Consider the following 57,671-nt stretch of genomic DNA (forward strand, 5'->3'; position numbering starts at 1 on the left):
TTGCAATAAGCGTTTTGTATATAAATCTGTAGTTGTTGTTTGTTTAGTGTTTTATATAGCTTATGCTGTCACCAACCGAAAGCGACCAGGTATCAACTAAATTAGCATTAATTTCCAGTACATATTTTGCAGGAAAATTAGAAGGTAATGAGCTTTCGTCAAATGGTTTGGCATTTTTCTGAAAGCTCACTATATTGTTGTTTTCGTTTATATAAATTAAATCTAAAGGTATTTTGGTGTTCTTCATGTAAAAGAAACGCTCTTTCACATCTTTAAACACAAATAACATTCCTTGCCTTGTACCCATAGAATTTCTATACATTAACCCAGTTTGAATATCAAAATCTGTATCTGCAATTTCGATATCCAGAGTGACTGCTGTAGAATCAATGGATTTAAAAATAGTAAGCTCGCCTTCTTTTTTAAAAGTAACTTCGGTTTGTTTGATAGTCTTTTTGTTTTCTTTACAAGACGAGAGGTTTGAAAGCAAACCAATCAAAATTATAAAAGTGAATGAAGAGAGACGTTTAAAGAGCATGTTATTTGACAGTTGTTTTGGGTTTATAAACAAACATAAAATATAAGCCAATAAGAATAAACGGAATACTAAGCCATTGTCCTGTATTCAAGTTAGCCCAATTAATATATTCGTCACCTTGAGGCTCTTTTGTGAATTCAACAAAGAAGCGAATGGTCCATAACAAGATTAAAAACAATCCAAAAAGAAAACCGGTTTGTTCTCTTTTTTTAGTTTTTGAATAGAAATACCATAAAATTATAAACACAAAAATATAGCAGAAAGATTCATATAACTGTGCTGGGTGTCTGTAAGGAACCTTTTCTAGTAATTGTGCAAATTGAGGATTATCGGTAACAGCATTATAAGCTTCTTGAACATCTTTAATACCTGTAAGTTGTGTAATTTGGCTCTTGTAATATTGATCTTGAATAAAACGAACTCCGAAATTAGATTCGGTAACTTTTCCAATAATTTCGGAATTTATGAAGTTTCCAATTCTAATAAAAATAGCACCAGAAGCAACCGATATAACAACGCGGTCTAAAACCCATAATAATGATTTGTAGTTGTATTTTTTACGATATAAATACATTCCTATTATGATACCAATTGCGGCGCCATGACTTGCTAATCCTTGAAACCCAGTAAACTCAAAACCGCCTTTGAATTTAAACGGTAGAAAAATGCTAAAAAAGTCTTGAGATATTAATTCCGATTGATAAAACAAAACATGCCCTAAACGTGCGCCTAGCATGGTCGCTAATACAGTATAAATAAACAAAGGATCCAAATAATCTAAAGATATTTTTTCTTTAGTAAAAATGCGCTTCATAATATACCAACCTATTATAAATGCAATGACCCACATGAGACTGTAGAAATGTAATTTGAAATTTCCAACAATGTCGATTCCAGTTACAGGGTTCCAATCAAATTTTAATGCATGCATACGTTTTGTTTTTTACTTTAAAAGTTCTATGATTTCGACTTCAAAAATGATATTAGACTTTCCAGGGATTCCTCTGGTTCCAGCTTCTCCATAAGCTAAATGATATGGAATGAATAATGTTGCTTTATCTCCAACACTTAATTGTTGTAAGCCTTCTTTAAAACCAGGAATCATACTAGCATCAGGACCAATACCAGCAGTAATTGGTTGGTATTTGTTTGCAGCTTTACGTTTTTCATTTACAACATCAAGCGCTTCAGCAATTTCTAATTTACTAGTTTGAAGTAGTTTCCCGTTTTCAAAATATACTGCGTAGTGTGTAAGCACTTCTGCCGTTTCGGGTAATTTTTCTCCAGTACCTTTTTCGGTAATAATATATTGTAATCCTGAAGACAGCATAATAGTTTCGGCTTTTTGTTTTTCAAATTTTTCTTTGGTAGCTTTTAAAATCGCTGCTTTTTTTGCTTTCTTTTCTTTTTCTTTACGTTCAGCTTCAGCAAAATGATTATTAAATGTGTTTGGAGCATCAAAAGATTTAGCTTCTTTTCCTTTTCTAATAATGTTTAGTTCTTTAATAACTACATCTTCTATTGGTTTATCTCCAGAAGCAGTTTTTACGTTAGAAATACTGTCTTGAATATTTATTCCAATAACTAACTCGCCAAAAATATTGTATCCATTATCTAAATGAGGCTTTGGTATTTCAGTAATAAAGAATTGACTTCCATTTGTATTACGTCCAGAGTTTGCCATAGATAAGATACCAGGTTTGTCATGTTTTAAATCTGGATGAAACTCATCCGTAAATTTATAGCCAGGACTTCCCGAACCTGTTCCTGTAGGGTCACCTCCTTGAATCATAAATTCATTAATAACACGATGAAAAATAAGTCCGTTGTAGAATTTTTTTCCTTTATAAGCATCGTCTACCATTGTATTTGTGCCTTCTGCTAATGAGACGAAATTTGCAACAGTTATGGGAGCTTTTTCATGCTCTAATTTTGCAACCATAACACCTTTAGTAGTAATAAATTCAGCATATAATCCATCTTCAAGATCTGGGTATTGCGCTTTACATGAAACTAATGCTATTAAAGATGCGATTGATAAAATTTTGATAGAATTTTTTAAAAGAGTCATTATTAATTAGTTTGATTTTGGGTAATTGAATTCACTGTAACTTCACAAATTATGGGTGTATTACTGCCTATTTTATTTTCATCTCCGTAATAACCATATGCTTTTTGCGAGGGAAAGATAAAGGTAGCGGTTTCGCCAGTTTTCATTAGTTTTAAACCTTCGCGTAAACCCGTAAATAATTCTTCTTTATCCATAGCGTAGGTTCGTGTTTTAATATCTTCTTTTGAATAAATTAAACTACCATTTAATGCTTTTACATTATAGTTGTAGTTTATAATATCTCCAAACAACGGTGTGTTTAAAGTATCTATTTCTATTTTGTTGTTGTAATAGTACCAGAAGCCATTTTCTGAAGTTATATAATTGTTATCTTGCTTTTTCATGATTTTTTCTATGAAAACCTGCTCTTGAGCAAAAAGTCTTTTATTGCGCTCAACAGAGGCATCTATAAAAGAACCTGTTTTTACAGAAACAGGACGCCTTGCTTCAGGTGTTTTGCAGTTTATTGCCAGTAAGACAATGGCTAATATTAGTAATTTATTCATCATTTAGGGCTTTATTATAACTAGGCAATATACTAATAAATTTAGCAACTGTGTCCTCCATTGATAAATGGCTTTTCCCTCCTGCGGCATTGGTATGACCACCACCGCTAAAATGTGCTCTAGATAATTCATTAACAGAGAAGTTCCCTTTTGATCGCAATGATATTTTTATAATACCTTCTTGTTTATCTTCAATAAAAATAGCAGCGAGTACTGTGTCTTTTAAAGATAAAGCATAGTTTACAACACCTTCAGTATCCCCTTTTTTATAATCGTATCTATATAATTCTTCCTGAGAAAGCGTTATGTAAGCTGTTTTTGATTCAGGAATGACCTTTAGGTTGCTTAACGCACACCCTAGGAGTTGCAAGCGCTCGTAGCTATTAGTATCGTAAATATTGTTATGGATTTCGGTATTGTTTGCTCCTTTTTCGATAAGTTGTGCGACTATTTGATGTGTTTTGCTGGTTGTAGATAAAAATCTAAATGAGCCAGTATCTGTCATGATACCAACATATAAACAGGTAGAAATATTGGTGTCGATTAAGCTTGTGTCTCCTAACATATCAATAAAATGATATACCATTTCGCAAGTAGAACTCATTGTAACATCACTAAACATATAAGTAGCATAATCATCTGGTGCTTGATGATGATCAATCATAATCTTTAAAGCCTTACTTTTAGTTAACACAGATTCCATACTGCCAGTTCTATGAAACGCATTAAAATCTAAGGTAAATATAATATCAGCTTCTTCAATTAATGTATCACATTTTTTAGTTTGAGAATCGTGTTTCAAAATAGTATCGTTCCCTGGAATCCATTTTAAGAAAGTAGGGTAGTCATTGGGTACCAAAACATTTACTTGATGATTACCTTTTAGAAGGTAGTGGTAGAGTCCAAGGGTTGAGCCAATAGCATCTCCATCCGGGTTTTTATGAGGTACAATTACTATCTTTTTTTTAGAAGATAATAACTGTTTAATACTTGAGATATCTTGTTTGTTCATAGTTGACGAAGATACAATTTTTTTAATCTCAATAAAGCATCAAAAAGTTGTTAAGCAACTTCGCTTTAGTCAAAATTTTAAAAACAGTAAAACATTATATTTAACAATAGTTATAAGATTTAATACGTTTTTAATGCATTATACTGGTTTGTAATTTAATGATTGTTTTTAATTAGAAATGCATTACTTTTGCAGCAAAATTAAAACAATAAGATGGCAACAAATAGAACATTTACAATGTTAAAGCCAGATGCTGTTGAAAAAGGACACATCGGCGCAATACTAGAAAAAATTTCTGCTTCAGGATTTAGAATCGTAGCAATGAAATTAACACAAATGACAAAAACTGATGCAGAAGCATTTTATGCGATACATAACGAACGTCCATTTTTTGGGGAATTAGTTGAATATATGACTCGCGGTCCTATTGTTGCAGCTATTTTAGAAAAAGACAATGCTGTTGATGATTTTAGAACATTAATAGGAGCAACTAACCCAGCTGATGCAGCTGAAGGAACTATTCGTAAACTATACGCAGCTTCTATTGGGGAAAATGCAGTACACGGTAGTGATAGTGATGGCAATGCAGCTATAGAAGGTGCTTTCCATTTTTCTGGTAGAGAGATGTTTTAAATCATTAAGAAATATAAAAACAGAAAACCCACAACTAAATTGTGGGTTTTCTGTTTAAGACATAAATCGTAATCGTTTATTTCTAATTTATTTTTTACAGCTTCTTCTACAATCTTTCCTTCTTCTCTAACGGCCATTTTGTCTGCTTTAATTTGAAGTAATCCATTGTTTTCAGTAATTGTTACAATTCCGTTGTTTAATGCTGGGTATTCACCAATAAAAGAGTCGAGTAAGTTTTTAGGTAATAAAATTTCTTTTTTATCAATGTTGAGGTGATGCTTTATGGTCATAACTCAAAACACGAGTCATTTTCCATACATCTGCGAATTTTGCAACGCCATTTAAGTATTCTGGCTTGTTATTTTTATTAATATAAATACATGATTACCAGTTATAATGGCACCATAATTATTTATTGGATGTATTTCTATACTACTTTCAACAGCTTTGTGTCTTAAATCTCCAATTACTTTTTGAAGCGCATAGGTTTTTCTCTGATATTTTAAAAATGTTTCTGCTCCTTTTGTTAGTCCGTCTTTATCATGGTAAAATTCTAATTCGTCTGATACCTGATTTTTTAAGATATTTAAATTACATGAATTAAGACCTTTCCAAAATATACTATCATGATGTTTGATAATAGCCTCCAAGTCTTGATTCATGTTTATATTGAGACAACTTAACAAACTAAATGGCTACAGAAAATAAAAAATTCTGTAACATAGTTAAAGGATTGTTGTTTTAAAAGTATGTTGCTAAAATTAATTCCATAAAAAAAGTCTATCAAATTAATGACAGACTTTTAATTGTAATTGTTAAAGTATATAATTAGATTACTTTTACGTTTACGGCGTTTAATCCTTTTTTGCCTTCTTGTAGATCGAATTCTACAGCATCACCTTCACGAATTTCATCGATAAGTCCTGAAATGTGTACGAAATGTTCTTTGTTGTTGTCGTCTTCAGTGATAAATCCAAAACCTTTAGAATCATTGAAAAATTTTACGGTACCTTTACTCATTGTTTAAACTATTAAATTAATATATTTCTGTAAAGGTACTGCCAAATAATTTATTAATCACTAAAAATAAAAAAAGTCTATCAAATTGATTGATAGACCCTTAATTGTAATTGTTAAAGTATATTTATTAGATTACTTTTACGTTTACGGCGTTTAATCCTTTTCTACCTTCTTGTAGATCGAATTCTACTGCATCACCTTCACGAATTTCATCGATAAGTCCTGAAATGTGTACGAAATGTTCTTTGTTGTTGTCGTCTTCAACGATGAATCCAAAACCTTTAGAATCATTGAAAAATTTTACGGTACCTTTACTCATTGTATTATGTTATAAAAAATTAAGTCACAAATATACTATAAATAATAATAGCTTTTCAATTTTATATAAAATTTTTGTATAAAGTTTGAAGATGTAATTATCGGAGTACCAGTTTTTTAATGATTTCTTTCCCTAACTCTTCGTTAAGCATGTTAATTATTTTTTGCTTACCATAACTTAATTCTTCCCTAAGTACACTGGAGGTTAACTGTACATAAAGGGTGGCTCGTTCTAAGTTTACCGACGCCGTATAATTATTCACACCATTCCCCATAAGGTTGGCCCAAGCATCTGCAACATTCACTTTGTCTAAGCCTTTTTCTAGTTTGTTAGTTTCTACAAATTCTTTTAAAGCATCACTTATGCTAATATGTTCGTTATTGCGTTTTGCCATTAGATTTCCCCCTGTTTTTTAAGTTATTTGAAATTTAAAAACTAAAGTCAAATAATTTTTTCACATGTTTTTCTTTTTGATACCAATCATTATATACTAATTCAAGGTTTTTGACTTTGAAACTACCAAAATCATAATTCCTAAAGTGTTCAACTGATTTTAAAAACTCAGATTTTTGATTTAATTTTTCACTAAAACGACATACAGTTGAATGGGCTGTTTGTATTGAGTAGCGTTTGTCAATACTTTGCTCTAAGGTAGTGTTTTTAAAGTTTTCTCTTAAATTATTTCGTGTAATATTTAATGATTCATTATTCATAAAACCTTGAACCATTATACATGATGGTGAAGCTGTAATTCCTTTAAATTTAATTTCTAAGTTCGTATTACCATGTAAACTTTTTTGGATCAATGTTATATACTCAGGCATATTAATGCTTTTTAATTGAAAACCATTGTAACATGATATTATTGACATTGCTGTAATATGAATGTCTGAATTTTTATAATAATATTGATTCGGTTCTATTGTTTTGAGTTTATTAAGAAACTCTTGAATTCTGTTTTTAATTTCAACTGGTGGTCTAATGATAAGTGTTATTCCAAATCTTGCATCAATTGGGGAGTCAATTAAACTATCAATTTGATAGTTATCGTTAGAGATTTTCTGAATAGATTCCTTGTAAAGAGCGTTATAATGGTCTTTAAGATTCATTGAAATATATTCTAATTACAATTTGAAAATTTCATAAGATTGATGTACTTGCTTTACAGCCGCTTCTGTACGTTCTGCATGGGTATCGCTTATAAATAGTTGCCCGAAATTTTCATCATCCACTAATTTTATAATTTGAGAAACACGTTGTTCATCTAATTTGTCAAAAATATCATCGAGTAATAAAATAGGATTCACACCACTTTGTGCTTTTATAAAATCAAACTGCGCTAATTTTAAAGCAATTAAAAAGGATTTTTGTTGTCCTTGACTACCAAACTTTTTTATAGGATGTTCTGAAATATTAAAATGAAGGTCATCTTTATGAATACCCACACTAGTGTATTGCAAGGCTTTGTCTTTATTAATTATATTTTTTAAAAGGGTATTTAAATCGTCATCAAATAAATCACTATGATATTTTAAGTCTACCACTTCATTGCCATTGCTTATGGCTTCGTAGCGCGACTTAAAAATGGGAATAAATTCCTTTAAAAAAGCATCTCGCTTTTCAAAAATACGAGTTCCATAGTCTGTTAATTGATTGTTATAAACTTCTAACGTGTCATTATTAAAGGTGTGATTTAGCGCGAAGTATTTTAATAGTGCATTGCGTTGGGCTAGTACTTTATTATAATTAATTAAATGGCTTAAATACGTTTTGTCGCTTTGTGAGATAACACTATCTATAAACTTTCGTCTTGTATCACTCCCTTCAATAATTAAATCTCTATCGGCAGGAGAAATAATTACTAATGGCAAAAAACCAATGTGCTCGCTAAACTTTTCGTAAGCTTTAGCATTGCGCTTAATAACTTTTTTTTTGCCTCGCTTTAAGCTAATAATTATTTTTTCGGTTTTATCATCTTTTTCATAATCACCATTTATAACAAAAAAGTCTTCATCGTGCTTTATATTTTGAGTAGCTACAGGGTTAAAATAGCTTTTTCCGAAGGATAAATGATAAATAGCATCGAGTATATTGGTTTTTCCAATGCCATTATTGCCAACAATGCAATTTATTTTATCGTTGAAAGTAAATGATTTACTGTCAAAATTTTTATAATTGAGTAACGAAAGCGATTTTAAAATCATATAATAAGCGACTTATACTAATTGAATTTTAAGATGTCTTATAAATAGATTGAATTATTTTTTTGATTAATTGAGTTTAAAAATCTAAGCATATCTATAGCTACGGTTTTATTTTTAAATGAAAAGTAAGCAAAAAAGAAACGATTTATATGAGACATCTTAATGTTTAATTGGTATTATTGGCTATTTAGTTGCTAAACTCTTTAAAAAGAAGTGCAAATTATTGAAAAATATCAAATAAATACCCTTTTAGTTATGAAGAAAAATTATATTTTTGCGGCGCATTAATACAGAACAGAAGACATGGCGACTTATAATAAAAGAGGATACAAACCAAAAAATAAAGTAGAGAAAGAACAAAACATTGAAGCTGACTCTACTACAGCAGAGGTTTTTAATACACTTGATGAAACTGCTTCAAAAACAGAGGAATTTGTTCAAAAGAATCAGAAATATATTTTTGTAATTATAGGACTCGTTGCAATAATCGTTTTAGGATTTTTAGGCTATAAAGAATTTATAGCAAAACCTAAGCAGGAATCAGCAATGAACGATATGTTTCAAGCTCAAAAATATTTTGATCAAGCGGTTACTGGTGTTGAAAAAGATTCCTTGTATAATTTAGCTTTAAATGGTGGAGAAGGAAAATTTGGTATGTTAGATATTATAGAAGAGTACAGTGGTACGCCTTCTGCTAATTTAGCGAGCTACTATGCAGGAACAGCTTATTTAAGGCTGAAAGATTATAAAAAAGCAGTAGAGCATTTAGAGAATTTTAAAAGTGATGACGAAATATTAGCACCTATTGCAAAAGGAAATATTGGTGATGCTTTTGTACAGTTAAACCAGACTGAAGAAGCTTTGGGGTATTATGAGCAAGCAGCAGAAATGCGTAATAATGAGTATACAACACCAATGTATTTGTTTAAAGCTGGAGCTATTGCTTTAGATTTAGGAAAAGCTGATAAGGCGTTAACTTACTTTAAAAGAATTAAAGAGGATTATCCTAATTCAACTGAAGCATCTAAAGTAGACGTGTTTATAGGTAAAGCTCAAGTATTGGCAAATAAATAATATGGCTACGATACATAAAAATTTATCCGATTACGATAAAACAACAGTCCCAAACGCGAATAAATTTCGGTTTGGGATTGTTGTTTCTGAGTGGAATGATACTGTGACTGAAGGTCTTTATGAAGGTGCTTACAATACGTTAATAGAACATGGCGTATCTCCAAATAATATCATTAGATGGAATGTTCCAGGCAGCTATGAGCTTATTTATGGTTGTAAAAAAATGCAAGAGCAAATGGTCAATGCTGTTATTGCTATTGGTAGTGTTATACAAGGTGAAACAAAACATTTCGATTTTGTTTGCGAAGCGGTATCACAAGGAATAAAAGACTTGAATGTTATTCGAGAAACTCCAGTAATATTCTGTGTGCTTACAGATAATAATATGCAGCAGGCTATAGAGCGCTCTGGTGGTAAACATGGTAATAAAGGTACCGAAGCTGCTATTGCTGCTATTAAAATGGCAGAACTGCGTAAAAATAGCTAATACAAAATTTAAACTTGCAATTGCAAATCCCCGTATTCACTAAATATAATTAGTGAGTTATTGTTATTTGAATTTTACTGAAAAGGGTGTTTTGTTAACAATTTTTGGCAGTTCAATTTCCGTTTTCTGCCTATTTTTAAGTACTTTTGAATAAAGATCATTATAGATTTTGTTTAAGCAACGTAAAAATAAAACCTTTAAATATAAGCCTAGATTTTCTGAAGAAAATCGAACAGATGTGGGTTTGGATGATAATTTTGATACTAAAGAATTTTCTTCCAAATGGCGGCGACAAAGTGGAAGTAATGTTCATGTTAAAGGAGCCTTGCCCGTAAAAACTTTAATTTTAGTTTTGGTATTATTATTGCTTTGTATGTATTTATTAGAAAAAAAATACATGTAAACTTAAAGCTTAGAAATCATGGGAATTTTAAAATTACGGAAAAACAAAAAGTTTAGTTACACACCTCGTTATTTTGATGATAAAGGGGAAGGGAATCCTTTTGAAATTAAACATAAGTTTGATGAACATAGAACGACCGTTGGTAGTAATAAAGGCTTAAAAACAAAATTCAATAATGCTTTAGATGATTTAAAAAATAATCCAGATAGTAATGTTAACAGACGTGTTTTAATAATTGTTGGCATTCTTGTTTTAGTATTTCTTTTTATCATCGATTTCGATTTATCTATATTCTTTTCAAAGTAATACATGGCAGACATTATCCAGCTTTTACCCGATCATGTAGCTAACCAAATAGCTGCAGGAGAGGTTGTACAACGCCCAGCATCGGTTGTTAAAGAGTTGCTGGAAAACGCTATTGATGCAGGGGCTTCAGCTATTAAACTCATAATAAAAGATGCAGGAAAGACATTAATACAAGTTATTGATGACGGAAAGGGTATGAGTGTTACGGATGCTCGTTTAAGTTTCGAGCGTCACGCTACCTCTAAAATTCGTACTGCCGATGATTTATTTCAATTACATACAAAAGGATTTCGGGGTGAAGCTTTAGCTAGTATAGCTGCCATTGCGCATGTTGAGTTAAAAACAAAGCAAGAACAAGACGATGTTGGAACTAGCATTGTCATTGAGGGTAGTGATGTAGTATCACAAGACGTTGTGGTAACACCTAAAGGAACCTCAATTTCTGTAAAGAATCTTTTCTTTAATATCCCAGCAAGACGTAATTTTTTAAAATCGAATACTGTTGAATTACGCCATGTTATTGACGAATTTCATCGTGTGTCTTTAGCACATCCCAATATTAGCTTTGCTTTGTACAACAATGGAAGTGAATCTTTTAATTTACCAGTAAGTAACTATAGACAGCGTATAGTTAATATTTTTGGGAATAAAACAAATGAAAAGCTAGTCCCTGTAGAAGAGGATACTGAGGTTTTAAAAATTTCAGGATTTGTTGGTAAGCCAGAATTTGCTAAGAAAACAAGAGGTGAACAGTATTTTTTCGTTAATAACCGCTTTATTAAAAGTGCCTATTTAAATCATGCTATTGCTTCTGCATTTGATGGGCTATTAAAAAGCGGTACACATCCAAGTTATTTTTTAAATTTAGAAGTAGATCCGCAAACTATCGATATTAATATACATCCAACAAAAACAGAGATTAAGTTTGATGACGAACATACGTTGTATGCCTTATTGCGTTCTGCTGTTAAGCATAGTTTGGGTCAATTTAATATAGCACCTGTTTTAGATTTTGAACGTGATCCTAATCTTGATACGCCGTATGACTATAAAGGAGGTGAAACCAAAGTGCCTAAAGTAGAAGTAGATAGAAGTTTTAACCCATTTCAGGATGAGACTAAACCTAAGACGGTAAGTTCTACGACCTATAAAAAAGAACCTATTGCAAGCTGGGAAAACCTTTATGTTGGATTAGAATCTAAAGGAACAAAAACACATCAAGATTTTAGTGAAGTGCATTTTGAAAGTGAAGAATCTACACCTTCTATTTTTGATGATGAAAAACAAATAGAGCAAGTAAATACAACGTATCAACTTCATAATAAATATATTGTCAGTACTATTAAATCGGGGATGTTAGTTTTAGACCAACATCGGGCTCACCAGCGTATTTTATATGAAGAGCTTCTAAAAAATATGACCGTTAAAGAAGCGATAAGTCAACAATTATTATTTCCACTTCAACTGCATTTTTCAACTCAAGAAATTACCATTGTAAAGCAGTTAAAAGACGATTTAGAGAATACTGGATTTGTGTTTTCAAACTTTAATGATGAGTCACTTGAAATAACAGGCGTTCCAGTTTCGGTGCCTGAAAGTGAAGTATCTATTATTTTAGAGCAATTAATTAGCGATGTAGAAAATGAAGTGCCAGATAGTAATTTTAGTGCTACCGATTTGTTGGCCAAGTCTATGGCTAAAAGTTTGGCAATTAAGACTGGACAGTCATTACAAAAAGATGAACAAGAGCATTTGGTTAATAAGTTGTTTGCTTGTAAAGAACCAAACATTTCACCTACTAACAGGTCAACATTTATAACACTAAGCGTTGACGAATTGGATAAAAAATTTTTATAGATTATGATGAGGATTTCAGAAACTGTTAAACATCTATTAATCATTAATGTGATTATGTTTATAGGTACTTTAGCAATAGGAGAAGGTGTTTTGTTTTATGATTGGTTTGCGATGCATTTTCCTAAGAACGAAGCATTTCAACCTTGGCAAATTATCACACATATGTTTATGCATGGAGGAGTAACACATATTTTATTTAATATGTTTGCGCTTTGGATGTTTGGTACGCCAGTAGAGCAGACTTTAGGTTCTAAACGGTTTTTATTTATATATATATCTGCAGGGCTAGGAGCAGTTGCTTTACAAACTGGATATTACTATTTTAAATATTTGCCTATGGAAGCTGAAGCCTTTAATTTAGGTTTTAACCATGAACAAATCATAGAAGTTTTCAAAGAAGGTAAAGTGTTTAGAGCTATAGGACAAGAGTTTAATGAGATTTATTATGCTTCTATGGTAGGAGCTTCGGGATGTATTATGGGGATTTTAGCGGCATTTGGTATGATGAATCCTAATGCTGAACTCATGATGATATTTTTACCAATTCCTATTAAAGCAAAATATTTTATTCCAGGCATTATTATTCTAGATTTAGTTTCTGGTTTAACGGGGCAATCCTTTTTTAGTCCAAGTAATACAGCATTCATGGCACACGTTGGTGGAGCAATAACAGGTTTTTTAATTATGTGGTACTGGAAAAAAACACAATTTAATAGAAACCGCTGGAATTAATGACTTCGCTCTCTCAAGACATAAAAGATAAATTGTCTAGACTTAATGTTCTAGAAAAAATTATAGTTATTAACGCTATTGTTTTTGTATTAGGGCTACTTTTAAAATCTAATTTACGCTGGTTTGAATTACCTAGTGACTTTGCTGATTTTATAGTAAAACCTTGGACGATTATTACTTATGCTTTTTTACATTACGATTTTTGGCATCTTTTTTTTAATATGCTTTGGCTTTACTTTATCGGACGTATGCTTTTAAATCTATTTAGTCCTAAAATGGCACTAAATATTTATTTTTTAGGTGCTATGGCTGGAGGTTTGCTGTATATGTTATGTTATACAGTGTTTCCTAATGTATTTCAAACAAATTCAAGTTTGTTAGGTGCTTCAGCTGCAATTAGAGCTTTATTGATTTTTCTTTGTGCTTATATGCCTAATCAAGAGATTCGCTTTTTTACATTTAATTTAAAACTCTGGTATGTTGGAGTGGCTATTACAGTAATTGATGTTTTTGGGGTGTTTTCTGGTATTAATGACCCAATAGGAGGAAATCCAGGTGGTAACTTAGCACATCTTGGAGGTGTTTTGTTAGGCTATTTTTACGCAAAACAATTATTAAAAGGTAATGATATAGGCAGAGGTTTTGAAGGCTTAGTCGATCTGATTTTAGGGTTTTTTAAATCATCGAAAAAAGGACCTTTAAAAACAGTTCATAAAAATAAATCTAAAGTAGGAGGGTATACTAAATCTGATTTTAATGAGTTTAATAATCAAAAGAAAATAGACGTTATTTTAGATAAGATAAGTAAAAGTGGTTATGATAGTCTAACTGCCGAGGAAAAAGAATTTTTATTTAAAGCAGGAAAATAGCATTATCAAAGAGGGGCAATAAATAATCGTGGATTTAGTGGGAGGAATTCATTCGTTAATCGAAAATTTTTAGTAAGAAAATATTTATATTTTATCTTCCCAGTGAATTAAAAGCTTCAGATTTTAGAATTTTAATATTTAAGAGGGATTCAATTGATTAGCTTAATCTAAAACAAAATTAATTTATCTATTCGCTTTCTAATAAAATGAATAGATAAACTCAAAGCATAATTTTGTTCATAGATTAATGGTCTTCGAATGATACTATGAAAAAACTAAGTTTTATTAATAAAATTATCTATTTCATAAATGTAATTGTGGCTGTTTTGCTGTTACTTTCATTTGCCTTACCGTTTTTACCACCAAAGACATTTTCTATATTATCAGTACTAAATTTAGGTGTTTCACTTTTAATACTAATTAATGCATTATTCTTTTTATACTGGTTAATAAAGCTTAAAAGACAATTAATATTATCATTATTTGTCCTTTGTATAGGGTATATTTCTTTTGGCTCTTTATACAAGTTTTCTTCTTCAAAAACTGTAGAAAACCATAATAATATAAAGATTATGAATTACAATGTTAGGTTATTTAACCTTTACGATTGGATTCCTGAAAAAAATGTAGAAAACAAAATTGTCGATTTTATTAAGACACAAGCTCCAGACATTTTAAGTATTCAAGAGTACCACCCTCATGAAAATATAAATCTTTCTTTTTTTAAGTATAAATATGAAAAACTTTCTGGAAGCAAAACAAGATATGGGCAAGCTATTTTCTCGCAATACCCTATTGTAAACTCAGGCTCGATTGAGTTTCCAGATACAGCTAACAATGCTATTTTTGCCGATGTTATAAAAGGAACAGATACTATTAGGATATATAATATTCACTTAGAGTCATTGCGTATAAATACGAACGTTGAAACGCTTAAAAATGAAGATTCCGAACGCCTTTTTAATCGTATTGGAGCTACTTTTAAAATGCAGCAGTTTCAGACAGAGTTATTTTTATTGCATAAAAAACAATGCACATACAAAATGATTATTTGTGGGGATTTTAATAACACAACATTCTCTTATGTGTATAGAAAAATTAAAAGTGATTTAAACGATACGTTTAAAGAAGCTGGTAACGGGTTTGGGCGTACTTACGATTTTAGATTTTTCCCTATACGAATTGATTTTATTTTCGCCGACAAAGCATTTTCTGTAAATGGTTTTAAGACTTTTAATGAGCATTACTCAGATCATTATCCTATCATGACTACGCTTAGTTTTGACGAACAGTGAGAAACCTCAGTGTTAGTAATTGAAAGCTTATTATTTAAACTGTAATCTATTTATTTTATTTAATCTCTGTGCAAATTCTGCGAATGTTTATATCATTATTTTACATGAACGAACAATCTACAATATCAGATATAATATGTATTACCAAACCTAAACCAATTAGACGTGTCTTTTTTGGTAGTAAAAGAATAAGGTATATTACCATGGCATAATAGGAGTGTAGCGGATGAAAATTAATACTACACCTATTAGGATCAAAAACGGGATTTGCTAGCAAGTGATCTAAATCGATACTCATACCAGAAAACATAATAAAAAAGGCTAACTGCCAATTGGGTTTATACCAAATTAACGCAACAGCCAGAGGAATTAAAATATGGCACCCATAATGAACAGTAGTTTGTAGCATTATTGAGTTATTAGGGTTTGAGATTCTAAATAGTTTAAAGTATTTGGGCCTTCATTAAAAAGTAGATCTAAAATACTTAGGTTGGGGATAAAACCATGTTTGTTGTTAAATACCTGAGTGTAGGTGTCGAAATTTTGATAGGGCTCTTTTTTGGCATTAACTAAACTTCTGAAATCTGTTTTATCATCAACTATTTTTTGAAAAGTTTCAGATTTAGATGTATTCAGTTCTAATTGTAAGCAATCACAAATAACTTGAAGACATTTAAAATTATAATCTAGAATATAGTCCATTTTTGTGTTAAACAAAGGTTGGAGTTCGTCTTCATAATATTCAAAAAAAGGAGATGTTCTATACGCAGAAAGTAATGATTTCCAATGAAGGCTTTGCCATTTTTCTTCGTTAAATATTTTTACATCACGGTATTTTTGACGGTTTTTTTGTGAATGAATTACAGGAATGTTTAAAGTAAGTTTCCCGTTAGCTCCGTAGATATGGGTACGATTCCTGTAAGTTTGTTTTAGAAAATTATCATCTGTTTCATACACAATAGTCTTAGCTTTTATCATGGCGACAAAATGTGCTATGCTAGGAAAATATGTTGGATGGATAATAATGTTCATTATTTATCAATTGTCATTCCTGCCTTTCGTCTTCGCTCAAGATAAACTATAGCAGGAATCTACTTAATAAAATTCAGGTTTCAATTCATAAGATTCCTGCCTTCGCAGGAATAATAAATTTAACTATTCGCTTTTTTACGTGTTCTCCATTTGTTAAATCCAATCCATCCAAATAATAAGACAAGAAATGGAATAAGAAAAGAGGTCGCTTTACCGCTACCGCTAACTGTTGTAAAGAAACGTTCCCAGCGTGGGTTTTTTAAACCATCCCAACTCATCCAAATAAATACTGGTTTTCCAACAACATGGTCAAAAGGAACAAACCCCCAAGCACGTGCATCAATAGAGTTATGGCGATTATCCCCCATCATCCAATAATAATTTTGTTTGAAAGTATACGTTTTTGCTACTTCTCCGTTAATAAAAATCTGATTTCCTTCTACTCGTAAATCATTACCTTCATATTCGGTAATGACTCGTTTGTATAATGGTAATACTTCTAAGTTTATATCAATCGTTTTTCCTTCCTCTGGTATATATAAAGGTCCGAAAAAATCAACATTCCATTTATAATTAGGATCATGAGGAAAGATGTTAGGATCTCTTACACCTTTTTCTTTTTTATTTGGTGTAATACTAGCAACATTAGGATGATTTTTAAACTTTGCTAGTGCTTCATCCGAAACTGCTGAAAAGTAGTACGTGTTTTGTTGATTTATGATTCCAAAATGATCCGTTATATCATAACGATCTTTAAGATATTTTGCGTTGAATTGACTCGTTTTTGGTTGTACATAGTAACTAAATTGTAAATGAGCTCTATCTGGCAATACATTTTGTTTCCCATTTATATATACATAACCATTTCTAACTTCTAATGAATCACCAGCAACAGCGACACATCGTTTTACCAAGTTGGTTTTTTTATCAATAGGTTTGTAATAGTTTCTATCTGGATGAAAATCATTCATATCCAGCAACGTATCTGCTGGTTGATTAAAAACGACTATTTCATTTCTGTCTATTTTTTCGAATCCTGGAAATCTTAAATATGGTAATTGCAATTTATTTATCCAAGACGTTTTTCTTTCTTCAAAGTTGTCGTTAAATAGGTACGATTTTGTTCCTAATTTAGGAATGGTGTCATGCACCATAGGGGCTCCAACAGTTGTCATAGGTATTCTGGCGCCATAATGAAATTTGCTTACAAAAAGGAAGTCTCCAACTAGTAAAGATTTTTCTAATGATGATGATGGTATTGTAAAAGGTTGTATGAAGTATGTATGAACTATAGTTGCAGCTACAATAGCAAATAAAATGGAGCTAACCCAGTCTCCCCCTGATGTTTTAGGTTGTAAACTTCTGTTATCAACATAGGTAACGTCTGCTACGTAATTTAGATAATAATTGTAGAAACCAAGTGTTGCAATAGCTAAAAAAGTATCTACAGGCATATTTTTTCCAAAACTTCTGGCGGTTTCTACCCAAACGACTGGAAACATAATAAGGTTTACTATTGGTAAAAATAATAAGATGATCCACCACCAAGGGCGGCTTATAATTTTCAACAAAACAATACCATTATATACAGGTACAAACGCTTTCCAAGCTTGATGACCTGCTTTTGTGTAAAGTTTCCAAGTACCTAAGCCATGAATTACTTGAATAATCAATATGAATATAAACCATTGCGTAAGTGTCATAATCTTAAAATTTTAATTTTTTGTTAGTAGTCAAACCTATTAACGTTGTTACAGATTCATCAAGTATTAACCAATATTTAACACATCGTTCATTGTAAAAACACCCGTTTTTCCAACGATCCATTCTGCCGCAATTACCGCACCTAAGGCAAACCCTTGTCTTGTATGTGCAATATGTTCTATAGAAATAGTGTCTACTTCGCTTTCGTAATTAATTGAATGAGTTCCAGGAACATCTTCAATACGTTTTGAAACTATTGGAATTGTGGTTTCATCGCTTTCATTTAATTTCCAGTTATCATAACTAGTGTGTTGCGAAATAATATCGTTAGCTAAAGAGATAGCTGTGCCACTTGGTGCATCTAGTTTTTGTGTATGGTGAATTTCTTCCATACTAACATTGTATTGTTTAAGTGTACTCATCATTTTTGCAAGCGTTTTATTAAGCTCGAAAAATATGTTAACTCCTAAACTATAATTTGATGCATAAATAAATGCTCCTTTTTTCTCTTTGCATAAAGCGACAGCATTATCATAATTGTCTAACCAGCCTGTTGTTCCTGAGATAACAGGTACTTGATTATTCAGACAGTTAGAGATATTATTATATGCTACGGTAGGAATACTAAAATCGATGGCTACGTCTGCTCTTGTAATATCGTAATCTTTGTCGTCTTTATCGACTGTTAATATGATATTATGTCCCCGCTTGATGGCAATTTGTTCAATGGTTTTTCCCATTTTTCCGTAACCAAGTAAAGCTATATTCATCTAAAATTTAAAATTTAAAGTTAATCCGAGATTGCTGGTTGCATCTAATTCGTTGAATTTGTAATGTGGTGCAAGTGATAAGTTTTCATCTACGTTATATTGTAATAAATGAGCGTCTACATTGGCATCAATTATATTTAAAGCATAAAGGCCTACGGTTACCAAAAGAGCAATTTCTTTGTTTTTTCTAAAAAACTTTTGTCCTCTTTCTAAACTTTCTGTAGAAACTCTCGGATCTGTTAATCGCACGCCGTTAGAGAAATAAAATTCATCATCTTCGAAACCAGCTAACCTCCTCTTGTAAGCATCTCTATATCTATTATATTCTCTGTTATTTCTCACATAAAAATAAACTCCTGTACCAATAGCACCATAAACTAATGGGATTTTCCAATATTTTTTATTGTAGGCTTGACCCAGTCCTGGTAATATGGCTGAATAGAATGCCGCTTTGGCAGGAGATAAGGGGTTTATAGGATCTTTAACTTCTATAATAGAATCTATAACAATTTCTTTTGAATGTTTTTTTCTTTTCTTTTCTTTTTCTTGTGCTATTGTTGAAAAACAAAATAAAAATGCAAAAATACTAGCTATTAGATATTTACTTGGCACCGTCAATTAATTTTTTAATACGATTAAAATCTTCTTCAGAATGGAATGGAATCGTAATTTTTCCTTTTCCATTTTTAGAAACTTTAACGTCAATTTTATGTCCAAAGTATTCAGAAAATGTGCTAATACCTTTTTTTATAAATTTAGGGGTGTCTTCAGTTTTTTCTTTTTTAGGTGCAACTTCTACTACTTGAGTATCATTAAAGTTACGAACTAGGTTTTCAGTTTCTCTAACAGAGAGTTTATTTGATAGTATCTTTTCGTAAATATCTAGTTGTATGGTTGTGTCTTCAATATTAATGATGGCACGTCCGTGTCCCATAGAAATAAAACCATCACGCATGCCTGTTTGGATAATTGGATCCAGCTTTAATAGACGTAAGTAATTTGCTATGGTGGAGCGTTTTTTTCCAACACGCTCACTCATTTGTTCTTGTGTTAAATTGATTTCATCAATTAAACGTTGATATGATAAGGCAATTTCAATAGGATCTAAATCTTGGCGTTGAATGTTTTCAACCAATGCCATTTCTAGTGATTCCTGATCATTGGCAATTCTAATGTAAGCAGGAATTGTTTTTAAACCTATTGATTTAGAAGCTCTAAAACGACGCTCTCCAGAAACTAACTGAAAGTTGTTAAAATCTAACTTCCTAACAGTAATAGGTTGAATAATCCCTAATTCTTTAATAGATGATGCTAATTCACGTAAGGATTCTTCACTAAAATTAGTACGTGGTTGAAAAGGATTAACTTCAATGGAGTCAATATCCAATTCAACTATATTCCCAATAACTTTATCGGCGTTTTTGTCCTGTACCGATTGAATATCGTTTTCAGGATCTTTTAATAATGCAGATAAACCTCTACCTAAAGCTTGTTTTTTTGTTGCCTTAGCCATAATACTTAGGAATTTTTATTGATAATTTCTTTTGCCAAACTTAAGTAATTGTTAGCACCTTTACTACTGGCATCATAATTAATTATAGTTTCTCCATAACTTGGAGCTTCACTTAGCCGTACATTACGCTGAATAATGGTTTGAAACACCATGTTGTTAAAATGTTTTTGAACTTCTTCAACAACTTGATTAGATAATCTTAATCGCGCATCGTACATCGTTAATAATAGGCCTTCAATATCCAGTTCTGGATTATGAATTTTTTGAACACTTTTTATGGTATTCAATAGTTTTCCTAATCCTTCCAATGCAAAATATTCACATTGTATTGGTATTACAACCGCATCAGCTGCTGTTAAAGCGTTTAATGTTAGTAGACCTAATGATGGGGCACAATCAATTAAAATATAATCGTAATCGTTTTGAATATCAGCTAAAGCCTTTTTTAACATGTATTCGCGTGCATCTTTATCAACAAGTTCTATTTCAATAGCAACTAAGTCAATATGTGCAGGAATAATGTCTAGGTTAGGCGATTCCGTTTTCATAATAGTTTCTCTAACCGAATTAGAGTGCTCTAAAAGTTGGTAGGTTCCTATTTCTATAGAGTCGATATCTATTCCGATTCCTGAAGTTGCATTTGCCTGAGGGTCAGCATCTATTAATAATACTTTTTTTTCCAGAACTCCAAGTGAAGCTGCTAAATTTATAGACGTTGTTGTTTTACCAACACCTCCTTTTTGATTAGCAATTGCAATAATTTTACCCATGAAATGATTTGGTTTTGTTATATTTTATATAAGCTTTTTGTATAAAAAAATATGAGCGAAAGGTAATGATTTTTGATAAAAAAAACAGTGAACTCATTTAGACTTTTTCAATTTGCTAAAAAATGGCTGTTTTCAGCTCTGTTTTTGTCTTTTTTTCCTTCCGTAGCTCTGCTATACAACTCAAAAAAGTCTTCAACATAGGCAAAAACTTCTAATTTTCGCTTAAATCCAAAAAGTCTAAATGAGTTCAGTATTAATCTATTTTTAATAATAACTATTGAATCTTGTTTATTTTAAATGTTGTGAGTTTATATTCTACAATTTTTTCGTTTTCAAAATATAAATACAAATAGTTTTTTTTCATTAAGCTAAATGATGTACTGGTTCTATACATCCATACATCCGAATGGATATCATTATAAGAGAATCCTAATATATTATTTATTTCTTCTCTTTTTAAACCTATTAAGTGACTGTAATCTTCCTCTTTTTTGTCATTTGCGTTTGTGGATCCTTTTATAATATAATCTACATCTTCACTATCATGTGTTAATATTTTAGATAGGTCTTTTTCAAGTTTCGAATTTGTAGAGGTTACTTTGTTTTTGTTTATTAATTCTGACCCTAAATTCAAATAATTTTCTGCTCCAATACTATCTGGATTATATTTTATGATGCTTAAGCCGTAACTAGGAGCTTCTCGTAGCTTAACATTTCTTCGTATGGTTGTCTCAAAAACCATGGATTTAAAATGTTTTGTTAATTCTATTCGTAATTGGTTTGATAAACTTGTTCTTGAATCGAACATAGTAACTAATAGACCTTCAATATCTATATCTGGATTGGATGATTTTTTGATGCTTTTTATAGTTACAAGTAATTTGCTTAAACCTTCTAATGCATAAAACTCGCATTGTACGGGTATGATTACAGAATGGCATGCTGTTAAAGCATTAAGCGTTAATAATCCAAATGATGGAGAGCAATCTATAATAATATATTCATAATTTTCTATAACACTAGAAAGCCCAGTTTTTAGCATAAATAAATCAATAGATTTTGATCTATTTATTTCTATAGATGCCAGACGTATGTTGGAGGGTATAAAATCAAAATGTGCAAATTCTGGTTTTATAATATTATTTTGAGCTTTAAATGTGTTAGTGAAAAAACTTTGGCTACTATATCTAATATCTGCAGGAACAAGGCCAACGCCCGAAGTTGCATTTGCTTGAGGGTCTAAGTCTATTAAAAGTACTTTTTTCTCAAGAATACCTAATGCATCTGCCAGATTTATAGATGTAGTTGTTTTACCAACGCCTCCTTTTTGATTAGCGATTGCAATTATTTTGTTCATTAGTTCTTTAAGATAGGGGAGAATAAAAGTACGATTATTTTAGGGGATAATTCACGGAAATTACTGATAATTTCCACTAAAGAAGAGGATCGTCCTACAAATCATTCGTTTTATCGATATTATAGCTTTTGAGTGTTTTTAAATTCTTACATCTAAACCGTGTTAGTTATACGAATTTTGGTCTACGAAACAACTCTAAATTGACAAATGTCACTCAAACATTAATCGATTAGGATTTCTAAAATCTTAATAGCTGCATCACTAATTTTGGTTCCAGGACCAAATACGGCTATAGCACCAGTATCAAATAAGTATTTATAATCTTGTTTTGGTATAACGCCACCGACAATAACCATAATGTCATCCCGACCATAGGATTTTAAGGCTTCAATAACTTGTGGGACTAAGGTTTTGTGACCAGCAGCCAGCGAAGAAACTCCTAAAATATGCACGTCGTTTTCTACAGCTTGTTTTGCAGCTTCTTGAGGTGTTTGAAATAATGGACCAATGTCTACATCGAAACCAACATCCGCATAACCAGTGGCTACTATTTTAGCGCCACGGTCATGACCGTCTTGTCCCATTTTTGCAATCATAATACGGGGTCTTCTTCCATCTTGCTCAGCAAAAACATCGGCTAATTGTTGTGCTTTTTTAAAGGATTCGTCGTCTTTTATTTCTTTACTATACACGCCAGAAAATGATTTTATTTGTGCCTTATAACGTCCAAATTCAACTTCTAAGGCATCACTAATTTCTCCGAGAGTAGCCCGTTCCCTAGCAGCTTCTACTGCTAAAGCTAATAAATTCATATCCTGATTTACATCAGAATCTTTTGAATTTGATGTGTTCGAATTTAAGGAAAATTTTGCGGCTTCAGTTAATTTTGAAAGCGCCGTATTAACTTTTTCTGAATTTCTGTCAATTTTGATCCTATTTAATTGTTCTATTTGTTGGTTTCTAACTGTTTGGTTGTCGACTTCAAGGGTTGATATTGCGGCTTCTTCTTCAAGTCTATATTTATTGACTCCAACAATGATATCCTGCCCTGAATCTATGCGGGCTTGCTTTTTCGCCGCAGCTTCTTCAATTCGAATTTTTGGAATACCAGCTTCAATAGCTTTTGTCATGCCTCCTAAAGCTTCAACCTCTTCAATTAAAGACCATGCTTTTTGAGCGATGTCGTGTGTTAGTTTTTCAACATAATAACTTCCTGCCCAAGGATCTACAGTTTTGGTTATTTTTGTTTCTTCTTGTAAATATATTTGTGTATTTCTGGCTATACGTGCAGAAAAATCGGTTGGTAAAGCAATCGCTTCGTCCAATGCATTGGTATGTAAACTTTGAGTGCCACCAAAAGCTGCTGCTGCGGCTTCTATAGTTGTTCTCGCCACATTATTGAAAGGATCTTGTTCTGTTAAACTCCAACCACTGGTTTGGCAATGTGTACGTAAGGCTAAGGATTTTTCGTTTTTTGGATTAAATTGTTTTACCAATTTTGCCCAAAGTATACGTGCAGCTCGCATTTTAGCGATCTCCATAAAATGATTCATACCTATGGCCCAAAAGAAAGAGAGCCGAGGTGCAAAAGTATCTATATCCATACCAGCTGCGAGCCCTTTTCTAATATATTCTAAACCATCTGCGAGCGTATAAGCTAATTCAATATCGCAGGTTGCTCCAGCTTCTTGCATATGGTACCCTGAGATACTAATACTATTAAACTTGGGCATATTTTTACTGGTATATTCAAAAATATCTGAAATGATTTTCATAGAAGGTGTTGGTGGATAGATGTATGTATTACGCACCATAAACTCTTTTAAAATATCATTTTGAATGGTTCCTGCAAGTTGTTCTGGTTTAACGCCTTGTTCTTCGGCTGCTACTATATAAAATGCCATTATAGGTAGTACAGCGCCATTCATGGTCATGGAAACTGACATTTTATCTAGTGGAATTTCATTGAACAGCATTTTCATGTCTTCGACAGAATCGATAGCAACCCCCGCTTTTCCAACATCTCCAACCACACGTTCATGATCACTATCATACCCTCTATGAGTGGCTAAATCGAATGCTACAGACAATCCCTTTTGTCCTGCAGCTAAATTACGTTTATAAAATGCATTGCTTTCCTCTGCTGTACTAAAGCCTGCATATTGCCTAATCGTCCAAGGTCTTCTAACATACATGGTACTGTAAGGCCCTCTTAAATTTGGTGCAATTCCTGCAACAAATCCAAGATGTTCTAAGTCTTTAATATCATCTTTTGTATAGAATGATTTGACTTCTATGCCTTCGGCAGTGGAAAAAACTTCCGGCTTTTTGGCTTTAGACTCTTTGGGCTTTCTGCTTATTTTAATATGTTGAAGATCTTTTCTCAATACTATTCTGGTTTCTTATTAAAATCTACTTTAGATTCTGGTTTGTTAAAATTAATTTTAGAAAAATCGACATCAAAAAGCTTTGAATAAAACAAATCTAATGCGATATAAGTTGCTAAATATTTGTCTTTAAGAGCTGTTCTGTATTTGCTCATTAAGGGAGCTCCAAATAATTTAGGACTCATGCTATTTGTTGTTATTAGCGAATTAAAAGTTGTTTTTAAAGCGGTATCTTGTATATTTTCAGCTATACAATTTATGATAGTACTATTGTAGTTTAAATGGCTCTTAGTGTTATTAGCATCCCATAATGTATTTTCATTTTTTAGAGCCTGAAATACTTTGTATGTATGCTCAGAGACTATGTCTTCATATTTTGCTCTTCCGTAGGTAGCATCTCTTACAAACAAGTTGTAAGACTGCGTTTGAGATGCTGTTTTTTTAGCGTTACTATAATGATGCAAAATATCACTTTCGAAAGCATATAATGCTTCATGATAAAGTTTTGAATTAAAATCACCACATGTTAATACAACAGGTAGGTCTGCATGTTTGTATTCTGATAATGTGTTTTCGTTTTTACAGCTTGATAAAGTAATTACTAATAAAAGTGCGATAAAGTTAAAATTCGGATTCATTTTAGTGTTCATTTTTTAATCGTTCTTGTTCTATTTTTTCTGCTAATCGTTTTTCAATTATGGGTTCAATTAATGTTTTTCTTTGATTTGTTTTTACAAAAGGATAAAGTTCTAATTCTTGTTTCATTGTATCATCTGCATTTGGGTGTTTGTTAGTGCCCAACAGTATGTTCTCTCCTGCATTGAACTGAACATCTTCTTTGGATGCATTTTCTTTAATTTTTCGTTGAATCGTGCCTTCTTTTAACTGTTTTAAAAAACCACCATTTTCTTCAATATTTTTGAATAAATCAAGCGCTTTTTCTGCTAGTTGATCGGTTAAGGATTCTATATAAAAAGTGCCATCGGATGGGTTTTTTACGATATCAAAATAACTTTCATGTTTTAAAACTAGTAGCTGATTTCTTGAAATACGTTCTCCAAATTCATTGTCCTTATGGTAAATGGCATCATAGGGTAAATTATAGATACTATTTGCACCTCCAAGAATAGCGCTCATACATTCTGTTGTTGTACGTAGCATGTTGGTGTTATAATCATATAATGTTTTGTTACGCTTTGTGGGTGTTGCTAGAATATGGCAATTAGTATTAACATTGTATTCGGCAGCCAGTACCTCCCAAAGAATACGTAATGCACGTAATTTTGCAATTTCAAAAAAGTAATTTGTACTCACGGAAACGTTAAAGTTTATTTCTAATGTAGATAAGATATTGTTATCGTTTTCAAAACAATTTAAATACTCATTGGCATGAGCCAAAGTATATGCTAATTGCTGTACGATATTTGCTCCTGCATTTTGATAAAGAGAGGCATCTACTAAAAGTGACTTTGTGTGTGTTGTTATAGCTTTAAACTTAGAGAAATCGTCTTTTAAGTTATGATACCAGTTTCCACTTTTTGCCAGGTTGTTTATGATATCTGTGTAGATGTAGGTACTTGTATCTGATAGAATGGCTGTTAATTGCTTTACATATGTTTCTGAAAGAAATTGTAACTCAAAATAGAGTGGAGTTGATGCTGGATTAATATTTTCTAGCAAATCGTTAATTAAGATAGTCTCTGAAGGTATGATGAATTTAATACTTTCGGCACCTCTTTCTATAGCATCAATTGCTTTTTGATTAGCATTTTTAGCATTAGAGACAAAGATAAATTGACAAATATTCCATGTTGTAGTTTCTGAGTTAGAAATTTTGGGTTGTTCTTTAAAATCGTCTGCATGATAAAATGGTTTTACAGATATATCTTCATTAGTTTGCCAAACCAATGTGTCATTATAATCAGCGCCTTTTAAGTCGAATTGTATTTTTTGTTTCCATTGTTTAGCTGAAACCGAATCAAATTCTTTAAACAACTTATTACTCATTCTTTTTAGTTTTTAAACTGTCTTCGTATTCTATAATGTAGATTTCTTCGTTATCACGTTTCATAAAATATTCTTCGCGGGCAAATTTTTCTAAACCATCTTTTGTGCTAAGCTTTTTTATTGCTTTATTGTCTTTTTCTATTTCTTTCTTATAATATTCTTTTTCGTTTTCTAAAGCTTCTACATCTGTATTTAATTCATGATGTATAATCCACGAGTTATCATCAAAAAATAACATCCAAATGATAAAGGCGGTTAAAATTAAGATGAACCAATTCTTAAAAGGCTTGAAAATCTTATGTTTTAATAGTGCCATTTATAGTTTTTCGTTTATGATGGTTTTAACAATGTCTACAGCTACTGTATTATATTTATTGTTCGGTATTATGATGTCTGCGTATTCTTTCATAGGTTCAATAAATTGATCATGCATAGGTTTTAATGTTGTTTGATACCTTACTAGAACTTCATCTAAGTCTCTGCCACGTTCAGAAATATCACGCTTTAAACGTCTTATTAAACGTTCGTCTGTATCTGCATGTACAAATATTTTAATATCAAACATATCCCGTAATTCTGGATTTGTTAAAATTAATATACCTTCAACAATCATGACCTTTCTAGGGTGCGTTAAAATAATATCACCAGTTCTATTATGCTTAACGAAAGAATACACGGGTTGGTGTATGGGGTTATTATTTTTGAGCTCTTTTAAATGATCTGCTAAAAGATCAAAATCGATAGAACGTGGATGATCAAAATTTATTTTTATACGCTCTTCATAGGATAAGTGCGTGGTATCTTTATAATAGGAATCTTGTGAAATAACGCCAACTTCACCTTCGGGTAGTTCATTTAAAATCTGGTTTACAACTGTGGTCTTACCACAGCCAGTACCACCTGCGATTCCAATTATAAGCATTATTAATTTAGTTTAGTTAGCTTTTACAAAGTTAGTTAAATGTAAAGTTATTTAAATGTGAAACCGCTTATTTTTTAATTTTTGAGACTTCTTCTTCAGTTACTATTTCATCATTTTTATTATCCCAACTATTTGTGATATAATTCATAACATCGGCAACTTCATCATCACTTAACCCCATAGGAGCCATAAAGCCATTATATGTTTGTCCATTAACAACAATTTTACCTTTTTGCCCATATTTAATCCCTCTAATGCTAGCTTCTCGATTTTTTATAAGATAGTCTGAGTTGGCTAATGGAGGATATACTTTTTCTACACCTTTACCATTTGGTAAATGACAAGACACACAAAAATCGGTATATATTTCTTGCCCCCTTTGTATACTTTCTTTTAAGGGGTCTGTCTGTGTTTTATTATTTTGGTTTGTAGAAAAAATAATTACTGAAGACAGCGTTATTAAACTTACTGTGATTAACTTCATATGTGCCTTTTTAATTTTCTGGAATAATTTTAACAATGCCTAAACCTTCTATAGCCGCATAAATATATCCATCTGGGGCTTCTAATACATTTCTAACACGACCTATGCCCTCAAATAATTTTTCACGTTTTATCACCTCATTGTTTTCCAATACGAGCCTTTCAATGTATTCAAACTTTAAGGAGCCAACCAGAACATTCCCTTTCCAGTTTGGATATATATCTGAAGAAACAAAGGTCATACCACTAGGTGCAATAGAAGGCACCCAATAAAACAAAGGTTGTTCCATGCCATCTTTATGAGTGATATCTGTAAAGGTTGTACCACTATAATTAATGCCGTATGAGATGACTGGCCATCCAAAATTTTTTCCTTTTTGTATGATATTAATTTCGTCTCCCCCTCGCGGTCCATGTTCATTAACCCAAATAGCTCCAGTGATTGGGTTTTTTATCATGCCTTGTGGATTTCTATGGCCATAACTATATATTGAAGTTTTTGCATTGACAGTATTTATAAAGGGGTTGTCTTGTGGGATGCTTCCATCGTCATTTAATCGATATATCTTTCCACAATCTCGGGTGAGATCTTGTGGGTTTACATCTCTATTACCTCTATCTCCAATTGAAAAATATAAGTACCCTTCGTTATCAAATTCAATACGTGATCCCCAATGTTGCCCTTTTTTTGTGTTTGGATCAGCTTTATAAAGTAATTGTTGCTCAACCAGCGTGTTGTTATTTAGCTTGGCTCTTAAAATGGCTGTGTTACCTCCATCTTCATTGCCTTCAGACGATGCATAGGATATATAGATCCATCCGTTGTTTTTATAATCAGGGTGCAATTTTATATCCATTAAACCGCCCTGACCTCTTACATATATTTCAGGCAAGCCTTCAATACTTGTTTTTGTACCGTTTTTAAAATGAATAAGTTCGCCAGTTTTTTCAGTAATAAGCATACTGCCGTCTGGTAAAAAGATCATGCCCCAGGGAATATTTAAATCGGGAACAATTACTTCGGTTGTATATTCAATGTTATCAGGAGTTTCTGCTTTGACTTCAGATTCTGTTTGTTGCGCACATGACATGCATGAGATAAGGATTATTGATAAAAGGGAAAAAATATTTTTCATAGTTTTTTGTTTAAAAATGCCCTAAAACATATAATTTATATGCACTCCAGTATAATAATTCACAGGGTTACCTGGATAATAATACCTTGGTGCATTACCGTTAAAACCAGATGCATTTATTAAAATTTGTGAGGCATAGGCTTTATCAAAGATATTATTTATCCCTAAGAAAATATTTAAGTTTAGCTTTTTATTAAGAGATGTTTTGTATCCGATTTTAAAGTTTGTTAAACTATAACTGTCTGAATATAGGTTATTACTATCTGTAATGGGCATGTCGCCTACATATTGAACATTAATATTTCCATAAATTCCAAAGGACGATTCTATATCTATTCCAGCATTAAATATACTTGAAGGTACACCAGTTAAATCATTGCCCGAAAAATTAGTGTCTTCATCAATGAATTCTTTAAATTTAAAATTATTGAGCGTGTAATTTGCAAATGAGTTTATGGATATGGTTTCTTTTTGTAACCATTCATAATTCAATGATAATTCTAATCCGTCATGTTGTGTACTTCCGGCATTTATTCCAATAAAGTCATCCTGAGTCGTTCTGCGAGACACCAAAAGATTTTTAATGGCTAAACGATAAAGCGCTACATTGAATTGTAAACGATTGTTTATTAAAGTGCCTCGCGTACCAATTTCAAAATTCCATCCAGTTTCTGGTTTAAGAGCCGTGTTTAGTTGTCCGTCTGGTAGTAATGTTTCATTTAATGTAATTGGAGAGAAGCCATGGCTAATGTTTGAATATACGCTAGTATTCTTGGATAAAAGATGAGATATACCAAACTTTGGAGATACAATGTTTTTAAATTTGAAGTCACCAGATTGATCGGGGTTATTTTCTGAAGCAGGAAACTTGTCATTTAAATGATATGAGGTTTGATTTAAATTCAGGCCTACTGAAAGCGTTGTTTTTTCTGAAAGGTCATAGTTAGTTTCAAAGAATAAGTTATGATAATTTCTTTTTTCTTTGAAATTTGATAATCGATTGCCTTCAACACTTCCAGTATCATCAGGAAAATCCCTATATAAGTTTTCAAACGTTCCATATTTATAGGTGTCTCTGAAAAATTCGCCCCCAAGTGTCCAGTTGAAAGTTTTACCGAAAAGTTTGGTATTGCCTAAAATTCGACTTCGAATACCTGTAGCCAAAGTGTGTTCTTTTAAAATATTGAAAGGCCTAGGTTCATAACCATCATGAAAAGAGGTAAATATGCTGGTTATTTGTTTTATAGAACTGCTATATTGATGATTCCAGGATAAGCCAAAAATCCCACGTTTATAATCTTCAAATCCCTGAGCCTGTTTCCATGTAAATGCAGCGGATTTTGGATTGTTTAGATAGGTTTCTTCGTTAATTGAACTAGGAATAAAGGCCTTTAAGTCAATATAACTGGCTAAAAAGTGCAATTCGTTTTTTTCATTTATGTGATGGTTTGTGTTTATGGTAAAAGTCTGTCTATCGTATTCATTGTTTTCACGATAACCATCACTATGTGTATTGCTATATATGGCTCTAAAACTGTTAGTTGCAGTGCCATGATTTACATTTACAGTGCCTTTTAATAATCCAAAAGATCCCACAGATACTCTTGTATTTATGGTAGATTGATTTAAAAAGGCATTTTTTGGTGTTATATGTATAGTACCACCCAGACCGGCTCCGTAGATGCTAGAAGTAGCACCTTTAATAATTTCGAAACGAGATATGGTATTTAATTCGAAATCTTCAATAGTAGTTTCTCCGCTACCAGTTGTTAAAGGAATGTCTTTAAAATAGGCTCTTATTTTAGCAGTTCCGAATAAGTTTCTGGAACCAATACCTCTAATCGTAATTCGGTTGGTATTAAGAGCACCACTTTGCATGAAGACTCCAGGGGTTCTATTTAAAATGGAGGCTATATTAATATCATTACCAAATTCGATATCTTTTAAAGGAATAATGCCGATAGAAGTTGTTGCTTTTTTTAGTTTTTTAGGAATGTGATTTGAGTTGATAATGACTTCATTTAATTGAGAAGGATTTATATCTAGTTGAATAATGTAATATGCCTTATTTTTTAATTCGAGAATTTTTTCAAAGTAACCTTCTTTTTTTAACGAATATTTGCTGGTTCCTTTGATTTCAAAGGTTCCATTTAAATTGGATACTGTCATAGTTTTTGTGCTAAGGTTTGTTATTTGTACGTTTGATAATGCTGTCCCATTGTCTCTGTCAATAATCTTTCCTTTAATTTTTGATTGTCCTAAAACACTCAATGTGAATCCAATAGAGAGTAAAATAAGAATTCTTTTTTTTATATAATTCACAAGTAAATAGTATGTGTTTAAGCGTACTAAATTATGGCTTTTTTGAAAATGTGCTTCTGATTATATTTTGCGGTAAATATTTTTAATATAAAAAACGGTGTAATGGATAAAAAGTCTATATTTGCAGTCCTAAAATGATAACCAATTCGGGGTGTAGCGTAGCCCGGTTATCGCGCCGCGTTTGGGACGCGGAGGTCGCAGGTTCGAATCCTGCCACCCCGACGAACCTAGAAATAGGTCACAACAAAACACTGTTAATCATTTGATTTTCAGTGTTTTTTGTTTTTACACATTTTTTTTGATGCCAAATAAAACCATTTAAAACTAATAAAAAGGTGTGCAATTAGGTGTGCAATATTTCATCAAAAATGTACTAACTTTATGAGACTTTGAAGCGTGATTTGACTTTCGTATTTACAAATCATTGTTTAATCAAAGTCGCTTAAAATGAGAACAATAAGTACCTTTTCCATTACTTTCTTCACAAGAAAATCAAGAAGCAACCTCGAAGAGCTTAACATTTATGCACGCATAAACGTTAACGGTAAAAGAGCCGAAATCAGTCTAAAACGGTGTGCAAATTCCGCACAATGGGATTCCACCAAAAATAGGGGTAAGGGAAAATCAGAAAATATAAGAGCCCTGAACGCTTATTTAGACCAAGTGTATGGTAAACTACTCCAATGCCACAAACAGTTTGTAGAAGAGGATAAAATAATAACCTCGAATGCTATTAAGTCCCGATATCTAGGAGAAGATGACAACAGTAAAACATTAAAAGAATTAATAGCCTATCACAATGATAATATGGTTCATGTACTGAAAGCAGGAACCATGAAGAACTACTATACCACAGAAAAGTATTTACAACGGTTTTTGCTTAAAAAGAGAAAAGTAAAAGACCTTTACCTAAAACAACTAAACTTTAGGTTTATCACAGATTTTGAGCATTACTTACGGAATTATAAAAATTCTAAAAAGGAACATGTTTTAAGCAATAATGGCGTTATGAAACATCTGGAGCGCTTCAAGAAAATAATAAACCTAGCCATTAAACTGGAATGGATGGTTAAAAATCCATTTAAACAATTTCAGTTAAAGTATAACAAGTACGATAGAGAATACTTAAGCCAAAGAGAATTAGATTTATTGGAAGCCACTGAATTTAAAGTGGAACGATTGGAGCGAATAAAGGACTGTTTTATATTTTCCTGCTATACAGGGTTATCCTATGTCGATATAAAGGAACTTAAAAACATCCACATCGTTAGAGGAATTGATAATAACTATTGGATACATACTAAAAGAGAAAAAACAGATGAATTAGTAAAAATACCTATACTACCTAAAGCATGGTCAATACTGGAAAAATATAGAACCATAAAAGAAACGGACTTTACCGCCAATATTTTGCCCATTAACTCCAACCAAAAGACCAATGCTTACTTAAAAGAAATAGCAACAGCATGCGGTATACATAAAAATATCACTTTTCATGTAGCCAGACATACCTTTGCGACAACCGTAATGCTTTCCAATGGTGTTCCTATAGAAACCGTATCCAAACTTTTAGGACATACCAAGCTATCTACAACACAAATCTATGCAAGAGTAGTAGAGACTAAAATAAGTGAGGATATTGGCAATTTATTGGAGCGGTTTAAAGAAAAGGAAAGTAAAATTGCCTAAATAGCACTCAAAAGGAGTCTAAGATGTTTTATTGTAGTTTTTTATTATCAGTCGTTGAAACTTAAATAAAAATAACTACTACCTACTTTTGTTTCTTTATCTAATTCCAAGCCATAAAATGTATTATAAAAAATGCATAGCACATTATAATACTTTTTTATTATAGTAAGTAATAGTTGGTCTTCATTCATTATGTGAACCCCAGACATTAATATACTGTTTAAGTGAAAAAAGTCTTTACAGGAATTCTCATTTGCCAGATGTTCGAAGAAATAGGTAATCTCGTTAAGTTTGATTTCATTTCCCATAGCAGGATATATTTTTTTGATTAATTAAATATAATTATTTAGTATTCAATTAATTTCTATATAGTCTATAGACGATTGATACAATATCATGTAGTTGAAAAAAATCAAACTACTGTCCTGTTTCATACTTTAAAGAGCCTTCGCCATTACCTTTTTTGATAGCAAAAAAACAATATTCAGTTTTGAACGACGGCATAAACCAGGCTCGTACCTCGCCCTTTTTTATACGTCTTATCAAACCTGAATATTGAATAAGGCAAGCTTCAAAAATGATAATACCGAGGCTCTATGAAAAGCAATTCAAAAAAGAAAAAAAGTAAGAAGAACAAAATCAATGAAATAAAAGTTAGCTATAAAGAGTATATAAAAGCATCACATTGGCAAAAAATAAGTTCTTCAAAAAGTGCAGGAAGATTATTGTATGAAGATTGGAACAAAGATACTATTGAATTACATGAAAACTTTAAAGTGGTGCTATTGAACAATAGCAATAAAGTCAAAGGGATATACGAGCTATCCCAAGGAGGTATTACAGGAACACTTATCGATTTGAGAATACTATTTGCTGTAGTGCTAAAGACATTATCAGTAGCAATTATTCTTTGTCACAACCACCCATCTGGAAATTTAAAACCCAGTGTACAGGACAAATACATCACCAATAAAATCAAGAAGGCAGCCAAAATGTTTGATGTAAAAGTTTTAGACCATATAATTATGGCTCCAAATGGAGATTATTTTAGTTTTTCAGACAATGAGTTATTGTAATTTAAAAGAAGAAAATTAGCTTTTAAAACGATTTGAAGCATTACACTTAAAATTTCATTGAAAAGGTTAAAAATACTTTGAGCAAACAAACGATATAAAATCAATACAATTTTAATGATGCTTTAATATCTAAAACCTTATAAAAAGTCTTTTAAGTCAATATCTGTTTGAGGATAGGACAAATCCGTTGTTCCATTTGGTTGATATAAACAAATAATGTTTTTTCCAAATTCTTTGTAAAAACTCCCTAGTCCATCTGGTGTGCTTACGTCAACCTCTGCTTCACCAAAAATCATTTTTCCATAAGTCTTCCCATCTCTACAACGAATAAAAAAGCCTTCTTCTTTTCCTGTTAATTTATATGTAGTTACATAGCCTTTTATAGGCGCGGTAGTCTTTTCATAAACCAAGGAGGATTTAATTTCATCGTCAAATATTGGAATCAACCCACCTTTATTAGAAGTTACAATTGTTGAAGGCAATCCTTCTTTGTTTTCAATTCTATACCAAAAGTCTGTTTGTGTTGTGTCGGAGTTTGTTTTTAAGGATTTAAAGTCAAAGCCAAATGATTTAGCATTCTCAAAATCCATTTCTTCTCCATTTTTATCTGCTGGAATACGAACTTTAAGATATGGAGGGTCTTTATACAAAACAGTACTGGTTATAAGAGTTGGGTTTTCTTTTCCTTTTTTTAGTTTCAAATTAACTTCAACTACATTGTCTTTAAGTTCATTATGGCTTCTGCTTGGCTGGTAATCATCCGCTACTGAGGCAACATCAACTTTGTGTCCCTTGCTAAACCTAGTTTCATACCAGCCATAGTTATCTGTTGTCAACGTTTCTTCATTAAACGAATTATCGTCAATATTGTGATGATACCAACAACGAACAAGAACTTCGGCGTTTGGAATCGGTTTCCCTGTTATTTCGTCAATCACTTGTCCAGTTACGACAATATTACTTTTATCGTCATTGCAAGCTAAAGTTGTCAAAACAATTAGTAATAGTAGTATGTTATGTAAGGCTGTTCTCATCTAAATCTTATTTTAAAAAGTAGGTTTTCATACTTTGCTCAAGCGTATTTTTTATTTATTGCGTTTACCTTTTGCTGAGGTGTTTGTTTCTCTATTTTTCTAATGCCTTGCAAAAGGTTTTGTTAGTTTTTCAAATCCAGATAATGGATGTAATTTCCAAGATTCTGGTTTCTGTTCTTCTCCTATCAATACAAATTCAATACTTCCATTAACCCTTTGAATCTTGACATTATTATTAGTCAAATTTTTTCCGTCATTGAACAATTCTGTCTCCTCTTCAAATACAGTTTTACCAAGACTATCTGTGTAACTCAAAATCATATGATGGTCAGAAAAAGGGGCACCTGGTTCGCGATACGTAATTCTAAATATTCCCGAGTTAAATTCATGATGTATTAATTCTCTTTCTGGAGGTGTTTCACAGCCTATAAGAAATAAACAAAAGAAAACACTAATAGTAAATTTATAACGTACCATTTTCAAGTAGCCCTAACAAAAGTTATTACCTTCTTTATTTCAGCATAAACTCTCTCATCAATCCATTTTTTTTCATCATTAGATAACTCTTCCAAAAGATTCTCATTGTCTTCGTTAAAGTCAACTAATATATCTCTAAAGAATTCAGATTCAATATCAGTTACTCTTTGCTCATTGGTGAAAACCAAAGCTCCTATTTTAGAGATAGCACTTTGTAATCTGTTTGTATTTATATAATTTCTCAATTCGTCAAATATGAAAAATAAATCTTCTGATTTAGATGAAATATTAGGAGTGTATGTCCATTTTTTAGCTTGATGATATTTCTTTTCTTCGTCAAACTCTTTGTTTTTTAATTTGATTATAGGTCTTGAATGAATCAATTTATAATCAATCTGATTAAAGGGTTTTATGACAACACCTTCTATTAGGTTTTCTTTTATTTCAGGGAGCTTTAGCTGCTGCGGTATGATAGAATTAATTCTTCTCCTAAAATTTAAAGCTTCTATGAGCTTTCCAATTAATAATGGTTTAGCATGAAATACTTTGTGTTTTTCAAAGTAAGAGAGTGATGATTCATAATCCAGGTACCGCTTAGATTGTATATCATCTGTTTCTATCGCAATATCAAAAGCACAAAAATTGATTTTTGGTGAATAATATACACCCGTTTGAATAGCATGTAAATTGGGGATTGGTTCAATATCTGGATGAGGATACATACCTCCAAATAATTCTCCATAAATAATGTATTTCGTAGCTTCTATTTTAAAACTTAAATCTTCGAATAACCTTAAAATATTATTCTCTATGTTATTTACCACAATTTGAAAACCAAAAAAGTCATCATTCCATGATAAATACTCTTTTCTTTTCGCATATTTTAAAGTTCTATTTTCATAAACAAAACTAAAATTTGCACCATGAATTTTTTCAGTAACCACCCATTGAAGTTTTTCCATCTTTGAAAAATCACGGTCATTTAATCCTAGTTTTTTTAAATTATTAGACATTTTCTCATATTCCGAGAACTCACTCATTTTGTCTTTCTTTTTTAATTTCTACAAACGGTTTACTTTTTACTAAGCTCATATATTTTATCATATAACTTTTTAAAGTTTGTTGTTGAGTCCATTACTGTTTGACAAGTGACTATATGATAATTTCTTTTAGTATAATGGTTGGATTTAGGTATAAAACCTTCTAATAACAACAAAGACGAGCCGTCGTTGTCCGGTCCTGCTCTATCGATTTTAAAAGGCATTGTCCAAAAATTCATTTGGTTTGTCAATTCAATAAAGTCATTCCATTCATTAGCTTTTATTTTTTTTTCAGAATAATCAAAGGGGAGGATGTCTTTGGGGTCAGGTCTATATTTTGATGTTCCTAACTGTTTCTTTATTATTAACTCGATAGCATTCTTATTCTTTTGCATTCTAATTACAGTTATCGTACCATCAAGATATATGTTAGTAAGGCGATATGTCTCTGAAGTCATTTTTCTTAAATCCGGTTCATTCATGCTATCCCATCTATTCCACCAAAATTTTTTCTCCAAAATAGTTTTAATGTCTAAAGACGCTATTATACTGTCATTTTTCTTAACAAGATTATAGCCAATATCGCAATCATTTTTTAGTCTATTTCCTTTTTCGTCTATCATAAACCATTCATCGCTTTCAACTTTTTTGTGTTTGTCCATATTTAAATATTCCGTTGCATTGTATGTTACTTCTGCTTTTCCGTTTTTAAATGATTTGGCAAAATCATATACACAAGGAATAACGACTTGTCCAAATTTATTGGCAAACCCCATTTTTCCATTTCGAATCACCCTTGTTAACCCCTCAACAAAAGGCTCCGGACCATTGTTAAACACCACAGCATCAAACAAAACATTCTGATTTCTGTCTATAGCAATCAGTCTTCTGTATGTAGTGTCATTTGGATGTTCAAGAACATTGGCATAATACTCTAAAGTATCTGTTCCATAGTAAGCATATTTTCCAAACGGGATTATCGTATCATTCTTTTCATTTACATATGCTACTCTTACCCCATATTGAAGGTGTTCTTCATCTGTGACGGCTATCAACTTTTCTGTTGAGATAGTGTCGGATACCGATTTATCAAAATATTGATGATTGGTTGTTTTCTTGTCAATATATTCCCTACAAGAACTAACTAACATTAAACTAAAAATTGATATTACTAATCGTGTTATTTTCATTTCTTTTAAAGCTTTAAAACATATGCAGTAATGTGTTTTTGGGTTTACAATGCCATACAAATGAGCTTAGCTTTTTATTATTTTGGTTTCAGAGATGAAAAATTTGCCTTCTTTTCTGGTTGTTTTGATTTTCTTCGCCTTTAAACCATCTTCTAATACTTGTATCAAATCTTCTTGACTAATCGCTAGAGAACCTGTTGAAATACTTAATGGAGAGCCATAATTAGCAAAGTTAAATTGCATCATTTTTTTCTTAATCATATTGCTTTCACTTAGTAACCAATACTCTGGATTGGAAACCTCAATGATTAAATTTTTTTGACTGTTAATTTTAATTTCAGAAAAAGCCATTATACAGTCCCAATCAATTATTTTACTGTTTGGTTTTTTAGGATACATATGTATACCTTCTGTATCGACAACCAATGCCAATTCTGTTTTTACAATACGTTTAGTAGCAACGTACATACCAAATCCAAAAAACAATACACCTAAGAAACCTATTCCCTGAATGAGGTAAGCGCCCTGTAAAAATGAGTTAATAAAAACTTTGGGGTTTATAATAAAATAAACACTGAGAGCAATAAAAAATAATGAAATTACAAGAAGTCTCATTGCTTTTTTCTCGCTGGTATATATTTCTGTTTTTCTCATTTTCTATTTATAAGTTGTTAAACTCAATAGCATCACATGTCCCTACAAATGGAATTCCTGCATTTCCAAAGGCATAGGTAATAAGGCCTACGTATACCTGATTGCCATATGAGGGCGCTGTTCCTGGTAATTTACCTGTACCAGTATAAAGTGTCCATTCATCTGGAGTAGCACCATTACTTAGGTTTGGTTGTTGCCAATAAAAAGTAAGCTCGTTATTTTCATCACCAACAATGCGTATATCTACTCGTCCTAAAGGTGCTATATCTATACCTGCATCATTTACAAAGGAAACGCCATCAACAGTGTTTTTTCCTTCTATGGTGAATCTTCTTGCTCCTCTATGACCCACCACTATATGCGAAGAGTTTATAGAATTAAAATCTTCTGCATGCACTTGAATTCCTGCAAAATTATATTGAGTTCCGTTATGGGATGGTGCTGTTTGCGAATCTGTGGTTGTACCAATACCTATATTTCTTGCTATGACCTCAAAAGGAAAGGTCAATAATTTTGCATCTAATCGCCCTTGGTCTTGATTAAAATGTAAAGTTTGATTGTTTGTGTTGTCATCTAGAACTGCATGATATCTTCCTGAAACTCTAGTTACATTAGGTAATACTTCGGCATTATTTGTTACATAATCTATTAGCGGACCAGTGCCATCAAAATCATCTAAAATCGAGGCAGTATTGTTTTCTTCTGATTTTGTTGTGAAACTATATACAGTACTACTAGTTTCTCCTCCTTGATTGTCCTTTGCGGCTACTCTCCAATAATACGTTTCAGAAAAATTCAATTGATTTGTAGTGCTAAAATTAGTAGTGGTTAAATTCTCTACATACAAATTTGTTGGAGTTTGTTCTGTACTCAAATACATATCGTACACTACGGTATCTCCATCAGGGTCACTTGCCGTTTCCCAACTAAAAACTGGTAATACACTTATATCAGTTGCTCCATTAGCTATCTCATTTAAATTAAAAGAGTTTGGGGGGGTATTTTCTTCTGCAGGGTCAGGTTCTGAAATTGTATCTGGAGCGTTATTGTCGTCACTTCCGCATGAGACAACAAAAACCAATACCATAAGTATCCTTACTACATTAGCCAATTTATTTTTTGTTTTCATCTTTTATATTTTTTTGGATGCAACATTCAGACGCTTTTTAATTAATCAAATGCCCAAACATCATTTAGGTAACTCCCATCATATCCGCCGATTACCCAAACTTTTTCTTTGAATACTGTTGAAATATGGTCGAATCTCTTGGAAAAAGGTGCATTGTTAGTGAATTGTTTCCATTCGGTACCATTGGTACTATACCAAACATCATTTAGGCTACTAGGCGCAGCGCCACCAAATAGCCAAATTCTATTGTCATATACTACTGAAGTATGCCTGATTCTTTTAGCAAACGGAGCTGCAGAAGTGGCTTCTGTCCAATTGGCACCATCTTCGGTATACCAAACATCATTTTGACGGGTATCATCTGTTCCTGCAATTACCCATAGTTTATCATCAAATACTACGGAGGTATGAAGTGACCTTTCTGAAAAAATTGAAGTAACAGGTGTGGTTTCCGCCCAGGTTATTCCGTCTTCACTAGACCAAACCTCATTGTTATTAGTGCCATTATATCCACCAATGACCCAGATTTTATTATTGTAGACTACAGAGGTATGTCTGCCTCTTCCTGAAAATTGAGCAGTTGCAGTTGCTTGGGTCCAATTTTCACCGTCTTCACTATACCAAATATCATTTAAATATATGTCTCCATTATACCCACCGATAATCCATATTTTATCATCAAACACAACAGAGGTATGCTCCCGTCTACCAGAGAATGGAGCTTCTGGTGTTACTTGTTCCCACTTAACCCCATCTTCACTTTGCCAAACATCATTTAAATCAGAAAAATCATCTGTATTCCCACCAATCACCCATAATTTATCCTCAAACTCTATAACAGATGCTTTGCGTCTATTACTAAATTCTGCATTTAAGGCTATCGGTTCATTTGGTATTTGTAAATCTCGTGTAGTAAAGCTATGTATTGCACTTTCCGTACTACCGCCTTTATCATCTTTTGCCACCACTTTCCAATGATAATTTTTTAATAATCCTAAGCTTTCTGTTGTTTCAAGGTTGGTATTACTTATGTTTTCACCATATAAAATTTCTGGTGGATTTTTAGAATCGAGATATAAATCATAGGTCACTGCATCTCCATCGGGGTCTGTACTCGTTTCCCAACTAAAAGTCGGTTTTATATCAGTATCTACCTCACCATCAGCAAGCGAAATAAGATTAAAGGTTTCAGGTGATTTATTTTCTTCTACAGGGTCTGGATTTGTTACTGGATCAGGTTCTGAAACTGGATCCGGAGCATTATTGTCGTCACTTCCACATGAAGTAACAAAAACTAAAAACACAAGACTTAAATATTGAATAATTTTGATTGTTTTCATTGTAATTTTTTTAAATAGGTTATGCTATTGCTGTTTTGGGTTGCTATATTATCTAGCTTCGACAAACATTGGAAGAATAAAAACCCCTCGCGGTGCAAAGCCTCATGAGGGGATAAGTTTTCAACTGTAAAATTTGGGGGAACTTTTACAAATTTTACTCTGAAATATTAAATTGAGCTTTAATTTCTCCGTATGACATTTTAGAGTAGTCTACACTTGATGATTTCCCAGAAGAAGACGGTGCTACTGCAGCTCCACCTGGTATTATAACGTATCGATATTCATCAATTCTATGTACGTTTCCATTCAAGTTAGAGCCATTAATTGACCTTGCTTGAATTTTGATTACTCCAGTAGCCTTATTCCCACTTGGAGGGGTAATTCTATGACGATATTGTACATCTGTATCATAAAAAGTATAAGGCAATTGAAAAACATCAATATTTACATCCTCAGCTACCGTGGTGAACCTCCTGCCAAATACCAAGACAACCCCTTGATCTAATACCTTTTCAGTAATTTCAGGCGCTTCAATATCAAAACTTGCGGTTGGAGTACCTACGCCAGAATCATCATCAAATCCTTTTTCAATCCATTCAGAATAAATAACATTGGCAGTACCTGGTGCGCCATCTTCACCATCTACTCCATCTGTACCGTCAACTCCTGCTGGACCAGCTGGCCCTGTCGCACCATCTTCACCATCGGAACATGAGAAAATTGAAATTGATACCATAAGTACCATTACTAACCTAACTAATTTCTTTTTTGCATTCATAATTTTATGTTTCTTTTAAAATGAACTGGCTAAACTAGTTATGAAAATCAAGTAAATCTTGTATAAAATGGACAAGGCTATTTTATTCTAGATACCCATTTAAATTGGTCAGGTTTTCTATTTATCTTTCAAAAGAAAAATAGCCCAGCAGTATTAAGAGTAAGAGGCATATAAGCAAGAGCAAACGTTGTACAGTACTATGCTCGAGCATTTTAGATAAAAAACCTAGTAACCAAAACCAACCTTTTCGAAAAATTAAAAGTGATAAGATAATTATCAGCACACTTAATATTACCACTATGTTCTCCATAACAATGGTTCTCAATTATAAGTAGAAGTTCTTTTCCACGAGTATATTATTAAGCCCCTAGTGATTCTGTACTTACCGTTACCAACTTAAAAGTTGTTTCGTATAAATCAACTCGTATAATAATGCCCGTTTGTACACTCCTGGGTGATACATTTACGTAATTATGTAAGATTCACTGAGTGCCCACATCTTCAATAGATGTAACTAAAGCTCTTCTGAAAGTACCGTTATTGTTTTTTTCAATCTTTATCAAGAACGCTGTTTAAGAACCATTTCCGTTAAACTAACATCACCATTTATAAACTCACTCGGAGAAATTTGCATGAACTTTTTAAATTCTTTAGTGAAAGACGGATGGTCATAAAATCCACATTCCAATGCCAATTTGGTTAACGTATCTTCTTCATTTTGATTGATACTGGCCATAATGGTATTCCATTGCAAGGTTCTATAGTATTTTTTAGGGGAAATACCTGTTACCTTTTTAAATAAGCGAAAAAGGTACTTTTGATGCACTCCAATTTTTTCGCTAATCTCTTCTACACTTCTTTTGCCTACAATATCTGTTTGCATCAATTCTACAACGACATCTATCAAAGGAATTTTAGGGAGGGCAGTAGGTATTATACTTAATAGATAATTTTCAAAAACTTCTTGTATGCTTTTTATATCTCTGGGACAATTTTCTAATTCCTTTTCCAATATTTGTGCATCTATAGTAGAGAAATCTGATGGAGGATTATTAGTGAAATTATTTCCATCTTTATGGAACAAACGATAAAATCCCGTAGGTGTGAACTCAATAAAAAGCTGCTTAACGGTACCTTGGTGGACTATTGAAACCCCTCCTTTCGTTGTTATTCCTAGTACATAAGCTCTCTTTGGCAAAGGTTCATTTTTTTGGTCATATACATTTCGCATTAAGTCTCCAAAGAAAAAAGTGAGCCCGGTTGTGTCTAAGGGAGGTATAGGGTGCAATTGGGGTTCTACAGTTTCATTTTCTATATAAGATATACGTTTTACAAAGGGTGTTAAAGCTTTTTCTTTTAACGGTAGGATGGTAAATTTAAGATTTGACATATTCATTAATAAAGTTTTAATCGATGTAATTATAGAAGATGTAAATGAGTATATTTTTTGAAGACACACTATATTTAATTTTTATCTATTAGTCCATCAGTATTCTAATTTCTGCATGATTTCCATTCCAAATTGGATGTACACCATCAAATCCTCTTTCTGAAATACTTTTGCCTATTTTTAACCATAATAATGTTCCGTTTTTTTTTAATCTAAACTTGAATCCCAAATTGATATTACCATTACTGGCTGTTCGTTTTGCCTTGTCATCATCGTCTTCATCATCTTTTACTAGATTTATGAATGAATTGGTACTATAATCTACAGTGAGACCTTTAAATGCTACTCCTGTTTCAAAATGTAAAATAACACCTGGTGCTACTCCTGCAGTAATTCCTGGTGACGCGTATGTCGATGTTTTTTTTGTTATGTTGTATTCTACACTTGGTAAAAACTTAGTCATCATAATGGGGAATGCCACTCCTTGGCTACCAAAAGCGGCAGGACTTAAATAAAAATTAAATTGAAACTTTTTTGAGGTTACGCTAGCACTTTCAACTTCCTGACCTTGTATATAGAATACACTCATTAGACATATTAAAAGAGCAAAAACCTTTTTTGTTAATTCTATCATCATAAACTGGTGGAAATTAAAGCAGCTTCTCTATCAAAGTCTTTACTTAAGGACACATTGTATGTAACCCAATTGAAAATTTATTTGGCAAAACCTTGAAGAATAGAAGTTTTTTGAGATTTAAAAAAATTACTCTAGAGTAAAAGTTACTTTAACATAATGTTTTTGAAACTCGTGAGGCTTCGAAGAATTAAAGACTCTTGGAGATTTATCAGTGAGAGTTTCTATTTTTTGGATGTCTCCAATCTTTTTATTGATACCATTAGCTATAGTATTAGCTCTATTCTTAGCATCATTTATAGCTGTTTTATCTAATGTTACAAGGTCTGAGTTCGTGTTTTTCTTAGTCAAAATTTCAACCCAAGTTATTGTTACCCCTTGCATTGGAAGTCCAAACAAATTTTCTACTTCTTCAAAAGATGTTGTTGTATACTCATAATATGAACTTCTGGCATAAGCTGAAGTTGTCAAGGGCAGCAATCTATTTCTCTCAAATTTTTCAAAATCAATATTGATTTTTTTTAATTTGTTTTTGTAATCCTCGATGATTTGAGCTCTTTTTTTGGATTCAACATTTTGATATCCATCAGCAACAAGTTCTCTAAATTCAAAATGAACGATATATTTTTCGATTTCAAATTTTTTAGAGGCTTCGCCTACTACCGTGATTGTATTATTTTGTTGTCCAAAAATAGGAGTTGCACACAATAATAATACTACAATTATTTTTTTCATGTTTTTGTTTTTAAACTAACCGATAAATCTAGGTGTAATTATTAGCTAAGTCTTGTATAAAATGGACATTGACTTTTAAAAACAGGAAAAATGATATTGATATATTCAATTGTGAAGATTACCAATATTCTATGGTAATGTATTGTAGTTTGAATACCCGAAAATAGTATTAACTATTTCTTTTTAAAGCTAGTTCAGCCAATTGAATATCATTATTAATAAACTTACTTGGAGATATTCCCATAAATTTTTTAAACTCTTTTGTAAAAGAAGGGTGGTCGTAAAAACCGCATTCCAATGCAATTCTAGTTAATGACTCTTCTTCATTTTCATTTATGATGGTCATGATAGTATTCCATTGCAATGTTTTGTAGTATTTTTTTGGAGATATTCCTATAACCTTTTTAAACAAACGGAAAAGATAACGTTGGTTCACCCCAACTTTCTCACAAATATCTTCTACATTTCTTCTACCAGTAATATCTTCTTGCATCAATTCTATTACCATGTTTATAAGTGGTATTTCTGGAAGTGCAGTAGGTATTTTGGAAAGTAAGTAGTTTTCAATAACCTCTTGAATGTTTTCTATTTCTTTTGGACAATTTTCTAATTCCATTTCCAATGCTTGTGCATTTATGGTGGATAAATCGGCAGGTGGTTTATTTGTAAATTCTTTGCCTTCCTTTTTAAACAAACGATAAAAACCTGTTGGTGTGAATTTTACAAAAATCTGCTTGACGACACCTTGGTGTACTATTGAAACATCTTCTTTTGTTATAATTCCTGCTATACAAGCTCTTTTATGAAGAAGAACAGTTTCTTGTTTATGTTCAGTCCTCATCTGGTCTCCAAAAAAAAAGGTAAACCCAATGGTATCAAGTGGAGGAAGTAGGTGAGACTGGGGTTTGATAGTTTCATTTTCTATATAGGATATACGCTTAACAAAAGGTTCTAAACATTGTTGTTTCAGTGGTAGTACTGTATATTTTAATGCGGATGTATTTAGTTTGTTGTTCATAGAGGCAGTTGAAAGTTACAACCTACTTACGATTTGGTGTATATAGAATTGTATAGATTGTTTGCTTTTAGGTATATACAACAAAAACTAGTTTTTGGATTTTTTAATCCTTTAAAACAATCTTCCTACTTCCATTTAACTCTTTAAGTTCAATCTGTAATTTTTCATTATCTCCAAGAACAAACTTAGGAAGGACATACACAAATCGTCTTTTTTCTCCAGTTTTGATTTCATATAGTAATTGATACTGATGAATAAGAACCTTCTAATTTTGTGGTGTGATAGTGATGTACATTCGTGTTTATATTTCGTTATCCCTATTTTGATTTTCTTGAAAAAGAACATCTTTACACTCAAAATTTCATTGAAAAGGTTAAAAATAATTTGAGCAAGCAAACGGTATAAAATCAATATAATTTTAATGACGATTTAATATCTAAAGCATCAAAACAAAACAAATAGTCTTGTTTAAAATGAAGAGTTTTTTTGCTAAAAAATACAACACTAATTTGTATTTTTAAAGAGCTGTGAAACAGTGATTTTATGTATGGTTATTCAATTTTGATTTGACTTTCCAAATAACCATATCATTCAAAATGTAAGATGGAACGGAATGTAAATTCCGTAAGTAAGCAACTGACTTTTTTGTCAGTTGTTCGGAGATTTTAATCGCCAAAGCGATTAAAGTTGGAGAAGCAAGAGGGTAACACGCTAAAGCGGTGTTACGTTTCTCATTTGCTTCGCAAAGCCCTGTATTTATAAGGGTTTCAGAAGATTTGTGTTTTTTGGATAAAAAAATAAATTGTCACAAATACTTTGAAAAGCCCTGAGAACATTGAAAAATATTGTCACAATTGATAAAAATAAAGCCCAAATGGATGATTTTAAAACAGTACGATTAAAAAAGAAAACCTTAATAAGATTTAAACGTTTTTCTAAAAAAGTATCAAAATCCTATTCAGAAACGATGGAACTTGTCATAGATTTTTTTGAATGGCATGGCTTTTTACCTTCAGACCGATTTGAAAAGAGTATCATACAGGAAATCGCTAAAAATAGAAAGCGTACCGAAGCATCCATAGCCATTATCAAGGATATAGAAAAGAGCCAGACCAAGCCTACCAATGCTATGTTGTCAGCTCTTTTTGGAGAAAGTTTAGTACAAGAAGAACCCTTACTCGTGGAACGCAAATTTAAGGATACGCCAAGAGAGAAAAAACAGGTAGAAACTACCGTACCAAAAATCCGATATGAAAACTTAGAATGGAAAATGGACTCTGTAAAAAACGATTTTAGCTACGTACTAGATAATGTAAAGGTTGTAAAAAGCAGTTTCGGAAAGAATTATTTAAGGTTGGAGCTGAACGAGGAAGAACTTGTAAAGTTTAGAAGGATACTTAGAAAATAATGTTTCGTTATTAGCTGTTTTAGTGTTTTTTAGTTGTGGTGATTTTTAATGCAGATAAAGGGAAAAAGGAAAGTGAACTTGAATAATCATGAACACTTTCCTTTATTAATTATTTAGTTGATAATTGAATGAATGCAGCCGATTTAAAAATATTGAAACCAGCTCCGGCAATCTTGTCTAATTTGAGATTAAAGACTTTTCCATTGTAAGTTATCTCATATTCATCGCCAGAATTAAATTTATAAGAACCTATTAATTTATTTGTGGAACCAGATGTATCAGATAATCTTAAGATTACTAAATCACTAGATTTATTGAGATAAACACAACTAACTTTTATATCATCAGTTATTTGAATATAATAACCCTTTTTAAGCCAGCCATAAAAATCAGATGTCGTCTCAACGAGTCCAAATTCCTTGTCATAGGTTTTAGGTCTAGTCGCTATCGTATACTTACCATAATTATTAGAGTCTATAGCATAATATGCTTCATAAATAGCTTTTTTAAAAGCATCATATGAAATATATATGTAACCATCATTACCCGAGTTTGGTCCATACGAATTTAATAATTTAAACTCTTTTTTGTCATCATCATAGCCAACACACAAAAGAGCGTGATAAAAATATTTCTTGCTTGTATCATTCAATGGTTTTTGCCAAACAAATTTTTTCTTGTTCGGACGAATATCATCCATGAAATTCGCAATTTTTGAATCTAACCAAACGGCAACTCCAACTGGGTTACCATTAAATATTTCATATTTAATTGGATAGATATCAGATATGGGAATATTTTTGCTTGCATAAATTGTTTTCCAGTCTTCAATAGTGTATCGCTCCGCATTCCTTTTAGCTAGATATGAAGGTGAAGTATTACAGTTTTTTTCTTTATATGGCATATCATTCCAAAAGCAAACTCCATTCTTTTTTAAAAATTCAAATGCGTTTGAAAAATGAATACCTTCTCCACATTTCCCTGCCATACCTTTTAAGCTATTAAATATAAATGTTGGACTCATCAATATGTTAGGATTATTTTCCTCAATTCTTTCTTGATAAGTTTTTAGACCGTATCCCAAAGTCCATGCTACGCAACTTCCTTGTGTTGAACCCTGATTACCTGGTATTGGCATCAATGAACTTAAATCTCTTTTTTTTTCAATAAATCTTGGTCGTGCTGGGATGAATTTTTGTAGTGGGAGTGAGTCTAAGAGTTCTTGTGAAGGTATTTTTAGTCCGTATTTATTCGTTTGATTTTCCTGAGAAAAAGAAACTGCAGATAGTATTATTAGAATTAGTGTGACTACTTTTTTCATTTTAAAAAGAATAATTAAGACCCAAATAGATACCTTTTGGAGTTGTTTGGAATTTATAAGATAAATCTTCTTTTAGAACGCTTGTTGAAGAAACAGTTTCATCCAACTTTAAGTCATTTAGTTCTGGTTCCCAAGTCCAAATGGGACCAATTGAAAAAGCAAAATTTGAAACTGGAATGGAGAATCCACCACCTAAAAGTAAATACGGTCTCTCTTTTGTAGGGTCAACACCAATTTGGATTAACGGAGACAAGAATTGCGAATTAATATCAAAGTTTAGGTTTAAGAAAATACCTGTTACAACTGTGTTTTTATCTATATCATTCTGTGTCACAATTAATTCATCTTGGTCATTTGTTGTTACACCAAAACCATTTAATGTTGCACTAGAGTAAAATAAACCTGTTCCAATTTTTGGGGTTATAAAATCGTATTTCTGTATTAAAAATTTATGCTCTTTTATTTTTGATTTGTCTTCTAAGGTGAAATCTTTTTTGAGTTCACGTGTAGAAAGTGAAATATTGAGTTTAATGGACTTGCCCTGTTTTAATTTCAAAGGTTTAATTCTATAATAATTGTTAAAATCAGGTGATTTTTTTTTCAATGAAACCTTTATTTGAATCATATAAGTTTTTAATAGTTCAATTAACCTTTTGATGTTTTTATAGCTTGATGAAAGCTCTTTATGAAATTGCCGTATTCTCTGTTTTAGAACTCCTTTACTAACGTCATCAATCTTTTTAGCATCATCATTAATCTGAAAAAGCTTGGCAACAATTTCATTATCGTTTTCTTCAATTCTTTTAATAATTTCTTCTGCTGCAGAATAACTTATTTGTACTTTATTTGGAGAATCAGCTTTATACAAATTTTGAATAATGTTCTTTACTTTTTTCTCTTCTTCGAGTAATTCCAATTCTAAAAGAGCATCCATCATCTGCCAATACTTGCATAAATCGCTTCCTGCTTTGAAACTACCTGCCTTGAAACCGTTATAGACTTCTGGGAATATCTTACTTACTCTATCATTACCATTAATATTAGAACAATCTATTGGCTGATAACCGGACGAACCCGCTTTCAATAATGATGAGCCACCTGCTAAGCCTGTTAAATTTTCTTTGAAGAACTTTTTAACCTCTTCCACTCTTAGGTCATTTATTACGCTATCTTGAATAACAAGCTTGTACTGAAGGGGGTTAATCCAGTTCAGGTAGATGTCAATCGAGTTTCTTTTTAAGTTCAATGTTACTTCTTTACCTATTGATTCTGTATTGCTCTGATACTTTACATCTTTAACAATATAGGTTTCATCCTTGTTGATTGTGAGGAAAAAATTCTCTTTCTTACCGATTTTAATAGGGCTTTCTTGAGCAAATACTGAAATACTCAGAATAAGAGATAAAATGATTGGTAATTTATTCATAATTAGAATGTTTGGTTGGTTTTTGTAATATAAAACATAATAATTATATTACAAAACATAAAGATATTTCTTATTAAAAATTTAGAAATACCCAATAACAGGTATTTTTAACCAGCCATTACCCTTAATATGAGATGAGTATGAAAAAAGAGGAGATATCTTTTTGGTAAGTGTTGTTTATGAAAGTAGCAGTGCTATATAGGTGAATAAAACGAATTAGAGGCAATGTACTTTTGCTATATACAGTATAGAGGCAGGCAATGTAATAAATACTTAGACCAGAATACATACATGTATTTTTTAGAATTGTTGGAAAATACATTGTTGATTGGTAGATGAGATAATGGTGTATGTAAGGTTGTGAAGTTATGTGGTTTGTGGTGATTAAATTATATTCTTGGATTCCAATAATTCAATTAAGCCCATTGACTCCTCTTCAATCCAAATGTTTTTGCTAATTAAGCTTTCTATTATTTTAATTTGTGAATCATTATAATCTGACTCTTTTAATCTAGATAGTTTTTCAGGTTTCCATTTGCTCTTATGATTTGGAGAGTTTACAGGTAAAGCATTATCTAAATTTAATGGCTCTAACAATTCTATACCTTTCCCTTTAGAGTTAAAGATGTTTTTTACTCTTGAAAAAATAGATAGCCCATGATAATCCCAATCACAGAAGTAATAGATAGGGTATTTGAATTTTTCAAGTGGTAAATCCACAAGAGGTTTAGTGTTGTTTCCACCGACATACCATAATTCAATACCATTTCTTTTATACTCAGTGGGTACTTTTAAACATGCGATGTTTTCACATAATACAATTACTTTTGGATTTTTGCAATCGACCACTATTCGCCACTGGTTATTTTTAGCATCTTTTTCTGGAAACTCTTCTATTTCCAAAAGTTTTAAAACATCCTTTTTTAATCCAGGTTTGCCTGCTAAATATTTTGCTCCTTTTCCTTTGAATACTCTATTAGAGAAGGTGTATTCAGTAGTTAAGACTTTTTTTAATTCTTTATTATTATTAAATATGAATATTAAAGATTTTAAATCATCTTCTGTATACCTTTTTACTGCACTGTTCTCAATACCAGATTTTTTGAAGAATGACAGGTAGTAGTTATACATATCTTCGAAATTTTCTTCATAATATTTATAGTACCTATCACTTGCTTCAATTATTGAATGATTTCCAAGCTTGTACCTAATCAATTTTTTCTGATTAAATAAAACTTGATTAATAAAAGCGTTACTAGTTATTTTTAACCTTGTTCGCTTTTTTACATAAAGCTCATTCAATCCTTTTAAATGTCTCCATTCTATATTTTTCAAAGGTGTAAAATTAATTTTCATCAAAATTTCCAAATATTGGTATTGGGTCATAATTGACTCTATCCTCAACTTCTAAATTGTTCTGTAATAAGTATATATTTTGATTTTTGGCATCTACTTTATTTGGACGGATAGATAATGATAATAATTGATAATCATTTTCTTTTGCGATTTCGTACAACATATCGAAATTACTTCCTAAACCTTCTGCTTCATCTATAGGCATGAAACGAATACCAGGTTTTGCTTCCTTAGCAAGGGGAGTTTCTTTATCAATCAATGATAATCTAGCTATGCAAAGAAGTGCTATCGCAGAATATGTTTGACTTGTACTACCAGAATTCTTTCCTAATTTCGACTTAATGAAAAAACTTAAGTCATAATATGATTGAGGACTCAGAAGCATTTCAATTGTAGGTCTTATTGTTCGGGAACCACCGCATCTGTGAAACGCTTCAATCATTTTATCCTCTAATGAAACAAAGCTTTCCAATTCGTTAGTAAAGCTTTTTAATGGCTCCATTAAAGATTTTTCTACTCCAAGGCTTAGCTCTTCATTCACTTTATCTATAAAGTCTTGCATCCACTCTCTAGGAAAAGAATTATTGAGACTTTGTTTCAATGTTGCCTTATGATTTCCTGTGATAATCTTATTGTCCGAATTTAAAAAGTTCCTGACTCTACGGACATAGTCTAGCTGTAAACTTACCTCAGAGTTTACTTCATCAATAATAGAATTGAGTTTTTGTAGTTTCCTTCCATTTAATTGTTGATTTTTAATATTTATATCTCTAAGTCTTTTATTGATTCTTTCAATCACTTCTTCTTCTAAGACTTCATCTCCATCAAAAATTTCGGGAGGTAATATCTCTTCACATAATCCTTTAAAATCACCAGTGTCCTTATATCGTTCGTAATTATTCTCCATATAATTACTTGCTAACGTGTTATAAGAAACCAAATAAGAGCGTTCTTTTCCATTCCAATTATTTTCAAGAGATTCGAGCTCTTCTTTATTAAGTACCCTGTCTTGAATCTCTTTTGCAACCTCCTTATCAAATTCTCGAACAAAATCTATACTTATTTTATTTGCCAATTTTTGTGATTCGTCATACTGTTCATCCAGTTCTTTTAACGTTTCTAAAGGGTTAATATCAAGAGTTTTCTCCCTGGTTATAGCTTGCAATTCTCTAAAATAACTTTTAGAACTTTCAAGTCTGTTAGCTACAATATTATCACTATCAGCCTTATCGCTTTGATAGCCAAACTTTTTTACATATTCACTTATTTGACTTAACTCAATCGGCTCAACGAAGTCTTCTAATTCAGTTTCTAGATTGTTCAATAGTGTTTTTAGGTTTGTTCTTTTCTTGTCAATTTCGTTGAAAGCTTTATTTGCAAGATTTACTTGTTCATCAATTTGGTTGGCACTATCAAATAAAGAAGCATATTTTTCAATTTCATCTGGAGTAAGGTCATATAGTTCGTAATGTTCGGTGTCCTTTATCTCTTTACGAGAGTTCCAATCTTGAATATAACCAGAAGGATTGTCAAGGCTCTCGAAGACATCTTTTAGCGTATTATAAAGTGTTTTATTCTTTTGAAGTTCTGCTATATCGTCTTCAAGCAAGTTACTTTGAGACTTGAAATATTTTTCTATTTCATTTTTATCTAATTTATCAAAGACTGGCTCATTAACATGTTCTATAAACTCTTTAATACCATTTAGGTTTATCCAAAAACCGTTTTGCTCTGTTTTATAAACATTGAAATCTTCAATTAATTCTTTTGGTCTTGGAACATATCTATAATTTGGGGTGCTTGGTTCATCAACCTTAATATCTTCTCTTTGGTATTTATGAATAATACTTTCTTCCTGAAGATTAAGGGCTCTTTTCAAATTCATTGCCCAATATGCCAAAGAATTTGGATTATTGATGTTGTTCAAAGATTTTAATTTGTTCTTGGTCAATATGCTCTCACTAATATTATTTATCTCTGTAACTATTTCAAGAAGTATATTTTTGCCCCAGGATTTTTGCTCAAAAAATGTAAATATGTCCTTTTGATTTAGTTTTTCTATCAGTAAGTTTATATTATCTATTTTGCTTTTTGATTTGTGGTATAAACGATATTTATTGAGGACTTCCTCTTTGCCACAATCGAACTTTTCCATCCATCCAAAGAAGAACTTTATGCTATCACTTTTTGTTTTCCATTCATTTTTGGTATCAACAGTATTTTGATAATTCTTTTCTATTTTATCTAATTCGGATTTAATGATTTCAATCTTTTCACGTACTATGACCTTTAAACAAGACAGAGCTTCTATACTTCTGTTGTATTTACCTAAAACCGTTTTTACTTCTTTTTCAGTAATATTATTTTTATTATTTAAATGGTGATACTTAGCCAGAAGATAGTACTCTTTGAGGGTATCTCTTTGTTTTTTAATTTTCAGTAAATCAGCTAATTCTGTATGTTTATTCTTTAGTTTCTGTATTTCACTAGAATTTTCTTTATATTCTTCAACATCTGAATTCAACTCAGTTACTGCTTTGTTAAAATTATCTTTAAATTTTTTTTCCGCTTCGTCGCCAAATAAAAAACGTTTTAACTTCTCACTTTTAGATATATCTAAAGATCTTCTGGAAAAGGCTTGTATTATATTTGAGTAACTAAGTAGTGCTTTACGATTTTTAGATATATCAACTGGAATAATAGAGTTTTCTGTATTACACAATATTTTATGATAACGACCTAGTTTCTGCCATGATTCGCAGGTAATTCCTATTACGTCACTTATATGTTCTTTTACTCGTTCAATTGGTAATATTTCTCCGTCTTGAATTAAATCTGAATAACTTAACAAAGTAGAAAATGGCACTAATTTGGTGTCTTCGCTAAAGTCATTACCATTTTGGATAATAAACATTTGGGAAGCACCTGAACTCTCTAAATAGATACCTATGACAATGTAATTGGCTTCTAAAGTCTCTATGTTGAGGAAAGCATAACCATAGTCAGTTCCTCTACCTTTCCTGGGCAGGACCATTGTTTTGGGAAGTCTTTCTTCAGCACTTATGGTTGGAGAATAAAAAACTGACGTTCCTACAAAAATCAGTTGTAATAAATCTGAAATTAAACTTTTACCTGAACCGCCCTCACCAACAAAGTCTGTTCTGAAAGAATTGAACTCATAGTCAAAGTTTTGATGATGAATAATTCCTAGGGTCGATAACCTCTTTATTTTTGGATATATTTTCATTTTAATTCTTTGAGTATTTCGTCTATATCTTGAATTTCCTTTTCGTAGAAATTTATTAATCTATCAAAAGCGGGCAATGGTTCAAATTCATCGTTTGATATTGTAAACCATCCTATTTTACTGAATTCATTTAATGCATTTTTTATTGTCCTATCTATTGCATCGTCATTAAGATTGCTAGGCAGTAAATTATTTGATTTAGCAATTAATCTATAGAGACCGGGTTTTATATCGTCATAGTCTATCCTTATCTTTTCTTTTAGTTTACTAATAGAATTCAATTCAATCTCCTTATGAATAAATAATACTTCGTATATAATCAGACCAATTATCACATACTCATTTTTAAGGAAATGTCTATTGTCAGAGGTGATTTTTCCTCTATCATTAGGAGATTCAAAATCTAGGAAATAGTATTTCCTGGGAATTTCACCTCCAGACGATAGGTTAATTTTGAAGAGGTCTTTATAATAAAGTTTTAGGCTTTCTTCGTTATTAACAATGTAATTGTAAAGCTCTATTTGATTCCCTGCTTGTTGTATATGCACTCCATCCTTCAAGCTATAATCAAGCTTTGCAAATAAATCTTTTGTATTTCTATGACGTAGAAAGTCTTCTATTTTGTTTTCGTTACTTCCATTTTCCATAGTGCTATGTTTTTAAAATATTCGTTGGTTTCCAATTGGTTATAAGTTGTCAACTCTAATTTTTTGTCCTTTCTGATTTTAACAACAATGTTGAACAAAACTGTAATTGCTATTTCGGAATCATTATCTTCATTTAAAATCTTGTAGAAAACTTCGCTTAAATTCAACTGCTGTCTTAATTCTATTTCTGAAATAATATAGTTTTCCCAAACTGAGATTTTTTCTTGCCGCTCTATTACCTTTAAAGTCCTCAGTTTGTTTCTCTCAACTATCGAGAGGTTTTGTGGATATTTAATAAGTTTCTTGGGCTTTGGAGGGAAAAGCTCTAAGTCCTTTCTTAGAACTGTGAAGTTAGGTACTTCAATGTGCAATTTAGGTGTGGGTACGGAAAAGGGGAATACAATTGATTTTGAGCTATTTATATATTCAATACTACTTTTGTCTAAAAGATATCTTGTGAATTTTTGAATTTTAGAATTGAATCGAGGTCGATTCAAAGTTGAAAACAATTGTCGAATTCTGGGTTGAATTCTTTCTAGTTTTCTATCAATAGTATTCAATCTGGCATTTACCAACCTTATAAATAAATGCACTTCTGTGATTAAATCATTTATGTAATTATCATCAATATCTTTTGTATCGAGTATATTTCGTATTGTCTTTGTTTCTTCATAAGCTGACCTTAATTCTCGGCTTTGTTCTTGTGCAATATCTAGGTTATCTTCTACGCTTTTTAGTACATCAATAAACTTGTGTTCGGTAAAATTTGATTCTTTTTTTAGTTGCTCTACTGAGTTGGCTATTTGCTTTTCTAAAAAATCTATTTGCTCTCTTAATTCAGGCTCAAATCTTTTGTATTGATTTTCCAACCAATTTTGTAAATCATTGTCGTTGTCTATGTCTTTCAGTAGCTTTATTAAGTCAGAACATAATTGCTTAATACGAGTCGGGTTAAATGCTCCCTTTAAAGTGGTTTTGGCGTGTTCACAGAACTTATAGGCGTAGTCCTTGAAAAAATATCTTTGACTTTCTTGGTCATAGTCCAAAAAATATTCTTGTAAATGATGTATGTAGGCACTGTAATCTTCCTTTTGTAATCTTATAGTTGGAGGTCTTACTTTGATAAAGGCATCATGGATGTTTTTCTCTGTAAATAGGTTGTTTATAAAATCACCCGCTATAACTTTTTCATACAGAAAGACAATTGCCAAACCAACGGTTTTTTGGGGAAATAGTCGAGCATAAGTATAATCGTCGTTAATCTCATCAAAAAAATTAAATTCTATTTTTTTGTCTAAATTCAAATTAAATATTATTTCATCATTGATATATTTTCTATTCCAAACCAATTACTAATATTATCCATCGCATTTGTACTCATTTCAGAAAGGCGAATTGTAACTAGGTTCTCTTTTGCTCTGGAACAGGAGGCATAACACATATTTTTTGTTTTTTCTTTTCTAACTACTTCTTTTAAATTGGCTAACCTTTCTTGAATTCTAAAAATTATACTTTTTCTTACGTTTATCGAATGCTTCTGGGCCTCCTTCTAAGACGTCACAAATATGTTCTTGAATGCCTCTTTTATACAATACTTCCTTAATTGTATTATCTTCTTCAATCGAATTTTCAATTGAGCCTGAAACGTATTCAAATGTAAATGCCTTATTTTTTGTGTCCTCGCCATTTTGATTTGCCACAACAATTAATTCTGCATCAGCACCTAAAACTAAATTAGGGTTATGAGTTACTATGATTATTTGGCGTGCCTTTTTACGTTTCCTTAAAAACTTTACAACTTGATTATATATTGACCTATTGTCCAAATCATCTTCGGGTTGGTCTATAAGTATAGGGCATCTACTATCATCTAAATCGATTAACAATCTTAGTAAAACAAAAGATTTTTTACCTGGAGACATATCAGAAATATCATCATTCTGATAAGTGACTTTAAAGTCATGCATAAACCAATTCTTAAATAGTGAAGTAATAGCTTCTTTGCTACTTACACCTTCACGTTTTGGAATCTCATTTTTTATAATCTTCCAAGCTTCTTCTTTTAAGAACTTTTTATGTTCCTCTGAACTGACAAAGTCATATTCGGTTAGATATTTGTAGTCTTTACTTCGTGTAGTCCTGCCATCGAAATTTTTATTTACAAAAGACTCTTGAAAGTAATCTTTCTTGAACCTTGTAACAATATCGAATGACAACTCATCATCAAAATTTGACAAATTAACACTTTTTTTAGCCTCTAAGTAGAGAGCATAGTAATCAGCATTTAGTTCAGATAAAAGCTCAACATTTTTGC

At 31.7% G+C, this 57,671-nt stretch carries 60 protein-coding genes, 1 tRNA gene and 2 pseudogenes (2 of these 63 cut by a window edge); 14 read left to right on the forward strand and 49 right to left on the reverse strand.

Annotation, left to right across the window (positions count from 1 at the left end; all coding sequences use genetic code 11):
• Positions 1–9: the 3' end of a valine--tRNA ligase gene (locus Q4Q39_RS01650; RefSeq protein ID WP_303280621.1), read on the forward strand. Its footprint begins 2,628 nt before the window's first position; the window shows 9 of its 2,637 coding nt (coding positions 2,629–2,637); the start codon falls outside the window, past its left edge; it ends in the stop codon at positions 7–9.
• Between the two features lie 34 nt (positions 10–43).
• Here the strand turns inward: Q4Q39_RS01650 and Q4Q39_RS01655 are convergent, their stop codons facing one another.
• Genes Q4Q39_RS01655 through Q4Q39_RS01675 form a run of 5 tightly spaced genes read right to left on the reverse strand, consistent with a single transcriptional unit; the run spans position 44 to position 4,166 of the window.
• Positions 44–490: a DUF192 domain-containing protein gene (locus Q4Q39_RS01655; RefSeq protein ID WP_345075988.1), complete on the reverse strand. Its 447-nt coding sequence runs from the start codon at positions 488–490 to the stop codon at positions 44–46.
• 49 nt (positions 491–539) lie between these two features.
• The gene (gene lgt / locus Q4Q39_RS01660; protein WP_303280623.1) at positions 540–1,469 is read right to left on the reverse strand and encodes a prolipoprotein diacylglyceryl transferase; all 930 of its coding nucleotides are present in this window, start codon (positions 1,467–1,469) and stop codon (positions 540–542) included.
• A 12-nt stretch (positions 1,470–1,481) separates the two neighbouring features.
• A complete protein-coding gene (locus Q4Q39_RS01665) occupies positions 1,482–2,609 on the reverse strand; it encodes a peptidylprolyl isomerase (protein ID WP_303280624.1) in 1,128 nt (375 codons plus the stop codon).
• Positions 2,610–2,611: 2 nt separating this feature from the next.
• On the reverse strand, positions 2,612–3,154 hold the full coding sequence (gldI, locus tag Q4Q39_RS01670) for a gliding motility-associated peptidyl-prolyl isomerase GldI (protein ID WP_303281299.1): 543 nt from the start codon (positions 3,152–3,154) through the stop codon (positions 2,612–2,614).
• The gene (locus Q4Q39_RS01675; protein ID WP_303280625.1) at positions 3,147–4,166 is read right to left on the reverse strand and encodes a DHH family phosphoesterase; all 1,020 of its coding nucleotides are present in this window, start codon (positions 4,164–4,166) and stop codon (positions 3,147–3,149) included. Before Q4Q39_RS01675 ends, gldI begins: the two co-directional genes overlap by 8 nt.
• 213 nt (positions 4,167–4,379) lie before the next feature.
• Between Q4Q39_RS01675 and Q4Q39_RS01680 the strand changes: the two genes are divergently transcribed.
• Positions 4,380–4,799 (forward strand): nucleoside-diphosphate kinase, encoded by a 420-nt coding sequence (locus tag Q4Q39_RS01680; protein ID WP_303280626.1) that lies wholly within the window; start codon positions 4,380–4,382, stop codon positions 4,797–4,799.
• Here the strand turns inward: Q4Q39_RS01680 and Q4Q39_RS01685 are convergent.
• The 7 genes from Q4Q39_RS01685 to recF all read right to left on the reverse strand — a co-directional run bounded on the left by Q4Q39_RS01685 (position 4,796) and on the right by recF (position 8,342).
• Positions 4,796–5,089 (reverse strand): hypothetical protein, encoded by a 294-nt coding sequence (locus Q4Q39_RS01685; protein WP_303280627.1) that lies wholly within the window; start codon positions 5,087–5,089, stop codon positions 4,796–4,798. The two genes, Q4Q39_RS01680 and Q4Q39_RS01685, sit on opposite strands and share 4 nt — an antisense overlap.
• A gap of 51 nt (positions 5,090–5,140) precedes the next feature.
• Complete coding sequence (locus Q4Q39_RS01690) at positions 5,141–5,461, reverse strand: hypothetical protein (protein ID WP_303280628.1); 321 nt, start codon at positions 5,459–5,461, stop codon at positions 5,141–5,143.
• 166 nt (positions 5,462–5,627) lie between these two features.
• Complete coding sequence (locus Q4Q39_RS01695) at positions 5,628–5,819, reverse strand: cold-shock protein (RefSeq protein ID WP_072402704.1); 192 nt, start codon at positions 5,817–5,819, stop codon at positions 5,628–5,630.
• A 127-nt stretch (positions 5,820–5,946) separates the two neighbouring features.
• Entirely contained in the window at positions 5,947–6,138 is a 192-nt protein-coding gene (locus Q4Q39_RS01700; protein ID WP_042242688.1) for a cold-shock protein, read from the reverse strand.
• 97 nt (positions 6,139–6,235) lie between these two features.
• Entirely contained in the window at positions 6,236–6,532 is a 297-nt protein-coding gene (locus Q4Q39_RS01705; protein ID WP_303280629.1) for a DciA family protein, read from the reverse strand.
• Between the two features lie 34 nt (positions 6,533–6,566).
• Entirely contained in the window at positions 6,567–7,247 is a 681-nt protein-coding gene (locus Q4Q39_RS01710) for a mutarotase (protein ID WP_303280630.1), read from the reverse strand.
• Positions 7,248–7,262: 15 nt separating this feature from the next.
• Positions 7,263–8,342 carry a DNA replication/repair protein RecF gene (gene recF, locus Q4Q39_RS01715; RefSeq protein WP_303280631.1) on the reverse strand — a complete coding sequence of 360 codons (1,080 nt, stop codon included), beginning with the start codon at positions 8,340–8,342 and terminating at the stop codon, positions 7,263–7,265.
• Positions 8,343–8,645: 303 nt separating this feature from the next.
• On the opposite strand from recF, the gene Q4Q39_RS01720 reads away from it, so the two are divergent.
• From Q4Q39_RS01720 to Q4Q39_RS01755, 8 genes are all read left to right on the forward strand, one after another.
• Complete coding sequence (locus Q4Q39_RS01720; RefSeq protein ID WP_303280632.1) at positions 8,646–9,416, forward strand: tetratricopeptide repeat protein; 771 nt, start codon at positions 8,646–8,648, stop codon at positions 9,414–9,416.
• 1 nt (position 9,417) lies between these two features.
• Complete coding sequence (gene ribH / locus Q4Q39_RS01725) at positions 9,418–9,903, forward strand: 6,7-dimethyl-8-ribityllumazine synthase (RefSeq protein ID WP_303280633.1); 486 nt, start codon at positions 9,418–9,420, stop codon at positions 9,901–9,903.
• 169 nt (positions 9,904–10,072) lie between these two features.
• Positions 10,073–10,306: a hypothetical protein gene (locus Q4Q39_RS01730; RefSeq protein WP_303280634.1), complete on the forward strand. Its 234-nt coding sequence runs from the start codon at positions 10,073–10,075 to the stop codon at positions 10,304–10,306.
• An 18-nt stretch (positions 10,307–10,324) separates the two neighbouring features.
• Positions 10,325–10,612 carry a riboflavin synthase subunit beta gene (locus Q4Q39_RS01735; RefSeq protein WP_303280635.1) on the forward strand — a complete coding sequence of 96 codons (288 nt, stop codon included), beginning with the start codon at positions 10,325–10,327 and terminating at the stop codon, positions 10,610–10,612.
• Between the two features lie 3 nt (positions 10,613–10,615).
• Positions 10,616–12,469 carry a DNA mismatch repair endonuclease MutL gene (mutL, locus tag Q4Q39_RS01740; protein ID WP_303280636.1) on the forward strand — a complete coding sequence of 618 codons (1,854 nt, stop codon included), beginning with the start codon at positions 10,616–10,618 and terminating at the stop codon, positions 12,467–12,469.
• Between the two features lie 3 nt (positions 12,470–12,472).
• The gene (locus tag Q4Q39_RS01745) at positions 12,473–13,201 is read left to right on the forward strand and encodes a rhomboid family intramembrane serine protease (protein ID WP_303280637.1); all 729 of its coding nucleotides are present in this window, start codon (positions 12,473–12,475) and stop codon (positions 13,199–13,201) included.
• On the forward strand, positions 13,201–14,070 hold the full coding sequence (locus Q4Q39_RS01750) for a rhomboid family protein (RefSeq protein WP_303280638.1): 870 nt from the start codon (positions 13,201–13,203) through the stop codon (positions 14,068–14,070). Before Q4Q39_RS01745 ends, Q4Q39_RS01750 begins: the two co-directional genes overlap by 1 nt.
• Before the next feature lie 266 nt (positions 14,071–14,336).
• Positions 14,337–15,365 carry an endonuclease/exonuclease/phosphatase family protein gene (locus Q4Q39_RS01755; RefSeq protein ID WP_303280639.1) on the forward strand — a complete coding sequence of 343 codons (1,029 nt, stop codon included), beginning with the start codon at positions 14,337–14,339 and terminating at the stop codon, positions 15,363–15,365.
• A gap of 100 nt (positions 15,366–15,465) precedes the next feature.
• On the opposite strand, the gene Q4Q39_RS01760 is transcribed toward Q4Q39_RS01755, so the two are convergent.
• The 16 genes and pseudogenes from Q4Q39_RS01760 to Q4Q39_RS01835 all read right to left on the reverse strand — a co-directional run bounded on the left by Q4Q39_RS01760 (position 15,466) and on the right by Q4Q39_RS01835 (position 31,768).
• Positions 15,466–15,774: a DUF6122 family protein gene (locus Q4Q39_RS01760; protein ID WP_303280640.1), complete on the reverse strand. Its 309-nt coding sequence runs from the start codon at positions 15,772–15,774 to the stop codon at positions 15,466–15,468.
• Entirely contained in the window at positions 15,774–16,397 is a 624-nt protein-coding gene (locus Q4Q39_RS01765; RefSeq protein WP_303280641.1) for a WbqC family protein, read from the reverse strand. Before Q4Q39_RS01765 ends, Q4Q39_RS01760 begins: the two co-directional genes overlap by 1 nt.
• 119 nt (positions 16,398–16,516) lie before the next feature.
• Positions 16,517–18,100, reverse strand: a complete 1,584-nt coding sequence (gene lepB, locus Q4Q39_RS01770) for a signal peptidase I (protein ID WP_303280642.1) — start codon at positions 18,098–18,100, stop codon at positions 16,517–16,519.
• A 66-nt stretch (positions 18,101–18,166) separates the two neighbouring features.
• Entirely contained in the window at positions 18,167–18,871 is a 705-nt protein-coding gene (gene dapB, locus Q4Q39_RS01775; protein ID WP_303280643.1) for a 4-hydroxy-tetrahydrodipicolinate reductase, read from the reverse strand.
• Positions 18,872–19,483: a DUF5683 domain-containing protein gene (locus Q4Q39_RS01780; RefSeq protein WP_303280644.1), complete on the reverse strand. Its 612-nt coding sequence runs from the start codon at positions 19,481–19,483 to the stop codon at positions 18,872–18,874.
• Entirely contained in the window at positions 19,473–20,384 is a 912-nt protein-coding gene (locus Q4Q39_RS01785) for a ParB/RepB/Spo0J family partition protein (protein WP_303280645.1), read from the reverse strand. The genes Q4Q39_RS01780 and Q4Q39_RS01785 overlap by 11 nt, the downstream gene beginning before the upstream one ends.
• Positions 20,385–20,389: 5 nt before the next feature.
• Positions 20,390–21,154 carry a ParA family protein gene (locus Q4Q39_RS01790; protein WP_303280646.1) on the reverse strand — a complete coding sequence of 255 codons (765 nt, stop codon included), beginning with the start codon at positions 21,152–21,154 and terminating at the stop codon, positions 20,390–20,392.
• Positions 21,155–21,755: 601 nt separating this feature from the next.
• A pseudogene (locus Q4Q39_RS01795) lies at positions 21,756–22,511 on the reverse strand (ParA family protein); the annotation flags it as partial.
• 221 nt (positions 22,512–22,732) lie between these two features.
• Positions 22,733–24,898 carry a methylmalonyl-CoA mutase gene (gene scpA / locus Q4Q39_RS01800; protein WP_303280647.1) on the reverse strand — a complete coding sequence of 722 codons (2,166 nt, stop codon included), beginning with the start codon at positions 24,896–24,898 and terminating at the stop codon, positions 22,733–22,735.
• Between the two features lie 2 nt (positions 24,899–24,900).
• Positions 24,901–25,548, reverse strand: a complete 648-nt coding sequence (locus Q4Q39_RS01805; RefSeq protein ID WP_303280648.1) for a hypothetical protein — start codon at positions 25,546–25,548, stop codon at positions 24,901–24,903.
• Positions 25,538–26,905, reverse strand: coding sequence for a methylmalonyl-CoA mutase subunit beta (locus Q4Q39_RS01810; protein WP_303280649.1), 1,368 nt, complete (start codon positions 26,903–26,905; stop codon positions 25,538–25,540). Before Q4Q39_RS01810 ends, Q4Q39_RS01805 begins: the two co-directional genes overlap by 11 nt.
• Positions 26,898–27,221, reverse strand: a complete 324-nt coding sequence (locus Q4Q39_RS01815; protein ID WP_303280650.1) for an FtsB family cell division protein — start codon at positions 27,219–27,221, stop codon at positions 26,898–26,900. Before Q4Q39_RS01815 ends, Q4Q39_RS01810 begins: the two co-directional genes overlap by 8 nt.
• Entirely contained in the window at positions 27,222–27,827 is a 606-nt protein-coding gene (gene udk / locus Q4Q39_RS01820) for a uridine kinase (protein ID WP_303280651.1), read from the reverse strand.
• A gap of 67 nt (positions 27,828–27,894) precedes the next feature.
• Positions 27,895–28,311, reverse strand: a complete 417-nt coding sequence (locus tag Q4Q39_RS01825; protein ID WP_303280652.1) for a c-type cytochrome — start codon at positions 28,309–28,311, stop codon at positions 27,895–27,897.
• A 10-nt stretch (positions 28,312–28,321) separates the two neighbouring features.
• Positions 28,322–29,446, reverse strand: coding sequence for a PQQ-dependent sugar dehydrogenase (locus Q4Q39_RS01830; protein WP_303280653.1), 1,125 nt, complete (start codon positions 29,444–29,446; stop codon positions 28,322–28,324).
• Between the two features lie 21 nt (positions 29,447–29,467).
• A complete protein-coding gene (locus Q4Q39_RS01835; RefSeq protein WP_303280654.1) occupies positions 29,468–31,768 on the reverse strand; it encodes a TonB-dependent receptor in 2,301 nt (766 codons plus the stop codon).
• Positions 31,769–31,915: 147 nt separating this feature from the next.
• Between Q4Q39_RS01835 and Q4Q39_RS01840 the strand changes: the two genes are divergently transcribed.
• A tRNA-Pro gene (locus Q4Q39_RS01840) sits at positions 31,916–31,990 on the forward strand.
• A 225-nt stretch (positions 31,991–32,215) separates the two neighbouring features.
• Positions 32,216–33,457 carry a site-specific integrase gene (locus tag Q4Q39_RS01845; protein WP_303280655.1) on the forward strand — a complete coding sequence of 414 codons (1,242 nt, stop codon included), beginning with the start codon at positions 32,216–32,218 and terminating at the stop codon, positions 33,455–33,457.
• Positions 33,458–33,504: 47 nt separating this feature from the next.
• On the opposite strand, the gene Q4Q39_RS01850 is transcribed toward Q4Q39_RS01845, so the two are convergent.
• Positions 33,505–33,765, reverse strand: a complete 261-nt coding sequence (locus Q4Q39_RS01850) for a hypothetical protein (protein ID WP_303280656.1) — start codon at positions 33,763–33,765, stop codon at positions 33,505–33,507.
• A 288-nt stretch (positions 33,766–34,053) separates the two neighbouring features.
• Here Q4Q39_RS01850 and Q4Q39_RS01855 point away from each other — a divergent pair, with 288 nt between their 5' ends.
• Positions 34,054–34,533, forward strand: a complete 480-nt coding sequence (locus Q4Q39_RS01855) for a JAB domain-containing protein (RefSeq protein ID WP_303280657.1) — start codon at positions 34,054–34,056, stop codon at positions 34,531–34,533.
• 137 nt (positions 34,534–34,670) lie between these two features.
• On the opposite strand, the gene Q4Q39_RS01860 is transcribed toward Q4Q39_RS01855, so the two are convergent.
• From Q4Q39_RS01860 to Q4Q39_RS20695, 13 genes and pseudogenes are all read right to left on the reverse strand, one after another.
• Complete coding sequence (locus Q4Q39_RS01860) at positions 34,671–35,567, reverse strand: peptidase associated/transthyretin-like domain-containing protein (protein ID WP_303280658.1); 897 nt, start codon at positions 35,565–35,567, stop codon at positions 34,671–34,673.
• A 99-nt stretch (positions 35,568–35,666) separates the two neighbouring features.
• The gene (locus Q4Q39_RS01865) at positions 35,667–36,044 is read right to left on the reverse strand and encodes a hypothetical protein (protein WP_303280659.1); all 378 of its coding nucleotides are present in this window, start codon (positions 36,042–36,044) and stop codon (positions 35,667–35,669) included.
• Between the two features lie 2 nt (positions 36,045–36,046).
• Positions 36,047–37,084 carry an RNA ligase family protein gene (locus Q4Q39_RS01870; protein ID WP_303280660.1) on the reverse strand — a complete coding sequence of 346 codons (1,038 nt, stop codon included), beginning with the start codon at positions 37,082–37,084 and terminating at the stop codon, positions 36,047–36,049.
• Between the two features lie 32 nt (positions 37,085–37,116).
• Positions 37,117–38,274 carry a WG repeat-containing protein gene (locus tag Q4Q39_RS01875; protein WP_303280661.1) on the reverse strand — a complete coding sequence of 386 codons (1,158 nt, stop codon included), beginning with the start codon at positions 38,272–38,274 and terminating at the stop codon, positions 37,117–37,119.
• Between the two features lie 66 nt (positions 38,275–38,340).
• Positions 38,341–38,928, reverse strand: a complete 588-nt coding sequence (locus tag Q4Q39_RS01880; RefSeq protein ID WP_303280662.1) for an STM3941 family protein — start codon at positions 38,926–38,928, stop codon at positions 38,341–38,343.
• 7 nt (positions 38,929–38,935) lie between these two features.
• Entirely contained in the window at positions 38,936–40,057 is a 1,122-nt protein-coding gene (locus Q4Q39_RS01885) for a hypothetical protein (protein ID WP_303280663.1), read from the reverse strand.
• A gap of 41 nt (positions 40,058–40,098) precedes the next feature.
• Complete coding sequence (locus Q4Q39_RS01890) at positions 40,099–41,397, reverse strand: Kelch repeat-containing protein (protein WP_303280664.1); 1,299 nt, start codon at positions 41,395–41,397, stop codon at positions 40,099–40,101.
• A 154-nt stretch (positions 41,398–41,551) separates the two neighbouring features.
• Entirely contained in the window at positions 41,552–42,175 is a 624-nt protein-coding gene (locus Q4Q39_RS01895) for a collagen-like triple helix repeat-containing protein (protein WP_303280665.1), read from the reverse strand.
• A gap of 559 nt (positions 42,176–42,734) precedes the next feature.
• Positions 42,735–43,571: a helix-turn-helix transcriptional regulator gene (locus Q4Q39_RS01900; protein WP_303280666.1), complete on the reverse strand. Its 837-nt coding sequence runs from the start codon at positions 43,569–43,571 to the stop codon at positions 42,735–42,737.
• A gap of 82 nt (positions 43,572–43,653) precedes the next feature.
• Positions 43,654–44,154 carry a hypothetical protein gene (locus Q4Q39_RS01905; protein WP_303280667.1) on the reverse strand — a complete coding sequence of 167 codons (501 nt, stop codon included), beginning with the start codon at positions 44,152–44,154 and terminating at the stop codon, positions 43,654–43,656.
• A 174-nt stretch (positions 44,155–44,328) separates the two neighbouring features.
• Entirely contained in the window at positions 44,329–44,934 is a 606-nt protein-coding gene (locus tag Q4Q39_RS01910; RefSeq protein WP_303280668.1) for a hypothetical protein, read from the reverse strand.
• A gap of 169 nt (positions 44,935–45,103) precedes the next feature.
• Entirely contained in the window at positions 45,104–45,952 is an 849-nt protein-coding gene (locus Q4Q39_RS01915) for a helix-turn-helix domain-containing protein (protein ID WP_303280669.1), read from the reverse strand.
• A 103-nt stretch (positions 45,953–46,055) separates the two neighbouring features.
• A pseudogene (locus Q4Q39_RS20695) lies at positions 46,056–46,208 on the reverse strand (DUF4138 domain-containing protein); the annotation flags it as partial.
• 618 nt (positions 46,209–46,826) lie between these two features.
• Here Q4Q39_RS20695 and Q4Q39_RS01925 point away from each other — a divergent pair.
• Positions 46,827–47,360: a BfmA/BtgA family mobilization protein gene (locus tag Q4Q39_RS01925; protein WP_303280670.1), complete on the forward strand. Its 534-nt coding sequence runs from the start codon at positions 46,827–46,829 to the stop codon at positions 47,358–47,360.
• Between the two features lie 109 nt (positions 47,361–47,469).
• Here the strand turns inward: Q4Q39_RS01925 and Q4Q39_RS01930 are convergent, their stop codons facing one another.
• The 7 genes from Q4Q39_RS01930 to Q4Q39_RS01960 all read right to left on the reverse strand — a co-directional run.
• Positions 47,470–48,681, reverse strand: a complete 1,212-nt coding sequence (locus tag Q4Q39_RS01930; protein WP_303280671.1) for a C1 family peptidase — start codon at positions 48,679–48,681, stop codon at positions 47,470–47,472.
• 1 nt (position 48,682) lies between these two features.
• Positions 48,683–50,107 carry a hypothetical protein gene (locus Q4Q39_RS01935; protein WP_303280672.1) on the reverse strand — a complete coding sequence of 475 codons (1,425 nt, stop codon included), beginning with the start codon at positions 50,105–50,107 and terminating at the stop codon, positions 48,683–48,685.
• 384 nt (positions 50,108–50,491) lie between these two features.
• On the reverse strand, positions 50,492–51,442 hold the full coding sequence (locus tag Q4Q39_RS01940; RefSeq protein WP_303280674.1) for a Wadjet anti-phage system protein JetD domain-containing protein: 951 nt from the start codon (positions 51,440–51,442) through the stop codon (positions 50,492–50,494).
• A gap of 10 nt (positions 51,443–51,452) precedes the next feature.
• Positions 51,453–54,710: a rhoptry family protein gene (locus tag Q4Q39_RS01945; protein WP_303280675.1), complete on the reverse strand. Its 3,258-nt coding sequence runs from the start codon at positions 54,708–54,710 to the stop codon at positions 51,453–51,455.
• Positions 54,707–55,357 (reverse strand): condensin complex protein MksE, encoded by a 651-nt coding sequence (locus Q4Q39_RS01950; RefSeq protein WP_303280676.1) that lies wholly within the window; start codon positions 55,355–55,357, stop codon positions 54,707–54,709. The genes Q4Q39_RS01945 and Q4Q39_RS01950 overlap by 4 nt, the downstream gene beginning before the upstream one ends.
• A complete protein-coding gene (locus Q4Q39_RS01955; RefSeq protein ID WP_303280677.1) occupies positions 55,327–56,661 on the reverse strand; it encodes a hypothetical protein in 1,335 nt (444 codons plus the stop codon). The genes Q4Q39_RS01950 and Q4Q39_RS01955 overlap by 31 nt, the downstream gene beginning before the upstream one ends.
• A gap of 195 nt (positions 56,662–56,856) precedes the next feature.
• Positions 56,857–57,671, reverse strand: the end of a protein-coding gene (locus Q4Q39_RS01960) for a TrlF family AAA-like ATPase (RefSeq protein WP_303280678.1). Its footprint extends 2,008 nt past the window's final position; only the last 815 of its 2,823 coding nucleotides appear in the window; its start codon lies beyond the right edge, outside the window; its stop codon occupies positions 56,857–56,859.

The organism is Flavivirga amylovorans (assembly GCF_030540875.1).
Taxonomy (GTDB): Bacteria; Bacteroidota; Bacteroidia; order Flavobacteriales; family Flavobacteriaceae; genus Flavivirga; species Flavivirga amylovorans.

What these genes read in the sequence shown, in the direction of transcription:
- lgt (WP_303280623.1), bottom strand. Translation starts at nt 1,469, where the DNA reads ATGCATGCATTAAAATTTGATTGGAACCCTGTAACTGGAATCGACATT.
- Q4Q39_RS01665 (WP_303280624.1), bottom strand. Translation starts at nt 2,609, where the DNA reads ATGACTCTTTTAAAAAATTCTATCAAAATTTTATCAATCGCATCTTTA.
- gldI (WP_303281299.1), bottom strand. Translation starts at nt 3,154, where the DNA reads ATGAATAAATTACTAATATTAGCCATTGTCTTACTGGCAATAAACTGC.
- Q4Q39_RS01675 (WP_303280625.1), bottom strand. Translation starts at nt 4,166, where the DNA reads ATGAACAAACAAGATATCTCAAGTATTAAACAGTTATTATCTTCTAAA.
- Q4Q39_RS01680 (WP_303280626.1), top strand. Translation starts at nt 4,380, where the DNA reads ATGGCAACAAATAGAACATTTACAATGTTAAAGCCAGATGCTGTTGAA.
- Q4Q39_RS01685 (WP_303280627.1), bottom strand. Translation starts at nt 5,089, where the DNA reads ATGACCATAAAGCATCACCTCAACATTGATAAAAAAGAAATTTTATTA.
- Q4Q39_RS01690 (WP_303280628.1), bottom strand. Translation starts at nt 5,461, where the DNA reads ATGAATCAAGACTTGGAGGCTATTATCAAACATCATGATAGTATATTT.
- Q4Q39_RS01695 (WP_072402704.1), bottom strand. Translation starts at nt 5,819, where the DNA reads ATGAGTAAAGGTACCGTAAAATTTTTCAATGATTCTAAAGGTTTTGGA.
- Q4Q39_RS01700 (WP_042242688.1), bottom strand. Translation starts at nt 6,138, where the DNA reads ATGAGTAAAGGTACCGTAAAATTTTTCAATGATTCTAAAGGTTTTGGA.
- Q4Q39_RS01705 (WP_303280629.1), bottom strand. Translation starts at nt 6,532, where the DNA reads ATGGCAAAACGCAATAACGAACATATTAGCATAAGTGATGCTTTAAAA.
- Q4Q39_RS01710 (WP_303280630.1), bottom strand. Translation starts at nt 7,247, where the DNA reads ATGAATCTTAAAGACCATTATAACGCTCTTTACAAGGAATCTATTCAG.
- recF (WP_303280631.1), bottom strand. Translation starts at nt 8,342, where the DNA reads ATGATTTTAAAATCGCTTTCGTTACTCAATTATAAAAATTTTGACAGT.
- Q4Q39_RS01720 (WP_303280632.1), top strand. Translation starts at nt 8,646, where the DNA reads ATGGCGACTTATAATAAAAGAGGATACAAACCAAAAAATAAAGTAGAG.
- ribH (WP_303280633.1), top strand. Translation starts at nt 9,418, where the DNA reads ATGGCTACGATACATAAAAATTTATCCGATTACGATAAAACAACAGTC.
- Q4Q39_RS01735 (WP_303280635.1), top strand. Translation starts at nt 10,325, where the DNA reads ATGGGAATTTTAAAATTACGGAAAAACAAAAAGTTTAGTTACACACCT.
- mutL (WP_303280636.1), top strand. Translation starts at nt 10,616, where the DNA reads ATGGCAGACATTATCCAGCTTTTACCCGATCATGTAGCTAACCAAATA.
- Q4Q39_RS01745 (WP_303280637.1), top strand. Translation starts at nt 12,473, where the DNA reads ATGATGAGGATTTCAGAAACTGTTAAACATCTATTAATCATTAATGTG.
- Q4Q39_RS01750 (WP_303280638.1), top strand. Translation starts at nt 13,201, where the DNA reads ATGACTTCGCTCTCTCAAGACATAAAAGATAAATTGTCTAGACTTAAT.
- Q4Q39_RS01755 (WP_303280639.1), top strand. Translation starts at nt 14,337, where the DNA reads ATGAAAAAACTAAGTTTTATTAATAAAATTATCTATTTCATAAATGTA.
- Q4Q39_RS01760 (WP_303280640.1), bottom strand. Translation starts at nt 15,774, where the DNA reads ATGCTACAAACTACTGTTCATTATGGGTGCCATATTTTAATTCCTCTG.
- Q4Q39_RS01765 (WP_303280641.1), bottom strand. Translation starts at nt 16,397, where the DNA reads ATGAACATTATTATCCATCCAACATATTTTCCTAGCATAGCACATTTT.
- lepB (WP_303280642.1), bottom strand. Translation starts at nt 18,100, where the DNA reads ATGACACTTACGCAATGGTTTATATTCATATTGATTATTCAAGTAATT.
- dapB (WP_303280643.1), bottom strand. Translation starts at nt 18,871, where the DNA reads ATGAATATAGCTTTACTTGGTTACGGAAAAATGGGAAAAACCATTGAA.
- Q4Q39_RS01785 (WP_303280645.1), bottom strand. Translation starts at nt 20,384, where the DNA reads ATGGCTAAGGCAACAAAAAAACAAGCTTTAGGTAGAGGTTTATCTGCA.
- Q4Q39_RS01790 (WP_303280646.1), bottom strand. Translation starts at nt 21,154, where the DNA reads ATGGGTAAAATTATTGCAATTGCTAATCAAAAAGGAGGTGTTGGTAAA.
- Q4Q39_RS01805 (WP_303280648.1), bottom strand. Translation starts at nt 25,548, where the DNA reads ATGAACACTAAAATGAATCCGAATTTTAACTTTATCGCACTTTTATTA.
- Q4Q39_RS01810 (WP_303280649.1), bottom strand. Translation starts at nt 26,905, where the DNA reads ATGAGTAATAAGTTGTTTAAAGAATTTGATTCGGTTTCAGCTAAACAA.
- Q4Q39_RS01815 (WP_303280650.1), bottom strand. Translation starts at nt 27,221, where the DNA reads ATGGCACTATTAAAACATAAGATTTTCAAGCCTTTTAAGAATTGGTTC.
- udk (WP_303280651.1), bottom strand. Translation starts at nt 27,827, where the DNA reads ATGCTTATAATTGGAATCGCAGGTGGTACTGGCTGTGGTAAGACCACA.
- Q4Q39_RS01825 (WP_303280652.1), bottom strand. Translation starts at nt 28,311, where the DNA reads ATGAAGTTAATCACAGTAAGTTTAATAACGCTGTCTTCAGTAATTATT.
- Q4Q39_RS01830 (WP_303280653.1), bottom strand. Translation starts at nt 29,446, where the DNA reads ATGAAAAATATTTTTTCCCTTTTATCAATAATCCTTATCTCATGCATG.
- Q4Q39_RS01845 (WP_303280655.1), top strand. Translation starts at nt 32,216, where the DNA reads ATGAGAACAATAAGTACCTTTTCCATTACTTTCTTCACAAGAAAATCA.
- Q4Q39_RS01850 (WP_303280656.1), bottom strand. Translation starts at nt 33,765, where the DNA reads ATGGGAAATGAAATCAAACTTAACGAGATTACCTATTTCTTCGAACAT.
- Q4Q39_RS01855 (WP_303280657.1), top strand. Translation starts at nt 34,054, where the DNA reads ATGAAAAGCAATTCAAAAAAGAAAAAAAGTAAGAAGAACAAAATCAAT.
- Q4Q39_RS01860 (WP_303280658.1), bottom strand. Translation starts at nt 35,567, where the DNA reads ATGAGAACAGCCTTACATAACATACTACTATTACTAATTGTTTTGACA.
- Q4Q39_RS01865 (WP_303280659.1), bottom strand. Translation starts at nt 36,044, where the DNA reads ATGGTACGTTATAAATTTACTATTAGTGTTTTCTTTTGTTTATTTCTT.
- Q4Q39_RS01870 (WP_303280660.1), bottom strand. Translation starts at nt 37,084, where the DNA reads ATGAGTGAGTTCTCGGAATATGAGAAAATGTCTAATAATTTAAAAAAA.
- Q4Q39_RS01875 (WP_303280661.1), bottom strand. Translation starts at nt 38,274, where the DNA reads ATGAAAATAACACGATTAGTAATATCAATTTTTAGTTTAATGTTAGTT.
- Q4Q39_RS01880 (WP_303280662.1), bottom strand. Translation starts at nt 38,928, where the DNA reads ATGAGAAAAACAGAAATATATACCAGCGAGAAAAAAGCAATGAGACTT.
- Q4Q39_RS01885 (WP_303280663.1), bottom strand. Translation starts at nt 40,057, where the DNA reads ATGAAAACAAAAAATAAATTGGCTAATGTAGTAAGGATACTTATGGTA.
- Q4Q39_RS01890 (WP_303280664.1), bottom strand. Translation starts at nt 41,397, where the DNA reads ATGAAAACAATCAAAATTATTCAATATTTAAGTCTTGTGTTTTTAGTT.
- Q4Q39_RS01895 (WP_303280665.1), bottom strand. Translation starts at nt 42,175, where the DNA reads ATGAATGCAAAAAAGAAATTAGTTAGGTTAGTAATGGTACTTATGGTA.
- Q4Q39_RS01900 (WP_303280666.1), bottom strand. Translation starts at nt 43,571, where the DNA reads ATGAATATGTCAAATCTTAAATTTACCATCCTACCGTTAAAAGAAAAA.
- Q4Q39_RS01905 (WP_303280667.1), bottom strand. Translation starts at nt 44,154, where the DNA reads ATGAGTGTATTCTATATACAAGGTCAGGAAGTTGAAAGTGCTAGCGTA.
- Q4Q39_RS01910 (WP_303280668.1), bottom strand. Translation starts at nt 44,934, where the DNA reads ATGAAAAAAATAATTGTAGTATTATTATTGTGTGCAACTCCTATTTTT.
- Q4Q39_RS01915 (WP_303280669.1), bottom strand. Translation starts at nt 45,952, where the DNA reads ATGAACAACAAACTAAATACATCCGCATTAAAATATACAGTACTACCA.
- Q4Q39_RS01925 (WP_303280670.1), top strand. Translation starts at nt 46,827, where the DNA reads ATGGATGATTTTAAAACAGTACGATTAAAAAAGAAAACCTTAATAAGA.
- Q4Q39_RS01930 (WP_303280671.1), bottom strand. Translation starts at nt 48,681, where the DNA reads ATGAAAAAAGTAGTCACACTAATTCTAATAATACTATCTGCAGTTTCT.
- Q4Q39_RS01935 (WP_303280672.1), bottom strand. Translation starts at nt 50,107, where the DNA reads ATGAATAAATTACCAATCATTTTATCTCTTATTCTGAGTATTTCAGTA.
- Q4Q39_RS01945 (WP_303280675.1), bottom strand. Translation starts at nt 54,710, where the DNA reads ATGAAAATATATCCAAAAATAAAGAGGTTATCGACCCTAGGAATTATT.
- Q4Q39_RS01950 (WP_303280676.1), bottom strand. Translation starts at nt 55,357, where the DNA reads ATGGAAAATGGAAGTAACGAAAACAAAATAGAAGACTTTCTACGTCAT.